The sequence below is a fragment of the Vibrio sp. McD22-P3 genome (genome assembly GCF_021568915.1).
Classification (GTDB): Bacteria; Pseudomonadota; Gammaproteobacteria; order Enterobacterales; family Vibrionaceae; genus Vibrio; species Vibrio mediterranei.
The window spans coordinates 57,672-106,958 of the sequence record NZ_JAKGTN010000020.1 but is presented as its reverse complement, the minus strand read 5'-3'; the positions used below and the strand labels follow the sequence as shown (position 1 = coordinate 106,958).

Genomic DNA, 49,287 nt, shown 5'->3' with positions numbered 1-49,287 from the left:
GGCTTCGGTGGCAAGATTATCGGCATGACAACATTCGGTGAATCTGCGCCAGCGGGTGAGCTGTTTAAGATGTTTGGCTTCACAACTGAAAACGTTGTAGCGACTGCGAAATCGCTACTGGCGTAAGTGCTTTTGTACGGTATAAGAAGTGAGATGTTTCTCTTATGCCGTACAACCTGCCTCAAGAATCGACAGTCATCCCTCTCATCAATACACATTATGAATGTGATTTTTTGAGCCACATTTACCTTTATAGTGTTAATATTATTTAACCGCTCGTGTATGCCTAGAATGATCAGTTTCTAAATAAGATTACCTTTCGATGGAAATATCTTATCTCTTGCCTAATTAAAAGCAATATATCAGAAAATAACAGCGAATAATTTATCCACGATTCACATTAACCTTTTGAGAAAGTATGTTATCTAGACATTGCTCATTATAAATGGACAATGACGGATATTTTGTTGTGTGTAATAAGTCGTAGAGCACTGCAGGAAATTAGAAATAATGTTCGAAACAACACGAATAAGATTGATGCTTCATATGGCAGATGTCTACATTAACGGCCCTTTGAGGCATAAAGGTGCTAAAAATATCCATAAACAACTCACCCGAAGCCAAGAGCAAGCTCTAGACTGCTTGTTCAAGCGATGGTCTCCAAGTCCTCTTCATGTATGGAACTTAGTCGATCCACACCATACATTTGACCCTGAAGAAATCAAAGTTATTGAGCAAGTAGTCACTATTATCGGTGCTGATTCATTCCAAGCAGATATAGATAAAGTAAAACAATTTCTATGATAATAGAATGATTTATAGGTGCTGTTTGACATTAATATAATGTGATAAAAACGTTACCTATCTATCAAATTTCTTTAATGTGAATAAGAATTATCTTTTTGTGTTACATCTTTGCGTAAAAAATACTTTTGAATCAAACGGAGTTAATTCTCCAGTTTAATCACAATAAAAAGATGCAGGCACAACATGTTAACTATTAATAAAACGAAAATAGCACTACTAATTAGTACGGGCATACTTAGCTCTACTATTGTTCAGTCATCCTATGCAGCTAACGTTCCAGCCGGAACTAAACTAGCAAAAAAACAAGAATTTGTACGAGGTAACGGTACCGAAGTGGCAACCATTGACCCTCAAAAGTCAGAAGGCGTTCCAGAGTCAAACGTCATTCGTGATTTGTTGGAAGGTCTGGTGACACAGGATGCCAATGGTGAAACCATTCCGGGTGTGGCCGAATCTTGGGATACTCCTGACAATAAGACCTTCACTTTCCACCTCCGTCACAATGCTAAATGGTCCAATGGCGATCCTGTGACCGCGGGAGATTTCGTCTACAGTTTCCGCCGAGCAGTGGATCCGAAAACTGCGTCACCTTACGCTTGGTATCTTTCCTCAACCAAGATGAAAAACGCGCAAGATATTATTGAAGGTAAGAAAGATATATCTGAATTAGGTGTTGAGGCCGTTGACGACTACACACTGAAAGTCACATTGGATACCGAAGTACCTTATTTCGTTAAGATGTTGGCTCACACCACTATGATGCCTGTACATAAAGCGACAATTGAAAAATGGGGCGAGAAGTGGACCAAACCGGAGCACTTTGTTGGTAATGGCGCATACCTTCCGGAAAAGTGGGTGGTGAATGAGCGATTAGAGCTGAAGCGAAATCCTAATTACTGGGATAATGAACACACAGTGATAAACAAAGTCACTTTCTTGCCTATTGAGGATCAAGTCGCTGAAATGAACCGTTTCCTGTCGGGTGAAATTCAGATGACCAACGAAGTGCCAAACGAGCATTTCCATCGCCTTCAAAAAGAGTATCCGCAGGATGTCGCCATCAAGGGCAACTTATGCAGCTATTACTATCAGTTCAACGCAATGAAAGCACCGTTTAACGATGTAAGAGTCCGCAAAGCACTGTCTTATGCTATTGACCGTGACATTATTACTAAAGCCATTTTAGGGCAGGGACAGAAACCCGCTTACTTCCTAACGCCAGAAATCACCGCGGGATTTTCGCCACAATTGCCGGAATACGGCAAGCTAACGCAAAAACAAAGAGATGAGAAAGCGCGGGCGTTGCTGGCAGAGGCTGGTTACGATAAAGACCACCCGCTAGATTTCAGCCTGCTGTATAACACGTCGGGAAATCACAAGAAAATTGCGGTAGCTATTTCGTCGATGTGGAAGAAAAAACTCGGGGTTAATGTTCACCTGGAGAACCAAGAATGGAAGTCTTACCTAGCGAGTAGGGACCAAGGCAACTTTGACGTCACGCGTGCTGCGTGGTGTGGAGACTACAACGAAGCATCGACCTTCTTAACTTTGATGATGAGCGATAACGTCAATGGTGGTGTTCATTATAAGAGTCCAGCTTATGATGCCATTATCGACAAAGCCCTCAACTCAAAATCCGAGTCTGAGCGCACTCAGCTCTACTATGACGCAGAGGCACAACTGTCGAAAGACATGCCTTTAGCTCCAATCTATCAATACGTGACGACACGTCTCGTTTCACCTCAACTTGGCGGTTATCCCGAAGGGAACGCGGAAGACAAGATCTACGCAAAAGACCTTTACATCAAAGCTAAGTAATCATTGTTAAAAAGTCAGCAAGGACTCTGTATGTGATCGTACATGCAGTGTCCTTCTGTTATTCATAATTTCAAACTGGACACGTTTATGATTAAGTTCATCATGAAGCGGATATTGGAAGCAATACCAACGTTATTGGTGTTGATCACCGTATCTTTTTTTCTGATGCGTTTTGCACCGGGTAACCCTTTTTCAAGTGAACGCCCACTTCCCCCTGAAGTCATGGCAAATATTGAAGCTAAATATGGCCTAGACAAGCCAGTATTTGAGCAGTACACGACCTACCTATCTAATGTCCTCCATGGAGATTTTGGTCCCTCATTCAAGTATCAAGATTACACGGTTAACGAATTGATCGCTGTGGCACTGCCGGTATCGGCGAAAGTGGGGTTAGTCGCGTTTATCTTTACCCTCATTATGGGAGTCACAGTCGGTACGATTGCCGCCTTAAAGCAAAATACCTGGGTCGATTACACCATTATGTCGACCGCGATGTTAGGTGTCGTGATGCCATCCTTCGTGTTAGCTCCGGCACTGATTTACTTGTTCTCACTGCACTGGCACCTGTTTCCAGCAGGGGGGTGGCACGACGGTGGTCTGAAGTACATTGTACTACCCGTTATCGGGATGTCGCTTTTGTATGTGGCGACCTTCGCTCGTATCACTAGAGGCAGCATGATAGAAACGCTCAATAGTAATTTCATTCGTACAGCGCGAGCCAAAGGGCTGAGTTATTCCTACATCGTTCTTAAGCATGCGTTAAAGCCTGCTTTACTGCCTGTAGTGTCGTATATGGGGCCTGCTTTTGTCGGCATTATTACTGGCTCCGTTGTTATCGAAACTATTTTTGGCTTACCGGGTATCGGCAAGCTGTTTGTTAACGCGGCTTTTAATCGAGACTATTCGTTAGTGATGGGAGTGACCATTCTGATTGGTTTCCTCTTCATTCTATTCAACGCCATCGTGGATATTTTGCTTGCGATGATCGACCCGAAAATTCGTTACTGAGGAAGTGAGTGATGCTAACGAAAAAAGAAAACTTGGAAGCTGTCGAGAAGTTTTCAGAAAGTTTAGAAATTGAAGGTCGAAGTTTGTGGCAAGACGCGCGAATTCGTTTTATGCGAAACAAAGCTGCGATGGTGAGTTTGTTGATTCTGTTTGTAATGACCATGGCAGTGATTTTCCTTCCTATGGTTGCAAGTTACACCTTTGATGATACGGATTGGTATGCCATGCACGCTGCACCAAGTGCAGAGCACTGGTTTGGGACAGATAGCCTAGGACGAGATCTCTATGTGCGAACGCTAATCGGTGGGCGTATTTCATTGATGGTTGGTGTGCTCGGTGCTCTGGTTGCTGTGCTTATTGGGACTTTGTATGGGGCGACCTCTGGATTTATCGGAGGCAGAGTGGACCGCGTGATGATGCGTGTGCTTGAAATTCTCTATGCAGTGCCATTTATGTTTCTGGTGATCGTGTTAGTAACCTTCTTTGGTCGCAACATCGTGCTGATTTTTGTCGCTATCGGCGCAATTGCATGGTTGGACATGGCCCGAATAGTACGTGGTCAAACGTTAAGTCTTCGTAGTAAAGAGTTTATCGAGGCAGCTCATGTCAGTGGTGTGAGCAACTGGCGAATCATTACACGCCATATTGTGCCGAATGTATTGGGTATTGTTGCGGTTTATTCGACACTACTTATTCCGAGCATGATTTTAACCGAGTCGTTCCTATCGTTCCTTGGATTAGGCGTGCAAGAGCCAATGACAAGTTGGGGGGCGCTGCTGCAGGAAGGGTCTCAGACAATGGAAGTGGCTATTTGGCAACTGACTTTCCCTGCTATTTTCATGGTGGTCACACTATTTTGCTTTAACTACGTTGGCGATGGTCTTCGTGACGCGCTGGATCCGAAAGACAGATAGTCGTGACTAAGGAAAAATAATGAGTTTATTAGATGTAAAAGATCTGCGAGTTGAGTTTAAGACGCAGGATGGCTTAGTGACGGCAGTGAATGACCTCAACTTCGCGTTAAACCAAGGCGAAACGTTGGGGATCGTCGGCGAGTCTGGTTCCGGTAAGTCACAAACCGTTTTCTCGATTATGGGTTTACTGGCAAAAAATGGCATTGTCTCTGGTAGTGCTAAATTTGAAGGTCGTGAAATTCTTAATCTGTCTGAAAAAGAACTGAATAAAGTTCGTGCAGAACAGATTGCAATGATCTTCCAAGACCCAATGACTTCTCTCAATCCATACATGAAGGTCAGTGACCAATTGATGGAAGTCCTGATGCTGCACAAAGGGATGGGTAAAACGGAGGCGCTTGAAGAATCTGTGCGCATGCTAGAGGCGGTGAAGATTCCTGAAGCCCGTAAGCGTATCTCGATGTACCCTCATGAATTTTCAGGAGGTATGCGCCAACGCGTGATGATCGCCATGGCTCTGTTGTGTCGCCCTAAGCTGTTGATCGCCGATGAGCCCACCACTGCGTTGGACGTAACAGTTCAAGCACAGATCATGGACCTATTGAATGAGCTGAAAACTGAGTTCAATACGGCGATCATTATGATTACCCATGATTTGGGTGTAGTCGCTGGTTCCTGCGACAAGGTATTGGTTATGTATGCAGGCCGTACCATGGAGTATGGAACTGTGGATGATATTTTCTATAACCCAAGTCATCCTTATGCAGAGGGCCTGCTCAAGGCTATTCCTCGATTGGACACGGAAGGGGAGAGACTCCCTACTATTCCCGGCAATCCACCTAACTTGCTTCGCTTACCACCGGGCTGTCCTTATCAAGAACGTTGCCATCGTGCTATTCCACAGTGCAGCGTTACGGCGCCAGCGTTAGAGAACTTTGCCGATAATCGCCAGCGAGCCTGCTTCTCTGATTGGGAGACTTGGACCAAATGAATGCTATGAAAGATAACAAAAACCTGCTGTTAGATGTAAAACAGCTCAAAGTACACTTCAGCATTGCTTCGAAATCCGCATGGCCTTGGAGTAAGGCTTCTCAGTTGAAAGCGGTCGATGGAGTCAATGTCCGTCTTTATGAAGGAGAAACGCTCGGAGTAGTGGGTGAGTCAGGTTGCGGTAAATCCACATTCGCACGAGCGATAATTGGTTTAGTTGAAGCTACAGATGGTGAGGTGGTCTGGCTTGGGAATGACCTTACTAAAATGCACTCTGTGCAGCGCAGGGAAACGCGCAAGGAAATCCAGATGATTTTCCAAGATCCGTTGGCGTCTCTCAATCCTCGCATGACAGTAGGAGATATCATTGCTGAGCCCCTAGAGACATTTTATCCTGAGCTTGGCAAACAAGAAGTGAAGCAACGCGTTAAAGAAATGATGGCGAAAGTCGGTTTATTACCTAATGTGATTAATCGCTACCCCCATGAGTTTTCTGGTGGTCAGTGTCAGCGTATCGGTATCGCCCGAGCACTGATTCTGCGTCCCAAGATGATCATCTGCGATGAGCCAGTATCAGCATTGGATGTATCGATTCAAGCACAGGTAGTGAATTTATTGAAAGCACTACAAAAGGAACTAGGACTGAGTTTGGTCTTTATTGCTCACGATCTGTCAGTAGTCAAACACATATCAGACCGAGTGTTGGTGATGTATTTAGGAAACGCGGTAGAGTTGGGAGAGTCAGAGGCGTTGTTTGCTGAGCCAAAGCACCCTTATACTCGAGCTTTGATGTCAGCGGTACCAATACCAGATCCTCACATTGAGCGCTCGAAAACCATCGAGATGTTGGAAGGGGATTTGCCTTCTCCAATCAATCCACCTTCAGGTTGTGTGTTCCGTACTCGCTGCCCACTAGCCAATGAAACCTGCGCCAAGGAAAAGCCGATACTAACTGGTGACGAAGCGCACTCGGTATCTTGCCTGTTAGCATAATAAAACGGCGGCAGTGACTCTGCCGCCTTTATGCAGCGTTTTTATCGTCTCCATACGTAACTTAAACTCAGTCTTATCAACTAGTTCTGCCACCATGGTTCCAATAGTGAGGGAAGATGTAATTCGATGATTCAGCACTGTACTGGTGTTATATCAATGTTATGATGACGCTTTGTGCCAGCGCCGGAGTTACTATGTCTAAACCACTCAACCAATGTATTGTGCCTATGTATCCAACGATACAAGCTCTGGATGTGGAAGGTTTAGAGCCGGGTGAGCATAAATTTTGGTTTGCGGTCGCCACCGACGCCATAGGTCATCCCCAGACGTTGCCCGTTCGTGTGTTCAAGGGCTCTCGCCCTGGAAAACGAATTATGATTACCGCTGGTATCCATGGTGATGAGCAAAACGGGATCCTAACGGCTCAGCAGTTGGCTAGAGAGCTGATTGGTAAAACGAATGCCGGTACGGTCACCATTGTGCCGACAGTGAACCTGTCTGGGATCGCGCGCCACAGTCGTGATTACCACTCCGCTGCTCCGGATAGTTCCACCTCGAATTTGAATCGCGTTTTTCCCGGCAGCCCAGATGGCGATGATGCGAATCGTTTTGCGCACAGCCTTTGGACCAACCTTCTTCAGCCCAACGCCGATCTGGCCATTGATCTGCATTCCCAAACTTCGGGCTCGGCGTATCCACTGTATGTGTTTGCCGATTATCGACTTGATGACGCCATTCGAATGGCGCGTCTGCTGAACCCTGATGTGATTTTAAACGACCCAGGAGACCCAGGCATTCTTGAAACTGTGTATAACCGAGCAGACATTCCCTCAATTACGATTGAAGTTGGAGTCGGGCGCTATTCTGACCTAGACATGGTGCAACGTGCGGTAGATGGGGTGCTGAATATTCTGCGATCGTATCAGTTAATTGATGGTGAAGTGGTGCCGCAAACTCTACCTTGTACAGAGGGCGAGCAAATTGTCAGTATTCGAGCGAATCAAGGTGGGTTTGTGATCTGCCATGTTGAGTTGCTCGATAAGATATCCGAGGGTCAAAAAATAGCGACGCAATACAACAGTTTTGGTGATGTTATCGAAGAGTACTTGTCACCTTCAGACGGCGTGGTGATCAGTCACAATGTAGAGTCGGTAAGAGCACCGGGTTCACTACTTGTTCGGTTAATTAAATAACCGTACGTTTCGAGCGTTCTACGATACGATAGTTTTAAATAACGGCCACAAAAAAGCTCTCTAAATAGAGAGCTTTTTCATGATTTCAAACGGCAAATTGACTAACTCAGCAAAATAGAGGTTTCTAAAAGGTGCTGAGCGTTATCTAGTAGCTGTGGGTAGCTATTCATGATTTGCTTAAATTTGTCATCGATAGAGTCTATGCAAACCAAAGAGTTGAACATCTCTACTGCCTGATCAGGGTTAACACTCAGTGTGTTTTTGAGTGCTTCCAAATTGATATGGTTAGCGTGTTCTACTCTTGTGATTGCTGTGTCGACCATATCGAAGGTAATAGAGTTTATATTTTGTGTCATCGGATAGGTCACTTATATAGTTTTTACTAGAAAAAAGTAAGTCCAGTGCGTCTCGATGATACTGGATAAAAAGTGAGTTTCTTATGACTAAGATCATGTCTTGTTTGATTTTTGGCTGGACGACCTATAACACACTGCTACAACTTAGAAGAAGTAGAACAAATATTAGTGAGTTTAGTTTGGGATAATTTTTATGAATCCATTCACAAGACCAATTAAAGTTGATATTATCAACCATATTCTAAAGCTAATCCTATGCTACTGACACAATCTGGTCATATCAGCATCGACTAGTACGCCCCTAAATCTTTCCAAATAAAGAGCTTTATGAACACTAGGCAGTTGATTTCGCACTATTTGTATATGAATCGCAAATCCTATATTTTCGCGATCATCTTTATTTTTCTCGTTAACTGGCTGCAAGTAGAAATTCCACGCTATATCCAACTGGCGATAGATCTGATTGATGATGCGTCGAGTGACGGTCATCAACAATTGCAAACTTATGTCGCCATCGTAGTGGGCATGTCTGTAGCTATGGTTGTGGTGCGTATTCTGTCTCGAGTGTATGCGCTTAACCCCGGAAGGATTGCAGAAGCTGCACTTAAAAATAGACTGTTAAAACAGCTCAATCGGCTACCAAATAGCTACCACGAGAAGTTTGCATCAGGTCGACTCATTTCTATCATGAACAACGATGTGATGGGGGTTCGACTGATGTTTGGGATTGGCTTTCTCCAGTTCTTTAACACTATGTTTGCTCTTTCTCTGACACCAATTTGGATGTGGCGTATCTCTCCAGAACTGACCATGTATTCAGTCATTCCAATCTCCATTGCTTTTGTGATTTTCCGCATTGGATTTAAGCGAATGAAAGTGTTGCACACTGAGCATATGAATCGGCTACAAAGCTTGTCTGCTCAGCTTATGAGCTACTTATCAGGCATCGACTTGATTAAGAATCAACGCATGTCACCTTGGGTAACTACAGAAATAGAGAAGCTCAATCAGCAACTGCTGCGTTGCCGAATGCAGATTACTCGAATCCAGGTGTTCTTTTTACCGGTACTTGATTACGCCAATGACCTAATGAAGATATTAATTCTCGGTCTAGGTGGTTACATGCTGATGAATCAAGAGCTAACTCTTGGCGAAATCACCGCATTTCTTACTTATTCTGTGTTATTGGCTATGCCACTGATGCAGCTTGGTCGAATCGCGACTATCTACCAGCGAGGTATTGTTGGTATTCAAAGTGCTCAAACTATCCTCAATGCTCAAATCCCTGAAACTGATCAAACTCGTTTCGCTGATGAGGATGTTGAACAGTTGAAAGGGGAGTCGTTATCGGTAAGAAATTTGAGTTTTCATTATCCAAATGATGAACGGCTGATTTTGGACAATATCAGCTTTGACATTCCAGCGGGGAAAAAAGTAGGGGTACTTGGTGGAATTGGCTCAGGCAAAACAACCTTGGTGAACTGCCTGAATCATCATTTAGATGTTCCCACTAATGCGATTTTCTTAGGTGGTAAAGACATTACGGATTTTGCCCGCAGTGACTTGCGTCGCTATGTTAAGACCGTCACCCAAGATCCTTATCTGTTCTCGGCCACGGTAGAAGAGAATATTCGATTTGGTAGTGCCAACAATGATGCCACCAAGGAGCAAGTGGACGAAGTGCTCTCGCTGAGCCAGCTCGCAAACGATGTGGCTAGGTTTGAGGATGGTGATCAAACACTGGTAGGTGAAAAAGGCATTATGCTCTCTGGTGGGCAAAAGCAGAGGTTGAGCATTGCACGAGCACTCTTAGAGCCTGCAGACCTTGTCATTATGGATAACGTACTCTCTGCGGTTGATTACGAAACCGAACGTAAAATATTGAATGGGTTATTTGAGCGACTCAAACACCAATCGGTGCTCGTGGTATCGCACCGTGTTAACGCTTTAGAATATATGGATGAGATCATCGTACTTAATGAAGGCAAGATAATTGCGAAAGGTGACCATAAAACGTTACTGAAAACATGCCCGTACTATTTGGAAACGTGGCAGCTTCAGCAAAATGAAGCGGAGGCGAGCGCATGTTAAAAGGTGTCGACGTAAAGTATCTCAAGCACTTCTTCAAGTTCGCTAAGAAATACAAGAAAACCGCTCTGATTGGTATTGCTATGCTTCCTCTGTCGGTCGCAACCAGCTTGTTATTCCCTTGGTTAATTATCCAAGTTATTGACGTTCAGTTGGGACAAAATGACTTCGCTGGGTTAATGCAATATGTGGTGTATTTGGTCCTAGTCCTTATTGCAGGGTACGTGGTGGACACCACTTATGCTTACAATTTAAGAAAAACTGGTCAACTAACGATTACCGACATGCGCGAAGTGTTGTTTGAACGCGTACTCAGACTTCCGCGCAGCTATTTCGACAATACGCCAGCAGGCGTCACGTTGTCACGTTTGACGAGTGATTTAGAGACTATCGGTGAAACGTTTGTGCAATCAGTTGTCGGGTTGGTAAAGGATTCAATAAACACCATTGCCTTGTTGGCAATGATGCTATTTATCGATTGGAAGCTGACTTTGATCGTATTAGTCGTCATGCCTCCTGTTATGTATTTAACGGTGTATGTACGTAATCGTCTAAGAGCTTTACATAAGATAACGCGCGCATCCTTGGCAAGAGGTATCGGTTATCTACAAGAATTGTTGTTCGGTATGAGTACCGTTCAAATGTACCGCGCTGAAGAGAAAGTAGAAGCGAAATACAATGGGCATATTGATGAGTTTTTGGTTGCTCAAAAGAAAATCAATAAGTATGACGCCATCTTATTCTCTTTCATTTCAGGTGTGACGTCGGTAACCATTGGTCTCATGATTTGGTATGGCTCTGAACAAGTGCTAGCCGGAACGCTGACTTTAGGTGTACTGATTGCCTTTATTAATACGCTAGAAAAAGTGTTTGTGCCGATTCGTGATTTCACCTCTCAAATTGCCTCTATTCAAAGCTCGTTTGCGGCGTTTGATCATATCGAAGAACTCTTTGTTGAGCCGACGGAGGAACAAGGTCGAACCTTGTTACCGAGTCATCAGGTTCAACAACCATTGCAAGAGTTTGTGAGCTTAGAGTTCATTAATGTTAGTTTTCGATATAAACAAGATGCTCCGTATGTACTGAAAGACGTTTCTTTCGTACTTAAAAAAGGCCATCAAATTGCCTTGGTAGGTTCTACTGGCTCTGGAAAATCAACCATCATGAGATTGATTTCAAAAACCTATCAAGATTATGAGGGCAGTATTCTGTTAAATGGCATTGAGTTATCGAAGATTTCAGTGGATGACTCGGCACACCTATTTTCGATGATGATGCAAGATGTTCATTTGTTTGAAGAAAGTATCGAGTTCAATATCGCCCTTGGTAAACCGGGGATTGACCGTGAACAAGTCGAGCAAGCCGCACGCTATGTCTATGCAGATCGATTTATAGAACAGTTACCTCGAAGTTATGACTCGGTTTTAGATAAGAATGGTTCGAACTTATCGGTGGGGCAGACGCAGCTTGTCTCGTTTGCTCGAGCAGTTGCTCAAGGTGGGCAGATTATGATGCTTGATGAAGCGACAAGCTCTGTAGATTCGATTACTGAAGATCTTATTCAGAAAGCCATGCAGCGTTTATTTGAGGAAAAAACGGTTATCGCTATTGCTCACCGTTTAAGTACCATCAAACACTCGGATCAAATTTTAGTATTAGAAAAGGGTCGAATAGTCGAACAGGGCAACCATCGACAATTGGTGTCTATTAATGGCATCTATGCAGGGTTGTTAAGTGAGTCGACAGGGGACACAAGTGAGATCGATTCTGCAGAAGCTATATGATTCAAGCAAGCTTCGCTTAGTCACTTTGACGATTATAGGCATATACTTTAGTACTGTTCTTCAGAGGGCGAGTATATGTCTAAAAACAAATTTATCCTTCATTCCGCATACCCACCTTCAGGAGACCAACCTGAAGCCATCGCTCGTTTAATCTCAGGCATCGAAGCTGGCAAAAGCCATCAAACACTACAAGGTGTAACGGGGTCGGGTAAAACATTCACGATGGCGAATATTATCCATCGCTTGAAAAGACCCACGTTGATTCTTGCTCATAACAAAACATTAGCTTCCCAGTTATACAGCGAGATGTGTCACTTCTTTCCTGAGAATGCCGTTGAGTATTTTGTTTCCTATTACGATTACTTTCAGCCAGAAGTCTACATTCCCGGTAGCGACCGTTTTATCCGCAAAGACTCCGCGATTAACGAACAGCTAGAGCGACTAAGGCTCTCGGCAACCAAGTCACTGATTGAGAGAAGAGACGTTATCGTGGTGGCTTCCGTTTCTTCTGTCTACGGGTTAGGCGATCCGCAAGCTTATCGAGACTTACAAATTTCGCTCGCAGTAGGTGAAGTGCTAGATAAAGCTGACTTAGCTGAACGGTTAGCACGCTTACAATATACCCTTACCGAGCCCAAATTAGAGCGAGCTGGTTTTCGTATTCGTGGTGACGAAATAGATGTGTTTCCAGCTGATTCTGCCCAAGATGCTATTCGCATTACTTTAAATAACGGAGTTATTCAGCATCTTGATTGGGTCGACCCTATCGCGGGTACACTCTTAAAATCTTGCACAGAGTACAAGATTTCACCTAAAACACTCTATGCGTCGTCACCACAAAAAGTCCGTAAAGCCAGTGAATTGATCCGTATTGAAATGGAACAAAGAGTTAGAGAGCTCAACGAAGCAAACCGATTAACCGAGGCGGCAAGGCTTTACGAACGGTGTATGCATGATATTGAAATGATGCGGCAATACGGTTATTGCTCCGGTATCGAAAACTATGCCTGTTACCTTAATGAACGAGATCCCGAGCTACCGCCGACGACATTAATGGATTATCTACCTAAGGATGGGCTGGTGTTTATCGACGAGTCTCACGTGATGGTTCCTCAGATTTCAGCAATGTCGAAATCAGACCGAAGTCGTAAAGATACCCTTATTGATTACGGGTTTCGTCTTCCTTCAGCTTTAAATAATCGTCCACTGACGTTCAGTGAATTTGAAAAGGCAAAACCGCAGACCATTTTTGTTTCTGCGACGCCAGGAAAATACGAAGTTCAGCGTTCAGGTGGAGTGGTGGTTGAACAAATTATTCGACCAACAGGTTTGCTTGACCCTGAGGTTGAGGTGCGCCCATCAGCGAACAATATGGAAGACCTGTTAAAGGAGATACGTCAGCGTACCAGTAATAATGAACGAGTGCTTGTGACTACTTTAACTAAGGTAAGTGCGGAGTCGTTAAACGACTATATGGCGGAGCAGGGAATACGCGTTCGTTACTTACATTCCGATATTAAAACCTCAGAAAGAGTCGCTATTATCAATGGATTAAGGGCTGGGGAGTTCGATGTCTTGATTGGTATCAACCTACTCAGAGAAGGGCTGGATATTCCAGAAGCTTCCTTGGTTGCCATTCTCGACGCGGACCACGCAGGATTTCTACGTTCGGTAGAAGCGCTGATTCAGATCATTGGTCGAGCAGCACGAAATGCCAATGGTAAGGCGATTTTGTATGCCGATAGAATCACACCCGCTATGAAGCAAGCGATAGACGAATCGTTACAAAGACGTCAAAGACAACAAGTTTATAATCAAGCAAATGCCATTGTGCCCGCTACATCGCGTCGTAAAGTGGCATCAGCAATGGAAGAGGCGCAGCAGCAGGCTTGTCATAATGTCGCGTTTTGCGACAGTCTTGCTAGCCTTTGTCAACAAATCACCGCGCGCGAGAAAGGACTGCTTGAAGCGGTGTCTACGCAAAATGAAGCGCAAATTCGTCAAATACGAGCGGAACTGGATAGTTTATATAGGCAGTTCATATTTATGTAGTTCTAGCTCACCTTGTTCGTTGGACGAGAGGTCAAAGTGCGTTACGATTTCGCTAACGCACTTACTTAACAGGATATCGGATGCTCAATTACATTGAACCGGTTTTTAGACCACCGTCGGAGTGGAAGTCGCTGATATTACAAGTAACCAATGGTTGTAGCCATAATCAATGCACTTTCTGCGATATGTATACTCAGCCTCAGAAGAAGTTTCGTCCTAAGAAGCTAGAAGAATTAGAGCGAGAGTTGCAGCAAGTGGCCACGTCTGGTGCACGAGTTCATCGAGTTTTTCTTGCGGATGGTGATGCGATGACATTACCATTTCATCGCCTTAAAGCGATCTGTGAGTTAATTCATCGCTACCTTCCCAACATTCAACGTATCTCAAGCTATTGTTTGCCAAGGAATTTAACCAACAAGACATCGGAGCAACTCGCAGAGCTTAGAGAGCTTGGGTTGAGTTTGATGTATATCGGTTGTGAAAGCGGAGATGACGAAGTACTAGCTAAAGTGAAAAAAGGTGAGACGTTTGAATCATCGTTGGCCGCGCTAAACAAGATAAAAGCGGCGGGCATGAAAAGTTCTGTCATGATCCTAAATGGTCTGGGCGGCCCTATTTTGAGTGAGCAGCATGCACTGAATTCGGCCAAGCTAATGAATGCCGCTCAGCCAGACTATCTCTCAACCTTAGTAGTGTCTTTTCCATTTGGTGAAGAGCGCGTCGCGGCAGAATATAACGGTGACTTTCGCCAATTGACTCAACCCGAGTTATTCAAAGAAATAAAACTATTGCTTGAACACTTACAGTTAGACAAGACAATATTCCGCTCAGATCATGCTTCCAACTATCTAGTGCTCAAGGGAGTACTGGGTAAAGATAAAGAGGCATTATTGCAACAAGTTGAGCTGGCAATTCATCATCCAGAGCAAATTTCGCTCCGCCAAGAGTGGCAAAGAGGTTTGTAAAAATCCCCTTTTTTACTCGTTCACACAGTGAATTTTACAAAACTCGCTTTTAGCGGGTTTTGTGTTTTCTGCATGTCTGGTTTTATTAACGTTTTGAAAAATAGAGAATAAATATGATTTCTAAGAGTGCTTTATCGATTTTTACACAGAGTGATTTTGTAAAATTGACAGTGTAAAAATTTCGTTGTGAAATTGTTGTCAAAAAGGCGCTATTCTAATAATCAAGCAATAACGAGACAAACCAACAAGGTGTTAAGGGTATTTGCTTAAGCTGTTATTAATTGCCTCTGAAGGAATAGACTATGAATATGCAGACATTCGATAAAACAGAACTACATAACCCACAAAATTTTATCGCTGAAGCCGTGTTTGCCGTGGAAATGGTCAACGCTGATAAGCCAACTCAAAAACAACAAATGACTAAGCAACTTCTTGATACCTTGTTCCCGCTAGAGAATGGTTCTCACGAAGATGTAGTAAGTTATGAAATTGACTATCGCCACGTTCAAGCGTATTTCAAAAATGGTCAACATAGCGGCCTGCGCCATGCCAAACAGTTTGTTGCTTATACTGGCGACAAGTGTTCTCCGGATTCGATTCTATTCCGTGACGAAAGTGGCACTCATGTAGAAGTTACGTTTGCTCGCCGTCAAGGCAACGGCTTTCTGCAGTTGGTTCAAATTGCTGATATTCAATTAGAAACGTGTACTACGTTTGGTCAATCTGAAGGCCATCAAACCACGGGTCTTCGTCACTGGGTAAGCTTGGTGAAAGGCGATGATAAATGTCGCCCAACGGCGAGTAATGAAGACAAGGAATATACGGCGAAGAGTGGTGAAGATTACAAATTAGGTTTTTGTTTCGCTTGTTAGCTTGGCTAGCTCACTTACAAACTGCTAAAAAATAAAGCCGCGCTGTGTATGCGCGGTTTTTCTATTTAATCATTCATCGGTCGCTAGTCTTCGGTTATGTGATTTTAGTGTCTAAAATGGACCTAGAGTCAATTGGAGCGTTCTGAACGGCTAAGTTTGCTGTTTTGGCAGAACGCCGTGTAGGATGATTGGGGGAGTGGTTTGCTAAATAGAAAACCTTGACCCCACTGACAATCGTGATCTATCAAGATTTTCATTTGTTCTGCGGTTTGTATCCCTTCCGCAATGACATTAATACCAAGCTCATTAGCCATTTGTAACGTCGAACTTACTATCGTCATGTCTTCTGGGTGAAGTTGGTCTATGAAAATTCTGTCGATTTTTAAGCTATCAACAGGAAGTTGCTTTAAATAACTTAACGAGGAATAGCCGGTTCCATAGTCATCGATAGCTATATTTACTCCAATCTTCTTCAACTCTGTGATGAACCTGATGGCTTGGCCCATATTTTGTACTAATACACTCTCAGTAATTTCAAGTTCAAGGGCTTCAGGTGAAATCCCGTAGCGTTGAAGTGGATCCATCACATCGTCAATTAGTTGACCCGAAACTAGCTGCACTACTGATACGTTTACTGATACTTTTTTATGGTAAATATTCTGGTCTTGCCACACTCTGATCTGTTTGCAAGCTTGCTCGATGACCCATGCGCCAATAGGAATGATCTCTCCAGAGACCTCCGCAATAGGTATAAATGAATCGGGTGAAATTACTCCATAGGTAGGGTGGTTCCATCTTAGCAAGCACTCGCAACCAAGATGCTTCCCAGAGCGAAGCTCGATAATAGGTTGGTAGTATAATTCAAACTGTCCTTTCTCCAAGGCTCTCGGCAGTTCTGATTCAATAAATAGTTTGTGTTGTGCTTGTTTTCTTAAAGTGTTCGCGTAACAAAAATAACCAACCGATGACTCTTTTGCTTTATACATGGCGGTATCAGCTGCTCGAAGAAGATCGTCGACATTTTGACCATCTTTAGGGTAAGCGGCAATGCCTATACTAGTTGATATCGTAAGGGACTCTCTCCCAATTTGAATGGGTTTTCTCAACCCATTAATGATCTTTTTGGATAGAGCGATTGCTTGTTCTATGTTGGTAAGGTTTTCGATAAGAATTGTGAACTCGTCACCGCCAAAACGAGCTAGTACGTCGCTACTTCTCAAGCAACCACTTAACCTTTTAGAAACTTCGACGAGTAACTTGTCGCCAAAGTCATGCCCTAGGCTATCGTTTACGTGTTTAAAACGATTGAGATCAAGAAAAAGAACGGCTGCGATCGAACGATTCCGTTCGGCCAATCTCAAAGCATGGTTAGTTTGCTCGATAAACATGCGTCTGTTAGGTAAGTTGGTTAGTGCATCGTTAAACGCGTAACGCTTAAGCTGATCTCTTGACGCTTCCAGTTCTTTAGTTCGACTCTTTACACGCCTTAATAAGACCTTATGATTGTTAAACACCGTCATGATAAGCAGTACACTTAAAGCACCAAAAACAGACTCATAAATGAGAAATGTTACGGATTTTTGAGCGGTTAAAGAAAGGAGTACTTGTTGTGATACAGATAAAACGACGGTCCACTCTCGAGTAGTCACTTGTTGAGAAAAAGAAAACTCTACTGCGCCTTCAGATGGGGCTAAATTGTCTGGTGAGAAGTAGCGGTAAATCACTTCATTTCCTGCACTAGAGTCGAGAATTTCTACGTCCATATAGTGTGCAGAGCTATTGTTCACACTTGCTTTAACAATATCCCCAACGACAAAAACGCCAACGGCAAAACCAGATAGATTGAAAGAGCGTGTAATAACTGAGGTATCAAGAGAAGGTCCATCATTTATCGGAGTAAATATTAAAAATCCAGGCTCTTTGGTCTCAAGTTGGACAAGTTGAATAATCTCTGTAGCGACTGGATAGTTATTGTTCTGCGCGAGAATCATTGCTTCTCGCCGTGCTGCATTAGAGAACACATTGAAGCCAAATGCTTTTTCATTGGAAAGAAATGGCTCGATCCATTTTACAACAACGAGAGGATCATACTCATTCAATGGGGTGCCCCGAACTTTAAACATCGAAGAGCTTTGGTTATTGGTCTCTATTTCAAACTTGCTCACATGACGCTGTTCTACAAGTGGATTCCAAGAAAACCCTCGAATCCCAGGAGTTTTGTCGATAAGCGGCAAGGTTATCTCTCTAAACCCTTCTTGTGTAATGTCGCCATTCCCGGAAAGATGTCTAGCTAAAGTTGATAAAGACTTTAAATAGTTTTCTACTTGATGATTAAGGTTTTTTTCAATCAATTGAGAACGGACTTGGACCTCATTGAGGCTGTCGGATTTGAGCGTTTTATCACTGTAATTTTGAATGATAATAAGTGTAATAAAAACAATAGAAAGTGGAAATATCAGAGCCCTAGAGTGCTTTAGTCTGTTGGCTAGTCGGTCGCGCGATTTAAATAAGATAACAACGATAGGTGTAATAATGATGATACCTAAAAAGTCACCTAAGCATTGAATGACAACATTTGCCCAGTAGCTGTCGCTAAAGCGTAATATATGAGCGGGCTCTATAAGCAGGTTTGTTAGCAAACTACCGATTAGAGAGCATATAAATGCTACTCCTATAAATAGAGTAACTTTGGTAAAGCTGGCTAAGCTAATGACATTTAGGGAGAGGTGTCTTAAAACGCGGTAATTTATCCAAGCTTGAACTGTAGAAGCGAAGCTGATTCCAATTGACGTTACTATTAAAGAGAGGTCAATTGCATTCCCATCGAATAATTGAATCCCAATACTAAATATTAGTGAGCCAGCTAAAATTGCAGGTAAGAAACGTCTCTGCCATAAAAAACAACCCGCAAGTGCAATACCAGCTGATGGCCACAATGATGCCACTAAAGTTTGAGGGCTGAGCATTGAGAAAAGAAATGAAGATACGATGTATAGAAAAAACAAACCCACATAGCGTAGATCAAAGGACGATAATGGACGGCCGTGTTTGCTGAGGGAATCAGTGGTAACTAATCTATTATTATTGTTCAAATGATCTCTTTCAGCGCTATTAACAAATGTGTCACTAGTTGGAGTTGCTTATAGTAGTGTAGTAAAGAGAACAGGGAATGGTATGTTTGTTGATAAATGACCGAACATGAGGTTGAATAAACTCGTCATCTAGTCAGGTTAGTTGAAGATGCGAAGCTGTCACCAAAGAAATGATGAGTGTTTAAATAATGCTAATCTCCATTTGTAGCTCCATTGACTCCCCCCCTTCCAAACGAACCAATGACTCACTCTGTCTATGATGGTGAGCACCTACCCAGTGAGATTGCGGCTCTATACAGATGAAGCCACTCCTGTTATTGGGTTGGTAGACCTGTAGGTACTTCATAGGGCTTACTATGGCAAGGGTTATTCCATTGGGGTGTTCGATAGAAACATCACAGTGTTCGGACCTGAGGTAACCATTGTTTATCCAAATATCGGGTATTGCTTTGGAAACCGAAAAGTCAAAACTCTCGGGGATTTCCGAGACATACTTCGTTGGCAGATAATCATCACCCTCTAACCAAATCCCATCCGCATTGAATTGAACTTTGGTCCCATCAAGAGTATTGAAAAAAGGATGGAACCCGCCGCCAAAAGGAAACGGTGTGTTGGTTAAATTGGTTATTGATAAGGCGATCAACAAGCTTGTATCGATAAGTGCATAGCAAAGGGAAGCACGATAGGAACAACACCCATAAACATTGGACTCCATGGTTAAGGTTATTGAGTTTGTATGTGGTCGCCACTGCTCGGCTTGCCATTCACTTATCCATGCGTCGCCATGAAGAAAGTAGTAATCATCAAACCGATGATGAGGAAGGTAAAAGTCTCTTTGTTCAAACAAAAAGCGGTTTCCTTTTACTCGATTTGCCATTGGAGCCATAGGAAACAGCCCTGATTCTTCTGCAGATTTAAGGTTACCTTGACGCAATAGATGAAAGTTCTTTGGCTTGTAGAACAGTTGATGAACGGCGGCGCCGTTGCTGGAAACCTGAAGCTTTAAGTAGTCATTTTCTAAGGTGTAAAGAGTGTTCATGGATGTGTCCTGGTTGCTATGTAGCGATACTACTAAACCGGACCCAAATTAAACTTGGATAACTTCAATAAAAGAACTAAACCACGTTTACTGAAAAGGCGGGAGGGCGTTAAATAAAAAATTGCGTAGTCAATTGACCACTTGTTTTCACATAACTTTGTTTACTAAACAGCGTGATAAACCCGCAGTTAACAGCGTTAGAAAGTGATTACCATTATTGCCAATCATCACCATCAATTTCAGAAGGTCATCATGGCAAAGAATGTAAAAGTGTGGACAGAGACAGTCACTCTACCCACTTATCAAGTCGGAAAGGTTGATACCAACCCTATTTTTCTGGAAAAACGTGTTTATCAAGGCTCTTCAGGGGCCGTTTATCCGTATGGCGTTATCGACTCAATCACTAACGAATGTGTTAATCAGGAATACAAAGCAGTATTCCTTGAGAACGACTTTATTTATGTGATGCTTTTGCCAGAACTTGGAGGACGAATCCACAAAGCCTATGACAAAGTCCATCAACGCGACTTTGTTTATTGCAATGATGTCATTAAACCGGCATTGGTAGGTTTAGTTGGGCCATGGATCTCTGGGGGGATAGAGTTTAATTGGCCTCAGCATCATAGACCGACCACGTATATGCCTGTTGACGTCAATGTCAGAGAACTAGCAGATGGCAGTGCAGAGGTATGGTTGGGTGAAGTTGAGCATATGTATGGCTTGCAAGTTAGTACAGGCTTTAAGCTCTATCCCAACAAGGCTCTCATTGAGATCACTGGTCGCGTTTACAATTCAAACCCAACGCCTCAACAGTTCTTATGGTGGGCGAATCCAGCAGTAAAAGGTGGTGATGATCACCAGAGCATTTTCCCACCTGATGTCACGGCAGTTTATGACCACGGTAAGCGCGACGTGAGTGCGTTCCCAATCGCCAAAGGAACGTATTATAAAGTTGACTATTCAGCGGGCGTCGATATTTCTCGCTACAAGAACTTACCTGTACCTACGTCATATATGGCTGCAAAATCGGATTACGATTTTGTTGGAGCCTACAGTCACGACGAAAGAGGCGGTCTACTACATGTTGCAAACCATCATATCTCCACAGGTAAGAAACAATGGTCATGGGGTAATTGCGAATTTGGTCAAGCCTGGGATAGGCAGTTAACCGATAGCAATGGCCCATATATTGAATTGATGACAGGTGTCTTCACGGATAACCAACCTGACTTCACTTGGATCGACCCCAACGAAGAAAAAATCTTTGTTCAAAACTTTTTGCCATACAGCGAGTTAGGTCTTGTCCACCAAGCGAACACTGATGTGGCTGTGAATCTAATCAGACAGAACGAACAAGTGCGTATTGGGGTGTACGCTATCTCTGCTATTGAGAATGCCGTCGTTACTGTAAAAGTAGACACTACGATGGTCTATAGTGGCGTAGTGTCATTGCTGCCATGCCAATGTCAGTTTGATGACTTCGTGTTCGGTGGTAGTGAGCAGTTGACGCTCGAAGTGCTAACACAGCAAGGACGTAAGACGCTGACCTATACAGAGCAGCAGGAAAGTGAAGAGCCAACACCGGATCCTGCGACTGCACCGAAAATGCCGACAGCCGTCGAATCCATTGATGAACTTTACTTTATCGGCCAACACCTCGAACAATACCATCACGCGACGCGCCATGCTGTTGATTACTATTTAGAAGCGTTAAGACGAGACGAGTTTGACTATCGTTGTAACGTCGCTATGGCCAATCGCGAGTTTGAGCGGTGTGATTACGAACGTAGTTTACATTATGCGAACAATGCGCTGCACCGTGCTCATCAATACAACAAAAACCCACTATGTGGACGAGCAAGCTTGATGCGAGGGCACGCTAACGAGAAGTTGGGGTTGCTACAAGATGCTTACGCAGATTTCTACAAGTCTACTTGGAGTGGTAATTGCAACGATGCAGGTTTCTTAGCTGCAAGTCGGATCTCATTTAAGCAAGGCCGCTATCTTGATGCACTTGAAGAAGTAGAGCGAGTTCTTGAGCTCAATAGCATGAGTTACGAGGCTGCATTTGTGAAGTTGGTGGTTTTAGAGAAACTTCAATCTAAGCAAGCACTCGACTTTGCGAAGCAGTCCCTTGAACGCTTCCCGCTTGGTTACGCACTAGCGATGCATCACTACTTATTGACACTGCAAGAGACTGAGAAGCAAGTATTTATCGAGCTGTGTCAATCTAGACAAGCGAACGCCATCCATGTTGCGAGTTTATATACCTCGCTTAACCTTAACGAAGAAGCGTTGCTGGCACTTGAGCTGATTAATGCCAAAGGTGCTGCCTCTAATATTATCCGTGCGTCCCTGCTTCCAGACTCTGCCAACGTATTGCTAAATCAAGCAGAACAAGAGTTTGCGAGCCATGTCCTTTTTCCCAATGCGCAAGTTGAAGTGAATGCGCTAATGCAATTATCGGGTTACCCGTTTGCCGATTATCTCTTGGGTTGTTTCCACTATGCCAAAAAGTCCTACGACAAAGCAGTGGCATTGTGGGAGCAGGTAATCGAAGCGCGCCCTGAGTTCAAAGAGGCGCATCGAAACCTTGCAATTTACTATGCCAATAAGAAAAAAGACATCGAGACCGCGCTTAAGTACATGGACGCTGCGTGGCAGTTGGATAACAACGATGCTCGAGTACTTTATGAGCTGGATGACCTTAGAAAAATCGCTTTGGTCGACCCTAAAACACGCTTGATGTTACTTAAACCTCATCAAGGCATCATCATGCAACGCGATGACTTAGTGACCGAGTTCATTACTCTACTCAATATTTGTCATGAACATGATAGAGCGTTAGCAATCCTCAAGGAGCGGACTTTCGCACCTTGGGAAGGCGGTGAAGGCCGAGTCACTGGGCAGTATGTGAATGCTTTGATACGTAAGTCGCTGTCTCTGATTAAAGACAAAGAGTACGTATTAGCGAAACAAGCGCTAATTGAAGCACTTGAGTTTCCTGCAAACCTAAATGAGGGGCGACTAGTTGGTCAAACGGATAACGACATCTATTACCTATTAGGGCTGATCGAGCAGAAGTTAGGGGAGGAAAGTGCTGCAAAACAAATGTACCAGCGAGCACTAACGGGAGACTCGGAAGTAACAGAAAGCCGCTATTACAATGACATGCCTGCAGATTACTTGCTGTTTCAAACCTTGGCTATGTATCAGCTTGGTGAACAAGAGCGAGCAGTCAATAAATTCAAAGATATGGCAGCGTGGGTGACCTCAAATGAGAGTCAGCAGGTTGAACACGACTTCTTTGCAGTCTCTTTACCTCAACTTAACGTCTTTGATAAAGATATCCAAACTAACCATCGCACTCATTGCCTGTTTGTCGACTTGTTAGCCAAGCTGGGTTTAGCGCAGATCCAGAGTCAAACATCTGACGAGGTAAACTCCGCGCAACATGCGTTGTTGGATAGTGACCCGAGCCACGCAAAAGCTCACTTATTGTCTTATTTGTCATCAGTTAGCTTAACAGAGTTAGCTTAATGTTTCGTATGCAGCTCACCTCAGTTTGTGATGAGCTGCTTTTTTTTGAATTTTACTCGCGATTACTAAACAGAGATTAGTAAATATCGTGACTAATGATAGCAACATCAACAACCAATTGACTTACTATCGATTGCGCTTTCAGCAAAAAAATAGATAGCTAAGTTTTAATCAAACGACGTGATACACCTACAAAGAGTTGGAAGAACTATGAAAACATGGACTAAGAATCTTACCAAAATCGCACTAGCAACTTCGTTAGTGGCTATGGCTACTGGCGCTATTGCGGAAGAAAAAAAGAAAATCGGTTTCATCGTAAAACAGCCTGAGGCAGGTTGGTTCCAAGATGAATGGCGCTTTGCAGAAGTAGCAGCAAAAGAGAAGGGATTCGACCTAATCAAAATTGGTGCTCAGGATGGTCAAAAGCTGATGTCAGCGCTAGACAATCTAGGCACGCAAAATGCTGATGGTGTCATTGTTTGTGTTCCTAACGTTAAGCTTGGTCCTGCTGTTGTAGCATCCGCGAAACGCAATGGCTTAAAGCTCATGTCCGTAGACGACCGTTTAGTCGATGGCAATGGCGAACCTATTGAAGACGTAGTTCATATGGGGATTTCAGCCTATAACATCGGACGTGAAGTAGGACAAGCATTACTGGATGAAATTAAAGCTCGAGGTTGGAACACGGAAGAAGTGGCAGTAATGGCACTGACCTACAAACAGCTTCCTACGGCATTTGAACGCTCACAAGGTGCAACGGATGTACTGATGGAGAACAATTATCCTAAACAGAACATTTTCGATACGCCTCACCGTTTGGATAACACAGAGCAAGCTTTCAATGCTGCAAACAGCTTAATCACCCAGAAGGGCAATTATAAGAAGTGGATTGTATACGGCATGAATGACCAAGTCGTCATTGGTGGTGTACGTGCTCTCGAAGGCAATGGTATTTCGGCTGACAATATTATCGGTATTGGTATTAATGGTACAGAAGAAGCGATCAATGAGTTCCGCAAACCTATTCAAACTGGTTTCTACGGTACGGTAATTCTGAGTGCAAAAGCTCACGGCTATCAGACTTCTATCAACATGTACAACTGGGTAGCAAATGGTATTGAACCTGAGAAATTGATTTACACCTCTGGTCATTTGGCGACGCGTGCGAACTACGAGCAAGTACGAGCAGACTTAGGTATGTAATAGTTATTAATCGGGGCGAAAGCCCCGATTAAACAAGGAATTAGTCATGAAAAACGAACTCGAATTTCGCGGCGTATCAAAGAATTTCCCAGGAGTAAAGGCGTTAAGCAAGGTGAGCTTTCGTATTGGTCATGGTGAAGTTCATGGATTAATCGGCGCGAATGGTGCCGGAAAAAGCACTTTAATGAAGGTGCTAGGTGGAATCCACAAAGCGAGTGAGGGGGAAGTGCATATTAATGGGGCTTCGGTCAACTTCCAATCCCCTATAGAAGCGATCAATGGTGGTATCGCCATTATCCACCAAGAGCTTCAACTCGTTCCAGAACAGACAGTGGCGGAGAACATCTTTTTAGGAAGGTTTCCGACCAAAGGTGGTGTCATTGATTGGCCAACTATGAATCAACAAGCTCAGCTTCAGTTGGACAAACTAGGGTTGACGTTCGCACCGAGCGACAAGGTTAATACGCTTTCTATGGGTCAGCAGCAAATGGTAGAAATTGCCAAGGCGCTGATCCTAAATGCCAATATTATTGCGTTGGATGAGCCGACCAGTAGTTTGTCTGCTGCGGAAACCGAGACTTTGTTTCGCGTAATTAGACAGTTGCAATCAGAGGGCAAGATTCTCATTTATATTTCTCATCGCATGGCAGAAATATTCGAGGTTTGCAGCTCTGCAACCGTCATGAAAGATGGCTGTCATGTGATTACTTATGATGATATTCGCGACACTGACAGGCCAACTCTAATTGAAAAAATGATAGGGCGAAACCTCGGCGATATGTACAGCTTTCGTGAGCGTTCTTTAGGTGATGACTGTTTGGTGTTGGGGGCTATTGAAAGTAACCAGTTTGCCAAACCAGTCCAATTTAGAGCTCGTACCGGAGAGGTGTTAGGCTTCTTTGGATTGGTCGGTTCAGGTCGAACGGAGCTAATGAAATCCCTCATAGGTGCGTTGCCAACCAAATCTATTTCAATGCAACTTGATGGGATCGATTTACAAGCATTAACGCCAAAAACAGCCATTCAGAACGGCATCATTTACTGTTCCGAAGACCGAAAGAAAGAAGGCAATATCACTTTCCGATCAGTACTTGAAAACATCACTATCAGTAGCCGTCGAAATTACTGGAAGTTAGGCGGAATCTTAGACCTTATCAAAGAGACAAAATCGGCGGAGCATTTCGTTAATCGGTTGGACATTAAAACCCCTAACTTAGCAAAAGAAATCCAGTTCTTATCGGGAGGGAATCAACAAAAGGTGATCTTAGCCAGGTGGTTAAGTGAGTCGAGTATGAACGTGTTGATCGTTGACGAGCCAACTCGTGGTATAGACGTGTCAGCCAAAAATCAAATCTATAACGTCCTTTACGAGCTTGCTGAACAAGGTGTCACAATTATTGTTATCTCCAGTGAACTGCCTGAGGTAATGGGTATCACCGATAGACTTTATGTGATGCGAGAAAATGAAATTTCAGCTGAATTCTTACGCCATCAATATAGCGAAGAAAAAATACTATCTAAAGCATTCCCTGAGAAGGAGATCACTGTATGACCGCTCTTAACAAACCATTGAGCGTAGCACCTAAAAATGACAACTCAATTTGGAAACGGATAAGAGGAAGTGAGAACTTCAACATTATCGTTGTTTATATTGTGTTGTTCATCTCGCTGTCGCTTTTCGTACCGTACTTTTTCTCTGCACGAAATATGGTAGGTCTAGGCCTTTCAATTTCTCAAATAGGGATGGTCGCGTGTACTATGATGTTTTGCTTGGCATCCAAGGACTTTGATTTGTCTGTGGGATCTCAAGTTGCCTTCTATGGCGTTTTGACTGCATTAGTCGTCAATGCGACAGGCAGTTTTATGCTGGGTATTTTAGGAGCACTATGTGCCGGCCTATTTATCGGCTTAATGAACGGAATCTTTGTCACTAAGGTACGGGTGAATGCTCTAATCGCTACATTAGCAATGATGGAGATTGTTCGAGGTGGCGCTTACATTATCTCTGGGGGAAATGCGGTGGGTGTCGTTAACATGAACTTCTTTATGTTAGGACAATCAACTATTTTAGGTCTGCCAACGCCCATCGTGATTACCATTATTTGTTTTATCGCCTTTGGCTTTTTGCTCAAAAATACGGCCTACGGACGCAATGCTCTTGCGGTGGGTGGCAACTCAGATGCTGCTAAATTGGCGGGCGTAGATGTCGACAAGGTACGTATAGCAAACTTTGCCATTCAAGGCGCGGTGTGTGCTGTCGCTGGTATTATTTTGGCTTCTCGTATTACCAGTGGACAACCGAATGCCTCACTGGGATTTGAGCTCAGTGTTATTTCTGCCTGTGTGTTAGGTGGTGTGTCATTGAATGGCGGCAAGGCGAGTATTGTTGGTGTTGCGATCGGTGTATTGATTATGGGTACGGTGGAAAATGCGCTCAACCTTCTAAACGTTGACTCTTTCTATCAGTACTTAGTACGTGGTGGCATACTTCTATTAGCTGTGGGTGCAGACCAATATAGACAACGACTTGCTGAGAAAGGTTAACCCAAAGGACTAAGAGGCACATATGATTAAGGGCATGAACAACAAATCTGTTCGTAGCTTCAATTCGAAGCAGGTTATGCGCCTCCTATTTCAACATAGGAAGTTGTCTAAATCACAACTGGCCACTAAGTTGGAGTTGAGCATTCCTGCATTGACAAAGATATTAAATTATCTGATTGACTTAGAGCTAGTTGAGCATATTGACGTCGTACATTCTGGACGAGGGAACGCTACTGGAATGTACCAAATGACACAGAATACAACGCCTATTCTGTGTCTTCACATCACGCCTTATCGTATATCAACTACCGTACTTAATGGATTAATGGATCCCATTGTTGATTATCGCAGTCTAGAGATAAACCCAACGCACCCATCAGAGTTAGTTGCTTCCGTGTTTGCGATTTATCGACAATGCATAAAAGAAACGGGTAGCTCGAAATTCAAAGTTGCTATGGCGTTGCATGGCCAAGTGGATCGACGCGCTGGGACCTCTGTTTTGATGCCACAAGCTAGGTGGGCTGAGCCAATAGATTTCAAATACTTACTAGAAGAGGAGTTTGGTGCTGAGGTTCAGGTCGATAATGATTGTGTTATGTTGGCACTGGCCGAAAAGTGGCTCACCAAGGACCATCCTAAAGATTTTTGCGTTATCAATGTTGATTATGGGATTGGTTCATCATTCTTGGTCAATGACAAAATATTTCGTGGAGAGTTGTTTGGCAGTGGACAAATTGGACATTCGATTATCGACCAAGATGGACGAAAATGTTGTTGTGGCAGATATGGTTGTTTAGAAACCATCGCCTCAACCAAGGCGATAACATCTGAAGTTCGTAAGATGCATAAGACAAATCATAATCATAGCGGTGAGCCTTCGCAGATATCCTTTGAAGATGTGGCTACACTTTATCACTCGGGTGACATGGTGACTAAGCAAACTATCCAAAAAGCAGCAGGGTCGTTTGGTATCAGTTTGTATAACTTTCTTGTGACTTTGAGTGTCAACGATATTGTTATCTATGGTGATATTCGACGTCTTGGCCATGAGTGGTTAGACATTGTCAAAAGTAAAGCGCTATTCAATCCGTTTGAAGCTAACACTAATGCCCTAAAGGAGCAAAGGGCATCGGTGCGATATGGTGAGTTGCCAGACTCTAGGTTGCTCAATGGTATAGGTTTCCTATACATAGAAGCACTAATAGACAATTTCTGAACAGGCTAGGCGTATGCCTCCTTTTCGGCTTACAACGTCAGGGTAAATCCGTGTTCTGTCTTTTCAATCTGAATATCAGAAGGCTTGAATATATAGCCATCCGCGTCAGGCAATTCACTTCTTGAGCTATGACTGAGCACCGCAATGCTCTGGCAACCTGCTGCGATCCCTGAGTTGAGGCCAGCGACCGCATCTTCAAAGCAGATGCATTCTTCAGGATTCAGATTCAGTTCTTTCGCCCCTCTCAAATAAGGTTCGGGGTGTGGTTTGCCTTGGGAGAGCAACTCGGGTGTAACAAGGATTTTGGGCTGAGGGAGGTTTGCCGCTTTCATTCTAGCTGTTGCTACTGGCAATGTGCCAGAGGTAACGATAGCCCACGGGATACCGAGCTCATTTAAGCTGTTTAGTAGCTCAACGGCGCCAGGTAGCGCAGTGGTGCCTTCGGTGTGGGTGGCTTCATAGTGTTCTAGATAGTCAAATTCGGCTTGAACTTCTGGTGTATCGACTGATGCATTAAGCAGCTCAGCGATTGATTCGATAGCAGGCCTTCCGTGAATCCTCGACATCACATAGCTAGGCTCGAGACCTTTAGATTCTCCCCAGCGTGACCATGCACGTGTCACTGCTGGGATTGAGTCGACTAATGTACCGTCTAGGTCGAATAACAGACCTTTAAATGAAAGCGTCGTCACGATAACTATTCCTTTTTCAAATACTGTGAGAGCACATCTACGATTAGCTGGTGGTCTTCGTGTTGAGGCAAACCTGAAACCGTAATCGTTCCTATCATACCTGTGTTTTTAACTCGAATAGGAAAAGAACCGCCAAATGGGCTGTAATCTTTCTCATCAATGAAAGAAGCTTGTTCTATATTCTTTCCCTTCATTTCTAGGTAATGCTTCATATACCAAGAACTGCGCTGAAAACGCTTGGTAACGTTTGATTTTCTTCTCACCCATTCTTGATTGTCTAATGTTGCTCCGTCAAGTGCACAGTGGAAAAGGCACTGCTCGCCAACCGAAATATTGATGGCAACCTTGGCGTGCTTTTCGATGGCGTTGGCACGCAGCTCATTACCGATATCCCAAGCGACTTTCTGATTGAAATAGGAGAACTGCAACAGGTTTTCTTCCGCAATAAGGCTGTCGAGTCTTGTTTGAGTGTTTGATGTCGTAGTGGCGGGCATATTCCGCTCCTTTCTAAAACAAAAAGGGCGAAGTAACACTGGACACGAATGATGGTTACTTCGCCAAAAACTTGGAACCGAACAAGTTAGTCAGTCCAAGTCCGAGGTGAGAAGGTTTTGAATCCTTCTTACTTCCATTTGGAATTGGGGACTATAGCTCTAGCTCCGTCATGAGTTTCTGTTCTATTTCACTGCTCGATTGGGCGTTAAACAAGGCATCACGAAATTCGGCATGCATAATTTTACGTGCCAACTTAGAGAAGATCTTCATATGTTGGTCGCCGGCTGCGTGTTTGTTCAGCGTCAACATGATGACAAACTGCGCCTCTTCATCGCCCCATTGAATAGGCTTCGCTAGACGGCATACGCTCACCGCTGATTGCTCAATGTGTTCACTCTTGGTATGAGGGATAGCAAAGCCAAAGCCTAGACCGGTTGAGAACACATCTTCTCGAGCCCAAAGATCGTCCGCCAATTTATTCGGATAACGGCAACGTCCTGTTAGGAATAGGTTGTCAGCGAGTGTCTTAATCACTTCCTCTTTGCTACGCAGATCGAGATCAAGCTTGATACAATCTTCTGAAATCAGTGGCGCTTCGGTTTGTGCCAAACGGAACTGCGCAAGTAGATGCTCTACTTCCAATGGCGTACGGCATTGCATTGCTTTGTTTAACAACTGTCGACATTCTCGGCTATCTAGTTTGGAAATGCGTTCCTTGGTCGCAGCAATGCTTGGTGCGCTCATGCTGATTTCATCAAGCCCTAGACCAACGAGCAGGGGCAATACTGAGCCTTTAGCGCCAAGCTCCCCACACAGTCCAATCCATTTACCATGACGATGCACTTCATTGACGACGTGGTCTAGCGTTCTCAAGAATGCTGGATTTAGACTGTTGTAGTGTTTCGTTACTTTTGCATTGTCACGATCAACGGCCATCAAATATTGAGTTAGGTCGTTAGAGCCGATGGAGAAGAAATCCACTTCTTCACAACATTGATCGATGATAAAGGCCACTGAAGGAACTTCCATCATAATGCCAAGCGGGATTTTTTCATCGAACGGAACCTGTTCTTTACGAAGTTCTTGGCGAATCTCAGCAAGAATGTCTTTGACCCATAAAATCTCCTCCATCGAAGAAATCATTGGAATCATTATCTTTAGCGGACCATGTGCCGACGCACGCAGAATAGCTCTTAGTTGGGTTTTAAATAGGTCAATAAACTCTTCGTAGATACGTACAGCACGGTAGCCAAGGAATGGGTTGTTTTCTTTTGGGATATTGAGGTAGTCAACTGGTTTATCGCCGCCGATGTCGATAGTGCGAACGATGATCGCACGACCTGAAGCTGCATCCAGTGCTTGGCAGAAGATGTTGTAGAGCTCATCTTCTTTCGGTGCACTTTTGCGATCCATATATAGCATCTCGGTACGGAATAGACCGATGGCTTCTGCTCCCGAGTCAAATGCTGATTTTGCTTCTACGGAATGGGCGATGTTCGCTGCAACTTCAAGTTTTTTTCCATCTTGTGTCATACCCTGTGTATCTTTGAACGCAGCCTGGCGCTCTCGAACCGTATTGATGATTCGGTTTTCTTGTTCGTAGTAACGAACCACAGGTTCAGTTAGGTCGGTGACGATTGCACCTAAATTGGCATCAAGATAAACCTCTTGGCCGATGTCAGCCTCCAATGCACCATCTTTCATTCCAACGACTGTTGGAATACCAAAAGAGCGAGCAAGAATAACTGTGTGAGATGTGCTGCCACCATGGGTCAAAACCAAACCTTTTAGCAGTGACTTATCCAGCTCTAAGAACTGACTAGGGGTGAGGTCCTCAGCCATACAGATAGATGGTTCAGTCAGCGCGAGTTGGCTGGTGTAATGTTCGTCACCGTAGATTGTTTGCAGTAATTGGAAGCAAACATCTCGAATGTCGAGTTCACGCTCACGAAGGTACTGGCTGGAAGATTTCTGTAGTTGCTCTGCATAGTGTTTTGCGGTTGCGACCACTGCCTGGGCACAGCTTCTTCCTTCTACGAGATTAGTATTCAGTTGTTGTGCGAACGACTCATCCCTCAATATAGATAGATGCGCGGCAAGCACTTCGCTTTCCGTATCTACTGATGTGTTGGCTTGCACTTCAATGGCCTTAGAAAGCTGAGCGAGACCGCTTTTTAGTTCAGACTTTTCTTCTTCAAGTGCTCTTGTTTCAGGAAGGTAGGGCAGTTGATCAAAGTTGATTGCACCTACTTTAACCACGACGCCACGGCCAATTCCACTGCTCACGGAAGTTGCACGAATCGCTCCTTCCGTGAGGTTGGATAAGTTACGTGGTAGTGGTTGCTGTTCTTCATTAGCGTGTGTTTGTTCTAGTGGAGAATCGCAATGTGGAAACTCATTCGCAATAAAGTTCTGTATAGCTTCCAGAGCAGACTCCTCATCCTCGCCGTCTATGGTGATCATACATGTGTCACCGAGTAGTGTGTCTGTCCCTATTAAAGACAACACACTTTTTGCATTTCCAGATAGACCAGTACGTTCGTTCTGCCACTCAATGTTAGATAGGTATTGATTACAAAGGGTTTCTACATGACCCGCTGGTCTTGCGTGAACACCATTGGGTAGCTCACAAGAAAAGGTAAAACTTCTCATAGGGGTTTAGTCCTTAGTTTCGAATTTGTTATTAGTCGTTTATGTCTACAACTTTAACAAAAAGCACCGTGTGGACTATTGGATAAAAGTGCTAAAAACTGGATATTTGTAAGGTAGTGGGCTGTTTGTGATACCGTTCAAAAATACAGTTTGGTATGTGACTTTAATCAAGTTTTATAAAAGATGTGTCAGTGTTTTATGTTCAAATAATCCTTTAATAACAGCTATTTAATTGGTTGTTTTGCATCTTTTGATAAAAGTACTAGTAAAGTGTGCTCAAGATCAATATTCACGCTGCATCTAACAAATATCCAGTAAAAAGCAGTTTTGTCCTCTAACTGGTTAGCACTTTTGCTCACTATTATAACCCTGTGCTGTAGAGATGGAGTTTCTCTGAAGCTTAATCAGAAACGTGAGCCAATAAATACAAAAGAAGTACTTCCTTTAATAAAAATTTTAATACTTATGTACTCAAAGGAGAGGTCAATGAATGACTTAATCTCAATTCTTAAAAATACGAGACAACATCTAATGACAGGTGTATCTCACATGATTCCTTTCGTGGTTGCGGGGGGGATCCTACTGGCGGCTTCCGTCATGTTATATGGGGAAGGTGCTGTGCCTGAAGAAGGAACGTGGCTGCACGATCTATTCTTTATTGGTGTAGCCGGCTTCCAACTTATGGTTCCCATTCTAGCTGCTTACATCGGTTATTCGATTGCTGACCGCTCAGCGCTTGCGCCTTCTGCTATTGCAGCGTTCATTGGCGCAAACATGTACAACACTGGTTTCTTCGGTGCGATCTTCGCGGGTCTATTAGGCGGCATTGTTGTTTTCTATCTGAAGAAGATAAAAGTGCCAGCGTTTGCTCGTTCAATTATGCCAATCTTCGTGATTCCAATTATAGGTACATTTATTACCGCAGGTGCCATCGTTTGGGGTATCGGTGAGCCAATTGGCGCGGCAACGGAAGCGCTTACTGGTTTCCTAAAAGGTATGCAGGACTCAAGTATCGTTGTACTCGCTATCATCATGGGCCTAATGATTGCCTTTGATATGGGTGGTCCAGTTAACAAAGTTGCGTATGCATTCGTCATCCTTTGTGTCGGTGAAGGCATTTACAACGTCGCAGGTATTAGTGCAGTTGCGGTAGCAACACCGTCTGTGGGCATGGGTCTAGCGACATTCTTGAACAAGAAGCTTTACGCAGCTGACGAACAGGAAGCTGGCCGCGCGTCCATTCTAATGGGAACAATGGGTATTACTGAAGGTGCTATTCCATTCGCGGCAGCCGATCCACTTCGTGTGCTTCCTTCCATCATGATTGGCACCGCAGTAGGTGCGGCGACTGCAGCGATTCTTGGTGTTGAGTGTTTCGCGGCATGGGGTGGTTTGATTGTACTACCAGTTGTAGACGGTCGATTCGGTTTCCTAATTGCACTTGGTGTTGGCTCTTTAGTGACCGCACTACTGGTTAACTTTCTTAAGGCTCGTCGTAAAGTAGAACAGCCGCAGAAAGAAGAATCTGATGATTTAGACCTAGACATATCAATCGGTTAACTCTAAGTCTTTGAATTAAATATTATCCAATAAAAACAGAACATTAAAATAAAGGTGAGAATTATGACTAATATCGTAGCAGTTACAGCGTGCCCATCTGGCGTAGCGCATACCTACATGGCGGCGGAAGCCGTAGAAGCAGCAGCAAAAGCAAAAGGTTGGAATTGCAAAGTTGAAACTCAGGGCTCAATTGGTATTGAAAATGAGCTGACAGTAGAAGAGGTCGCTCAAGCTGACATCGTGATTCTAACTAAGGATATCGGTATCAAGAATGAAGATCGATTCAAGGGTAAAACTATTGTTCGTATCGGCGTGAGTGATGCCGTCAAGCGTGCAGATGCTGTGATGAGTAAGATTGAAGCTCACTTAGAGAAAGCGACAGCATAACCAGTCAGGCTCCCATACACGAGGGAGCCTTCATACCACAGTTACTTTCTTCAAGCGTTATCGAAAGTGACTCTGTTATGAATCAAGAAAATGCCCATCAGTGGCAATAGACAATAATAATGGAGCCTATTGTGAGCACCGAAAGAATTACTCGATTAAAGTCCGCCCTGTTTGAAGCTCAACGTGAAATCTCTCTAGAACGTGCGCTACTGTATACCGAGAGCCATCAGCAGACGGAAGGGGAACATACTCTTATCCGCCGAGCAAAGGCAACAGCACACGTTTTGGATAATGTTGCGATATCGATTCGTGATGATGAACTGATTGCCGGAAACCGCACCATCAAGCCGCGTGCTGGTATTGTCTCACCAGAAATGGATCCTTATTGGATTGATAAAGAGTTAGATATCTTTGAGTCACGCCCACAGGATAAATTCTATATCTCTGAAGAAGATAAAGTGGTCTATAAAGAGAAGCTGCTGAGTTACTGGTCCGAGCGTTCTATGAAAGATTTTATCAACGCTCAAATTCCTGAAAACGTCAAACAAGCGGTGTCCGAGAAAGTATTCAGTGTTAACCAAACCGATAAAGGTCAAGGCCACATCATTATCGACTTTGGTCGCTTACTTGAAAACGGATTAGGTGCATTGACCGATGACATGTCTACGCTAGCAACCGTTAATAGTGACAACGAGTTTTATCAATCGGTACTGATTCTACTGCAAGCCTCAACTAGACATATTCGTCGTTACGAAGCGTTAGCCAAACAGATGGCCGCTGAGTGCGAGTGCCCCGTTAGGGCGGCAGAGTTAATTCGTATTGCAGGTATCTCTGGCAAAGTCGCCACACAAAAACCGCAAGGTTTTTATGAAGCGTGTCAGCTGTTCTGGTATATGAATATCATTCTTCAGTATGAGTCGAATGCGAGTTCACTATCTCTTGGGCGTTTTGATCAATATATGATGCCGTTTTATCAGAACTCTATCGCCAACGGTGAATCTCCTGCGTTTTTGCAAGAGCTGCTTGAGAGTTTGTGGGTCAAAACAAACGACATTGTCCTACTGCGTTCATCCAGCAGTGCTAAGTTTTTTGCTGGCTTTCCAACCGGTTATACCATCTTGCTCGGCGGTCTGACTGAAAATGGGCGTAGCGCAGTTAATACACTGTCAACACTCTGCCTTGATGCGTACCAAAGCGTGCAACTACCGCAGCCAAACCTTGGTGTTCGAGTTAACGAATTCATTGACCGTGCGTTTCTCAATAAAACCGCAGAAACCATTCGTCTAGGCACAGGTATTCCGCAAATATTCAATGATGAAGTGGTGGTGCCGGCGTTTTTGAATCGTGGTGTCTCTTTGGAAGATGCGCGTGATTATTCTGTCGTGGGCTGTGTGGAGCTGTCGATTCCGGGGAAAACCTATGGGCTGCATGACATAGCGATGTTTAACCTGCTTAAGGTCATGGAATTGGTACTTAAGCGCAATAAGGGCAATCAAGACGTCAGTTTTGAAACATTACTCGCTGAGATTCGCACCGACATTTGCCAGTATGTGCAGCTAATGGTTGAAGGGTCAAACATCTGTGATGTGGGGCATCGTGACTGGGCTCCTGTTCCACTATTGTCCTCGTTCATTAGCGACTGTATCGAGAATGGGAAGGACATTACCTATGGTGGTGGTCGTTATAATTTCTCTGGTGTGCAAGGGATTGGGATTGCCAACCTTTCTGATTCGTTAATGGCGTTAAAGCGTTTTGTATTTGAAGAAAATCGCATGAACTTTGCGGAGTTTATCGCGGTTCTTGAATCTAACTTCGAAGGTAAAGAGGGCGAACGAGTTCGTGCTCGTCTGATGAACCGCTACGAAAAATATGGCAACGATATCGATGAAGTGGATGTGTTGGGTGCTGACTTGTTAAGACTGTTCTGTAAAGAAGTCGAAACCTACCAAAACCCTCGTGGTGGCTATTTTACTCCAGGGTCATACACGGTATCTGCTCATGTTCCCCTTGGTGCTGTGGTCGGTGCGACACCAGATGGAAGATTGGCTGGTGAGCAATTGGCTGATGGTGGCCTATCTCCTATGTTGGGCAAAGATCAGCAAGGCCCGACTGCGGTACTGAAATCGGTCAGTAAGCTGGATAACTACTTACTGTCGAATGGTAGCTTGCTCAATGTGAAGTTCACGCCATCAACCCTAGAGGGAGAGCAGGGCATTACCAAGCTAGGGGATTTCTTACGAGCATTTATGAAGCTCAAGCTGCAACACATTCAGTTCAATGTATTGAATGCAGACACGTTGCGTAAGGCGCAAGAAAAGCCCGAAGATTACGCAGGATTGGTGGTGCGAGTAGCCGGCTATAGCGCTTTCTTCGTGGAACTATCGAAAGAAATTCAAGATGACATTATCCGAAGAACCGCTCATGAGCTGTAATTTCCAAACGAGCGAAACGGGTTGTTCAGAATCTGGGGAGTTTAGTGCGCCCCAGCTCAAAGCGCGAGTATTTAACATCCAGCGATACTCGTTAAATGATGGTGAAGGTATTCGTACCGTGGTCTTTTTTAAAGGCTGTCCTTTGAAATGTCCTTGGTGTGCTAACCCAGAGTCACGTTCGATTGATTTGGTAAACATTCGCAGGGAAGCCAAGTGCTTACACTGTGATGTTTGTGAGCAGGACGCGGATGAGTGTCCAAGTGGTGCGTTTGAACAAGTCGGTTATGACGTCACCATTGATGAGCTGCTCAAAGAAATTGCTAAAGATGATGTGTTCTATCAAACATCAGGCGGTGGCGTCACCTTGTCTGGTGGTGAGATTCTGGTGCATGGCCGATTTTGCATCGAACTTCTAAAGCAGCTAAGAAGACTGGGATACAAAACGGCGATTGAAACCTCAGGACATGGAAATAGTAAGCAGTTGAGCGATATGGCTCAATATTGCGATGAAATTCTGTTTGATTTCAAATTGATGGATGAGGTCAGAGCTAAGGAGATCATCGGCATTAATCTGGATAAGGTACTCGAAAGCTTTAAGACGTTAATGGCCAAACCTTGCAAGGTCATCCCCAGATTACCGCTAATACCAGGCTACACCCTCGATCTCATTAATGTTGATAGGGTACTTGGCTTTATTGCTCCTTACGATATTGAAGAGGTCCACTTATTGCCATTTCATCAATTTGGCTCAAATAAATACGACACATTGGGGATGCACTACACCATGAAAGACACCCCAGTACCGACAAAACAAGAAATTGATGCGATTCAGCGCCATGTCGAAGCGCATGGATATAAAGTCGTCATAGGAGGCTAGACATGAGCAAGAAACGAATTTTGATTACAGGAGCGGGTGGGTTTTTTGGTACTCGATTTATAAATCGTTACCAAGGTGAATTTGAGATTAAAGGGACGGACGTTGCGCAACTGGATATCACTGATAACAGCGCCGTTAACCAGATATTTACCGAATTTCAGCCTGATTTCGTGATTCACGCTGCTGCTATTGCTGTAACGGATTTTTGTAATGAGCATCCTGAAGTTGCTCATAAAGTGAATGTCCAAGGTGCAATCAATGTCGCCAAAGCATGTAAGCAAGTTGGCGCGAAGCTGGTATTCATATCTACTGAACAAGTTTTCAATGGTAACTCTGAAGCGGGTCCTTACACAGAACAATCAATCCCGGTTCCAGACACTGTTTATGGTCAGAACAAACTGGAAGCAGAGCGAGAGTTAGCGAGCATTCTGCCAGAAATGTGGGTGTTGAGGTTCACGTGGCTGTTTGGTTTGCCTGAAAGAAACACCACGATCAATCCCAATGTGGTTTGGAATGCCATTCAAACCTTGTTCAAAGGGAGAGTGATGCACGAACGTGGTAATGAGTTCCGAGGTTTAACCTATGTGCACGAGCTTATCGAGCAGTTTCCTAAGATCTTTGACATCCCTTATGGCACCTATCATACCGGCGCGCACAATGACGCGAGTCGTTATGACATTGCCGAGCATATTCTGACGGAACTCAAATTAGAGCAGCGTTTGCCGGACATATTGGTGCAATGCGATGCGCCTAAGACGCGTGATGTTCGTTTAGACACGAGTAAGCTCGCGGCACAGGGCATCCGCTTTACTGAGAGTAAACAAGCCATTACTCAGTGTTTAAAAGAATTTGGTTATTAAAAAAGTAAACGACGAACCGAAATGAGAGGGCGTCGTGACTAGTGAAAGTTATTGGAGATGTACCATGATTTATATGTTAGATACCGCCAATTTAGATGCGATTAAGAAAGCGGTAGACCTGTATCCGATTGCGGGTGTGACGACCAATCCAACGATCATCGCAAAAGAAAACCGTTCACTGCGCGATATCATTTTGGATATTCGTGAGTTAATTGGCTCTGAGCGTATGCTTCATGCTCAGGTGGTAGGTGACACTGCAGAGGTGATGCTGGAAGAAGCAAAGGCACTGCGTGAGCTTGACCCTGAAATCATTATTAAAGTGCCGGTGACACCGCAAGGTATTAAAGCGATGAAGCTGATCAGCGCTGAAGGTATTCGAATTACTGCAACGGCGATTTTGACTCCGCAGCAAGCATTGATGGCCGCTATGGCGGGTGCTGAATTCCTTGCTCCTTATGTGAACCGCTTGGACAACATCTGTGGTGATGGCACGTTGGTTGCGGCTGAAATGGCCCACCTAATTGATGTCTATAATCTAGATGCAAAAGTACTTGCTGCTTCATTTAAAAACGTTCAACAAGTCCATGAAGTGGCAAAAGCAGGGGTTCAATCCGTTACGATTGCACCAGATGTGTTTGACCAATTGCTTGTTCATCCGTTAACCGATTCTGGTGTCGCTGGCTTTATGAGTGATTGGCATGGCGCTTACGGTGAAGGCAAAACGGTTCTTGATCTATTATGAACATGATTAAAAACAAGTTTAGCTAGGATAGACAAAGACACGGATGCCTAGTGAGATTATACTCACTAGGCTTTTTGCTATAGGAAGATCTTAGGGTAATAATGAAGTTAGTTGGAGTTACGGCTTGTATCAGTGGCGTTGCGCATACCTATATGGCAGCGGAGTTGCTGGAGAAAGCAGCCAAAAAAGCAGGTTATAAAATCCAGGTGGAGACACAGGGAGCATTAGGCGCTGAGAATTCCTTAGAGCAAGCAGCAATTGATGCCGCAGATGTCGCATTTATCATTTCAGAGATCAACATTGAAGGGGCTGAGAGATTCGAGCAATCACGCTTAATCAAGATGTCGATTTCAGATTTTTTGCGTAGTCCAGAGCTGGCGATTAACGCTATCGAGCGCGCTAAAGTAGCCCCAGCAGGGACTGTTATAAGCGTTTAGCTTTATTCTATCGTTCCGCTTTGGTAATGCGCTCGATATTCAGAAGGGGAGCGGTCTGTCTGCTGTTTAAAGACTCGGCAGAAGTAGTTGCTGTCGTTAAACCCGCAGCGATGAGCAATCTCTTTCACTTTGGTGTCATACTGTTTGAGTAAGTACTTTGCCCTCTCTAAGCGAATATGCGTTAAATACTCATTGAACTTCACTTTTCCCTCTTTGTTAAAAAGTTGCGACAGGTAGTTCGGTGAGACGTAGAAATGTTTAGCGACTGACTCTCGCGTCAATGGCTCATGATAGTTCTGCTCCAAGTAATCTCTTACGGCATCAAACAACGCCTTACTCTTAGACGGCGTTTCGGGTGGGTTATGGATCAGGTCATGGATATGACTAAAGAGGCTGCTAGCCAAAAGGTGCAACGTATTCTGATCTTGAGAGTGCCATGATAATTCCTCAATGGCCTGAAGAATAAAGGAGCCTGTTCTCGGTCCGCGCCTTGCGACGTTCTCTTTTATTGCCGAATCGAACTTTTCACCATCCCAACTCAAAAGACTCATCCCAAAACTTTGCTTACCCACAAGGACTGACATGGTGACCACAGGTTTATCCCAATTAGGTTTATTCCAACTTTCGGCTGGTAAGTAGAGAACATCACCTTGTTTGAGAGTGACCTCCGTATCTGTTCCTATGCTATTACCAACGTCCATTTCCAGTTCACCAATTAACACCATTTCAATACGAGGAAAGTGAACTTGATACGCAAGCGGCGGTGGACTTGGTAGGTTACCTGCAAACAGCAATGAGTGGATTTGCTCCGTATGCGTTGCGTAGTGTTCTAAGGCTTCGATGAGGTAGGTTCTATCTAACATGCTTTATAACATTCTTCTAGGTGGTGGAGGCGGAACTAAATAAGAATCCAGTATACGCGACAAGCTTAATTGGTCTATTTGCGTTGCTTCACATTTAGTAAACGATCTTACAAATATCCAGTTTATCGTAGATATTGCCTACAGGATTATTACGGCTTTAACAGTAGATTGATAGGGGAAAAGTCAGCCGAGAAGGATAATAAAATGAGTCACGAATCTACAATAACTAGCCTCTACTCTTTAGAGGGATTAACACCGCATCAATATGATGATTTAGACACTCATGGCTTCACCATCATTCATGATGTGATTGACCTGGAGTGGCTTCAAGAACTCAGAGCAAAGTTTGACTACCTTGTAGAGAAAGAGGGAGATAACTTAGCCATTGAGCACCACCAAGAAGAGACGGTGACTCGAATTGCCAACTTGATCAATAAGGGCACCGTCTGGGAAAAAATCTGGTGTCATCCATTAGTGCTTGATGCCTGCGAGCATATCTTTAATGGCGAATTCAAACTGTCGAGCTTGAATGGCCGCGAGGCTCACCCTGGTGGTGGCTTGCAACCGCTGCATGGCGATTGGAAGAAACCAAGGCCCGATTTCCCCAAAGTGCATTTAGTGAATTCTATCTGGGCACTTGATGATCTTTGCAGAGACAATGGCGCCCCTCGGATTATTCCGGGCACTCATTTACGTCCAGAGTTACCAGAAAATGTTTTAGAAGATACCGAAGCAACGCATCCAGATGAAGTCTACCTTGAGTGTCCTGCTGGCAGTATTATGATTTTTAATGCCCACACCTGGCACGGAGGTACGGTCAATACGCTAGGTACGCGTCGCCGTGTATTGCATGGGTTGTATGTCGCTAAAGACGGGGTTCAGCAGCAAGATCAGAAGAAGTGGTTAACGGCGGAGACCTCAAAGAGGCTTAATCAGTCGCAACGTCGACTGTTGGATGTTTAAGTTAACGGGTGTGTTGGGGTAAATAAGTTGGCGCTAAGTATTCAACGCCAACTTTTCATCTCCTTAGCGAACTTCTAATCCTAAATTGTACTGAGCGAGACAGCGGGTAACATAACTCACTTTCAGCAAGCCCGCGATGACGATTGTACTAATGTGCGCAGCGATTTGTTGAGGTAGCGTAAACAGGTGTGCATAGGGGTAAGACACCAGAATACTCACGATCATGGCAATAAAGGTGGCCACTAATGCGATGTTTGAGAAAGTGAGTAGGTGGTGGAAGTTAAATTTATTATGTTGAGCAGTCATAAGTTACCTCACTAGGGTATTGTTTTTATTTGATACTACTCTTACTTAATTCATTTTCTGTGCCACGTTTTATTTTTGTTTTATTACAGTTGGTTATAGTTTTTTTTGATTATTGATTTGTCAAAAAGATAAGATTTAAAATATGTCAATAAGACTCGTATGTGTGTAATTGTGTTGGTGGCTTGAGCGCAAATAATGATAAAAAAGGCTTCTTTCTAAAGCTGAAAGAAGCCCTAAAGAAATAGTCGAGGTAGATTACGCTTTGTGAATCTTCGCGGGTAATGATTGACGGGCAGCAGCGCCTACAACCCAATCCAGCATGACGCCTTTACTCTCTCTGGTAGGGTCGATTAAACCGATGTCATTGATATTTACTCCATCCATTTGACGACTTTTGATAGGTTGCTGCTTGTCACCAATCCAGTGAGCTCGTTGCCCTAATTCCGTATGCCCAAAACCATGCTCGAATCCAAGTGTGCCTTGAAGGATTCCCGGCACAATCATCGCAAGGGCGGTGGTACTCGCTCCGGGCGTTTCGATGATGAACTTATCACCTGTTTTAATTCCTGCGTTGCTGGCATCATCTGGATGAATATAGACCGGATTGATACCTTTAATTGAGTTTAACCTTGGTGAAAGGTTGGAGACCGCACTATGAATATTGGATTTAAAGTTTGTTAAGCTAAATGGCCATTTGTCTTTTGGATAGCGATCTTCTAATGGTGTCCCATCCGCTAGCTTCTGCGGGTGCCATGTAGGGCAGCCACTGTAGTATTCACCAGTCATTGTGTTTCTTGAGCTGCCCACACGCTCGTTCCAAACAGCAAGCGGACGAGACCATTTGTACTTCATCTGTTCGCCTTTATAAGCCTCGGTAGCATTTTCAAATCGTCCTCCTCGAGTGAAAATGTAAGCGACGCGACTCACTTCCTCTGGTGTTAATGTCTTTTGCATACTCGGTAGTAATCGTTCTAAGCCTGACCAGGCGATGTCTTCTGCACTGACGTCAGGTACTCCACCTTTCACATAAGCTAGGTTAGCGGCTGAACGCAAATAATAGTCGTCCGCAGAATGGATCCCATGCCATTGACCATTGGTATCTCGAATTGCTTTTTCACCGAAACCTCCCAATTCCATTTCTTTAGCGACATCGATTAAGAAGTTTTCTAAGCAGATAGAGCGACCGTCGGCAGATTTTTCTGTTCGAGCTTCGACGATAGGCCAACGTGCAGTTACAGTTTTTACTGGAACATCATGCCAAGGTGTTGCCATCCCCCAACTTTCGTAGGTGACAGTATCAGGTACGATGTAATCAGATAATGCAGTGGTTTCGTTGATAAAAGCATCGACAGAGACAATTAATCCGAGTTGCTTCGGATCTCTTAGCTTGTCCTCTAATAATGTCTTTAGTCCTGGTACACCGTAAATAGGGTTTGCCATATGGTTAATCCATGCCTTAATGCGATACGGGTAACCATCAATGGCAGCGGATAAGTGCTCAGTCAGTAAAGGCGCTGCAAACGGATACCACGGTGCTCGCGTAGGGTATGGGGATTCTCCAGCTGCAACACGACGTTTGTACTCATTGGTCTTTTCATATGGAAATTTGCTGCGTGACAAGAAAACGCCTTTTGGCGCAGTTTTGCCAGGGAACTTCGTAAAGTCATAACGCGGGCCAGCAGCAGATGTAGGATAGCCGCCGGCTTTCGCCATTGCGCCTCCTTTCATGTTGATATTACCTATGAGCGCATTGAGCATCATTATGGTAAACGCGTTATAGAACCCATTGGTGTGCATGTTGCCACCGTGTGTATCCACTACCGCCTTAGTGCCATAGCTTGTGAATTTCTTAGCCAAAGCAGTGATTTCATTAACGGGGACTTCACACTGTTTGCTGTAGAAGTTTAAATCATGTTTAAAAGCTTCTTCTTTTAATCGCTGCAGAGACGATTTAACTCGAACTTTGCCTGAAGAGAGCTCGACGGTTTGGTCAACAAACAATTCCGCTGAGCCCGTTTGAGTATTTAAGCCAAATTGCCCAGATTGCGCATCAATAATCACATAAGAATCGTTGTCAGATAGTGCTTCACCTTTGAATGGTAGGTTTAAATCGGAGGCGCGCAAAAAGGTGCCATAGCGCGGATGACTTTCGTCACTAATCACTAAATGCGTAGCGTTACACCAATGTGCGGTACCCGCGTTATGCATGGCATTCACACCAGGTTGGCTTAGGAAATTCTCATTGTAGCGCCTGTTTTTGATGATCCATTGAATCATTCCTAGCACTAATGCGGAATCTGCCCCTGGTTTGATAGGTAGCCAATGGTTGGTATCAGCTGCAGCGAGACTAGAAGAGCCTGCCGGCAAGCTCGGAGTTACTATGGTGTAGGTAAGCTTGCCTTCTGTTCGTGCTTTAGCAAGTTGGCGTGCTTGACGTTTGAACGGATTACCAGCTTGAGCGGGAGACATGCCGATGAAAATGATGTACTCAGCGTTGTCGAAGTCAGGTTTAAGATGGGCAAATTTGTCTAGGTCATTCATAAATGCACCACTGCCTGCTCGGAACGCATAACCGCAATATGAGCCGTGATGGCCGAAGTTTCTGGTTCCAAAACTGTTGAAGGCAAATCGTTTAAAGATGTCATCTCTACCTTCATTACCAGCGTTGGTCATCAAAAGTTGATTGGCTTTAGGTCCATATTCTGGGTTATCTGCATCGACAGGAGTTACAAGATCTCGAATATCTTTGAGACCTTCGACATGCCCCTCACCGAATAAGTCTCCGCCGTGTACGACTTCTTGAATCAATTTCTCATAACTGATGGGTTGCCATTTCCCATCACCTCGCTTGCCCACACGTTTCAATGGTTGGGTAATTCGATAGGGACTATTGCGAATCTCCATCATGCCGTTGCCGCGAGCACAAGCTGTAGAGCGTCCTTCGAGGCCAGATTCGCCTGCCATGCCTAGATAAGCATCCTTAACAGGCGTATTGAATGGAATATGCTGTTGGTGAGAGAGTGGATGGTATGGGTTACCTGCAATACGCAGTATTTCGTCATTGCGATTGTCGATACGTACACGTAAACCACATAAGGTCCAACATCCAAAACACATAGAAGGTGCTACGCGCTGGTTCGGGTTTGGTATTAGGTCGCCCGTTGGGGTCACTTTGTATTCAGGATCGAGTGAGTTTCCATGGTGAATATTACGGGTTTTCTGTCCTGCAGTACCTTCAACGACTCCATCGACCATATGCTTAGTAGTGGTTGAATAGCCAGCTGAAAAAGCACCCAGACCACCGACAGCTAGGCCAGATTTCAGAAACTGACGACGTTTGTTATCCATAATGAAATCCTCTTAAATCAGTGTTGGTTTAGGGTAATGGAGTTGATGTTCTGTTTAGGCTGAACAAGCTCAGAGCAAAGTAAAGCAAGAGCAATCCACAGGCCAAACATACCTATAATCCCGAGCAAGCCATTGCTGCCCACAGGAAGGTGATAAGGGTAAGGACCAACATCAAATTTCGCGATGGTTTGTACTTCCATCATGGTGACCCAGCGAACACTCCATGCGCTGACAAGGCAGATAAAGGACACGATAAGCAAATAGAAAAAATGTGTTTTGTTGTCGTGTAGGCAGAAGAGCGACAACAGTATGTTGGCAACAAGCAGAACGGTAAGCAGTGCAATTTTATTAACCCACTGCGAGTTGGCATAAAGTGAAAACGCGGAATTATTCGATGCCCAAAGAGGGATTAATATGAGGGCTAATACGCTACTCAATATCATAGTCTGTTTCACTAGACGGGTATCTCCCAATGACAGTGCTTTCGGTTTTGAGGGAATAAGGAGCAGAATTAGCAGAGTGAAGCCAATTGCTGCTGAGAAAGCTGTGACGAACCAAATGAGTGGTGAGGCAGGTTGATTCCATAATGGACGAGACTGAACAACGGCTATCTCTGCGCCGGTATAGAGAGCAATTGTCAAACCAGAAATCACGGTGGCAATGGCTGCACTCATCATTAGTTTACGGCTGGTGGTCCATTGACCTAGTGATAACTTAGTAAAGAGTCGAAGCAGTTTATTGTTCTGATGTTGCAGCGCCACTAGGTCATTTCGAAGATAAAGCCAAGCTGTCGCTATCGCCAATAACGAAAATAGAGGTAGAAAAATCGAACCTAAAGACATCCAAGACCAAGGTGTGAAGTGTGCGTAAAAGTGCCAAGCTCTACCTGGTTGATGTAAGTCTCCGGTTAAGGCAAGTGGGCCAACAATCGCACCGATGGCCAAGGTCAGTGCTAAAGCAGCACGCAAATGATGGCTGGTGTGAGATTGAAAGGTGAGAGCAATCAAAAACAAAATAGCTGCGGCATAGGCTGAGCCAATGTAAAAAAAGTACTGTACCGCCCACGGGAGCCATGCGATAACCTGGGGTTGAACTAGAACTTCAGTAATGTTCATACTTGCTCTCCTTGTGGTTCGTAAATAGCGGGTTGACCTTTTATGTGCTGAGTAAAACGTTCATTCATGCCGATATAAAACACGTGGGGATCGGTTCCTTCTTCCGGTTTTAACACCTTAATATCATGACTATGCTCGCTCATTAAGCGTCGAACTTCGCTGTGGGGATCATTCAGGTCACCAATGACACGTGCACCTCCAACACAAGTCTCGACACAGGCAGGTAGTAAGCCTTGCTCCAGCCTATGTGCACAGAAGGTACATTTATCTGCAGTCAAAGTGTCTTCATTGATAAAACGCGCGTCGTACGGACACGCTTGAACGCAGTAAGCACAGGCAACACAACGACTGTTATCAACCATGACGATGCCATCTTCACGTTGAAAAGTAGCTTGAACTGGGCAAACTGCTACGCAAGGCGGGTTATCGCAATGGTTGCAAAGGCGCGGCAGCATAAAGGATTTCACTTCTTTGGTAGCGGTTGAACCGTCATCCAAAGTGACTTCATACTGTTTTACCGTGGTTCGGAACTGACCAATTGGAGCTTGATTTTCGATACTGCAACCGACTGTGCATGCTTGGCACCCTATGCATTTGCGAAGATCGACAATCATGGCAAATCGTTTTCCAGTTTGGCCTTTTCGGTCGGGTTCCTGATTGTTCCTTATAACTGTACTGGCGGTAGCTGTACCAACGCCTGCAACAGGGATGAGTGCAGCGCCAGCTGTAATGGCGCTAAGAAAGCGACGTTTGGTGGAATCCATAACTCACCTGCTAAGATTAATGAAAGCCTGTTGGTATTGTCAGAATTGTTACTCGCTGTCGATATAGTGGATTTCCACATACCACGATCAAAGTTGATCTAAGACAAATGCCGAAGTGCCTCTATTGCTGCTATTCTGGTGCTCTAAATCTTAAGGATTAAAAACAATTCATGGTGAGAAGCACGCTACGTTGGGTTCGTTTATTGATGGTTATCGTTGGCACGATAACTGGATTTGCCTATGCAGGGCAGCAAGACCAAGGGACGAAGATAGATTCAACAACTAAGGCACAAGTGGATGTAGGGGTATTAGCTATCAGAGGGCATTTATATGCTCAGCAACGTTGGCAGCCGACTATTGATTGGTTAAATCAACAGATACCTGGCGCGCATTTTGTACTGCATCCTTTAGATCTTGATGGAATGGCGCAATCGGTTAGAGAGCAGCGTATGGATTTCGTTTTAACGAATCCAGGGCAAGCCGTTCAATTAGGTCGTCAATACCCATTATCGTGGATAGCGACGATAGTAAGTCAAGCACCAGAACGCTCAAACTACGGCATTGGTTCGGCTTTGGTTGTTCGGTCTGCCTCCCCATATAAGACACCAAGTGACGTTGCAGGTTTATCGATTGCTGCTGTTTCTAAAGATGCTTTTGGTGGATATCTAACGATGCGATACCAAGTTCTAACTGACGGAGGCGATCCTAATAGTTTCTTCTCCGATGTGCGCTACTTGGGGTTTCCAATTGATGCCAACCTATATCAACTTCGTGATAAGGCGGTAGAAGCGGCGGTTGTACCAGCGTGCTTGTTGGAACAAATGGAGAAGGAAGGATTGATAGATAAAGGGTTGTTGCGTGTGCTGAACCCTCTTGAACAAACGCATTCATCATGTGCTGTTTCTACACCTCTGTATCCTAACTGGTCGTTTGCAAAAACGGAACGCGGCTCATCTCAACTCGCCAAAGAAATCAGCCGAGCTTTGCTTGCTATGCCTGCTGACAGCTCAGCAGCGATTGCCTCAAAAGCGTCAGGCTGGACTTCTCCGGTTAGTTTACTCTCCATTGATAAACTATTTCAGGCTATGGATTTGCATCCGCTTCAGCAGCCTTGGTGGAAGGAAGCTATTCGTTGGTTAAGGTTGCATCAAGAATGGGCATGGACACTGTTTTTATTCGTGATTGTATTGAACGTGTATCACTTTTGGCTTGAATATCGCTTTAGCAAGAGTAAACACGACTTAGAACAGACATTGCTGCGCCTCAAAGAAAAAAGTGAAATGTTAGAACATACACAGAGAGTTGCGATTATTGGTGAATTAGGCAGTAGTTTGGCACATGAAATTAACCAACCATTAGCTGCCATTCGAAACTACAGTGAAGGTGGCTTGCTGCGCCTTGCCAAAAAGCGTCCTTCAGAAGACATAGTGCCAGTGTTGGAAAAAATCCAAGACCAAGTTGAGCGAGCCGATGCAATTATCAGCCGACTAAGGGATCTCATAAAGAAACGTGCGATCGCGAAGACAGAATGTGATGTTGAACAGTTGCTAGGGGATAGCATCGAGCTACTTAAATATCGATTAGACAAAAATGGTATTGAGACGGTTCGGAGTACAGAAGGGCAACAACGACTCGTCAATGTTGACGCGGTGGGTATACAACAAGTACTTGTTAACGTGATCAACAATGCTATTGAGGCCTGCTCAAAGCTTGCTGAAAAACAACGTGACTATAAAGGAACGATAGCTCTTCATACTGAGTATCAATCTCAAATGTTATCTATTCGAATCGCAGACAACGGTACGGGCTTGGAGCAAGATAACCCGACTCAAGCTTTTATAAGCAGTAAAAAAGATGGCCTAGGGTTAGGCTTGGCAATATGCCGCGATGTAGTGGAGATGCACAACGGAGAGTTACAAATACAATCAACGCAGCCGCATGGCTGTTTAGTCGTGATTACTTTGCCATACCATCTACCAGCAGACACCATGCTCACTGACGAGTAGCCAAGGAGTGATATAAATTGTGTGATAACCAACTGCCTGTATACGTCGTTGATGATGACGAATCTGTCAGAGATTCATTGGCGTTTATGCTTGAAGAGCACGACTTTAATGTAACCAGCTTTCCTGATGGTGTGACTTTTTTAAATAGCGCTGATATCCAACAAGCGGGTTGTGTGATTTTAGATAGTCGTATGCCAAAGCTTCGCGGCCAACAAGTACATCAAATCCTGACAGAAGCACACAGTCCACTCGCGGTTATTTATCTGACGGGACATGGTGATGTTCCAATGGCTGTAGATGCCTTACAGTCTGGA

General features: G+C 44.2%; 38 protein-coding genes and 1 pseudogene (1 of these 39 cut by a window edge). 27 read left to right on the top strand and 12 right to left on the bottom strand.

Translation table 11 applies throughout. The features are described 5' to 3' along the window. Positions 1-510 precede the first annotated feature (510 nt). The 7 genes from L2W36_RS21175 (at position 511) to L2W36_RS21145 (ending at position 7,723) form a co-directional block, all read left to right on the top strand. Positions 511-804, top strand: coding sequence for a hypothetical protein (locus L2W36_RS21175; RefSeq protein WP_006071813.1), 294 nt, complete (start codon positions 511-513; stop codon positions 802-804). A gap of 186 nt (positions 805-990) precedes the next feature. After that, positions 991-2,625, top strand: coding sequence for an ABC transporter substrate-binding protein (locus tag L2W36_RS21170; protein WP_006071812.1), 1,635 nt, complete (start codon positions 991-993; stop codon positions 2,623-2,625). An 87-nt stretch (positions 2,626-2,712) separates the two neighbouring features. Further along, entirely contained in the window at positions 2,713-3,633 is a 921-nt protein-coding gene (gene oppB, locus L2W36_RS21165; protein ID WP_031495785.1) for an oligopeptide ABC transporter permease OppB, read from the top strand. Between the two features lie 11 nt (positions 3,634-3,644). Then, positions 3,645-4,547, top strand: a complete 903-nt coding sequence (gene oppC / locus L2W36_RS21160; protein ID WP_171392501.1) for an oligopeptide ABC transporter permease OppC — start codon at positions 3,645-3,647, stop codon at positions 4,545-4,547. 19 nt (positions 4,548-4,566) lie between these two features. After that, entirely contained in the window at positions 4,567-5,538 is a 972-nt protein-coding gene (locus tag L2W36_RS21155; protein ID WP_236111532.1) for an ABC transporter ATP-binding protein, read from the top strand. A gap of 5 nt (positions 5,539-5,543) precedes the next feature. Beyond that, the gene (gene oppF, locus L2W36_RS21150; RefSeq protein ID WP_275664854.1) at positions 5,544-6,530 is read left to right on the top strand and encodes a murein tripeptide/oligopeptide ABC transporter ATP binding protein OppF; all 987 of its coding nucleotides are present in this window, start codon (positions 5,544-5,546) and stop codon (positions 6,528-6,530) included. Between the two features lie 194 nt (positions 6,531-6,724). Continuing rightward, positions 6,725-7,723 carry a succinylglutamate desuccinylase/aspartoacylase family protein gene (locus L2W36_RS21145; protein ID WP_236111531.1) on the top strand — a complete coding sequence of 333 codons (999 nt, stop codon included), beginning with the start codon at positions 6,725-6,727 and terminating at the stop codon, positions 7,721-7,723. A 101-nt stretch (positions 7,724-7,824) separates the two neighbouring features. Here the strand turns inward: L2W36_RS21145 and L2W36_RS21140 are convergent, their stop codons facing one another. Further along, entirely contained in the window at positions 7,825-8,079 is a 255-nt protein-coding gene (locus L2W36_RS21140) for a hypothetical protein (RefSeq protein ID WP_006071801.1), read from the bottom strand. A gap of 327 nt (positions 8,080-8,406) precedes the next feature. Here L2W36_RS21140 and L2W36_RS21135 point away from each other — a divergent pair, with 327 nt between their 5' ends. From L2W36_RS21135 to L2W36_RS21115, 5 genes are all read left to right on the top strand, one after another. After that, on the top strand, positions 8,407-10,170 hold the full coding sequence (locus L2W36_RS21135; RefSeq protein WP_236111529.1) for an ABC transporter ATP-binding protein: 1,764 nt from the start codon (positions 8,407-8,409) through the stop codon (positions 10,168-10,170). Continuing rightward, positions 10,164-11,951 carry an ABC transporter ATP-binding protein gene (locus tag L2W36_RS21130; protein ID WP_236111527.1) on the top strand — a complete coding sequence of 596 codons (1,788 nt, stop codon included), beginning with the start codon at positions 10,164-10,166 and terminating at the stop codon, positions 11,949-11,951. Before L2W36_RS21135 ends, L2W36_RS21130 begins: the two co-directional genes overlap by 7 nt. 75 nt (positions 11,952-12,026) lie before the next feature. Then, positions 12,027-14,003, top strand: a complete 1,977-nt coding sequence (gene uvrB, locus L2W36_RS21125) for an excinuclease ABC subunit UvrB (protein WP_236111525.1) — start codon at positions 12,027-12,029, stop codon at positions 14,001-14,003. A gap of 80 nt (positions 14,004-14,083) precedes the next feature. Next, positions 14,084-14,968, top strand: a complete 885-nt coding sequence (locus L2W36_RS21120) for a radical SAM protein (protein ID WP_236111523.1) — start codon at positions 14,084-14,086, stop codon at positions 14,966-14,968. Positions 14,969-15,270: 302 nt separating this feature from the next. After that, positions 15,271-15,840, top strand: a complete 570-nt coding sequence (locus L2W36_RS21115; protein WP_236111522.1) for a hypothetical protein — start codon at positions 15,271-15,273, stop codon at positions 15,838-15,840. A 128-nt stretch (positions 15,841-15,968) separates the two neighbouring features. Here L2W36_RS21115 and L2W36_RS21110 read toward each other — a convergent pair whose 3' ends face one another. From L2W36_RS21110 to L2W36_RS21105, 3 genes and pseudogenes are all read right to left on the bottom strand, one after another. Continuing rightward, positions 15,969-18,191, bottom strand: a complete 2,223-nt coding sequence (locus L2W36_RS21110) for a bifunctional diguanylate cyclase/phosphodiesterase (RefSeq protein ID WP_236111518.1) — start codon at positions 18,189-18,191, stop codon at positions 15,969-15,971. Positions 18,192-18,272: 81 nt separating this feature from the next. After that, positions 18,273-18,851, bottom strand: a pseudogene (locus L2W36_RS27545) (MASE1 domain-containing protein); the annotation flags it as partial. Between the two features lie 262 nt (positions 18,852-19,113). Beyond that, the gene (locus tag L2W36_RS21105; RefSeq protein WP_236111516.1) at positions 19,114-19,971 is read right to left on the bottom strand and encodes an aldose 1-epimerase; all 858 of its coding nucleotides are present in this window, start codon (positions 19,969-19,971) and stop codon (positions 19,114-19,116) included. 252 nt (positions 19,972-20,223) lie between these two features. On the opposite strand from L2W36_RS21105, the gene L2W36_RS21100 reads away from it, so the two are divergent. From L2W36_RS21100 to L2W36_RS21080, 5 genes are all read left to right on the top strand, one after another. Beyond that, positions 20,224-23,511: a DUF5107 domain-containing protein gene (locus L2W36_RS21100; RefSeq protein ID WP_236111514.1), complete on the top strand. Its 3,288-nt coding sequence runs from the start codon at positions 20,224-20,226 to the stop codon at positions 23,509-23,511. Positions 23,512-23,721: 210 nt separating this feature from the next. Next, positions 23,722-24,714 carry an arabinose ABC transporter substrate-binding protein gene (locus L2W36_RS21095; RefSeq protein ID WP_088877537.1) on the top strand — a complete coding sequence of 331 codons (993 nt, stop codon included), beginning with the start codon at positions 23,722-23,724 and terminating at the stop codon, positions 24,712-24,714. Between the two features lie 46 nt (positions 24,715-24,760). Then, entirely contained in the window at positions 24,761-26,266 is a 1,506-nt protein-coding gene (locus tag L2W36_RS21090; RefSeq protein WP_031495367.1) for an ATP-binding cassette domain-containing protein, read from the top strand. After that, complete coding sequence (gene araH, locus L2W36_RS21085; RefSeq protein WP_031495369.1) at positions 26,263-27,258, top strand: L-arabinose ABC transporter permease AraH; 996 nt, start codon at positions 26,263-26,265, stop codon at positions 27,256-27,258. Before L2W36_RS21090 ends, araH begins: the two co-directional genes overlap by 4 nt. Before the next feature lie 22 nt (positions 27,259-27,280). Next, positions 27,281-28,474, top strand: coding sequence for an ROK family transcriptional regulator (locus L2W36_RS21080; RefSeq protein ID WP_236111512.1), 1,194 nt, complete (start codon positions 27,281-27,283; stop codon positions 28,472-28,474). 29 nt (positions 28,475-28,503) lie between these two features. Here the strand turns inward: L2W36_RS21080 and L2W36_RS21075 are convergent, their stop codons facing one another. The 3 genes from L2W36_RS21075 to ptsP form a co-directional block, all read right to left on the bottom strand. Further along, complete coding sequence (locus tag L2W36_RS21075; protein ID WP_107307292.1) at positions 28,504-29,166, bottom strand: HAD-IA family hydrolase; 663 nt, start codon at positions 29,164-29,166, stop codon at positions 28,504-28,506. Between the two features lie 5 nt (positions 29,167-29,171). Next, on the bottom strand, positions 29,172-29,660 hold the full coding sequence (locus tag L2W36_RS21070; RefSeq protein ID WP_236111510.1) for a heme-degrading domain-containing protein: 489 nt from the start codon (positions 29,658-29,660) through the stop codon (positions 29,172-29,174). A 151-nt stretch (positions 29,661-29,811) separates the two neighbouring features. Then, positions 29,812-32,313, bottom strand: a complete 2,502-nt coding sequence (gene ptsP / locus L2W36_RS21065; protein WP_236111509.1) for a phosphoenolpyruvate--protein phosphotransferase — start codon at positions 32,311-32,313, stop codon at positions 29,812-29,814. A gap of 486 nt (positions 32,314-32,799) precedes the next feature. Between ptsP and L2W36_RS21060 the strand changes: the two genes are divergently transcribed. From L2W36_RS21060 to L2W36_RS21030, 7 genes are all read left to right on the top strand, one after another. Next, on the top strand, positions 32,800-33,873 hold the full coding sequence (locus L2W36_RS21060) for a PTS fructose transporter subunit EIIC (RefSeq protein WP_038231172.1): 1,074 nt from the start codon (positions 32,800-32,802) through the stop codon (positions 33,871-33,873). Positions 33,874-33,936: 63 nt separating this feature from the next. Further along, entirely contained in the window at positions 33,937-34,260 is a 324-nt protein-coding gene (locus tag L2W36_RS21055; RefSeq protein ID WP_236111508.1) for a PTS fructose-like transporter subunit IIB, read from the top strand. Positions 34,261-34,391: 131 nt separating this feature from the next. Continuing rightward, positions 34,392-36,692 carry a formate C-acetyltransferase gene (locus L2W36_RS21050; protein ID WP_329605683.1) on the top strand — a complete coding sequence of 767 codons (2,301 nt, stop codon included), beginning with the start codon at positions 34,392-34,394 and terminating at the stop codon, positions 36,690-36,692. Continuing rightward, entirely contained in the window at positions 36,682-37,569 is an 888-nt protein-coding gene (locus L2W36_RS21045; protein WP_236111505.1) for a [formate-C-acetyltransferase]-activating enzyme, read from the top strand. The genes L2W36_RS21050 and L2W36_RS21045 overlap by 11 nt, the downstream gene beginning before the upstream one ends. 2 nt (positions 37,570-37,571) lie before the next feature. After that, complete coding sequence (locus tag L2W36_RS21040; protein WP_236111504.1) at positions 37,572-38,429, top strand: SDR family oxidoreductase; 858 nt, start codon at positions 37,572-37,574, stop codon at positions 38,427-38,429. A gap of 64 nt (positions 38,430-38,493) precedes the next feature. Then, on the top strand, positions 38,494-39,171 hold the full coding sequence (locus L2W36_RS21035; protein WP_236111503.1) for a fructose-6-phosphate aldolase: 678 nt from the start codon (positions 38,494-38,496) through the stop codon (positions 39,169-39,171). Positions 39,172-39,272: 101 nt separating this feature from the next. Continuing rightward, positions 39,273-39,608: a PTS fructose transporter subunit IIB gene (locus L2W36_RS21030; RefSeq protein ID WP_006071772.1), complete on the top strand. Its 336-nt coding sequence runs from the start codon at positions 39,273-39,275 to the stop codon at positions 39,606-39,608. Between the two features lie 2 nt (positions 39,609-39,610). Here the strand turns inward: L2W36_RS21030 and L2W36_RS21025 are convergent, their stop codons facing one another. Then, positions 39,611-40,471, bottom strand: coding sequence for a helix-turn-helix domain-containing protein (locus L2W36_RS21025; protein WP_006071770.1), 861 nt, complete (start codon positions 40,469-40,471; stop codon positions 39,611-39,613). Positions 40,472-40,675: 204 nt separating this feature from the next. Here L2W36_RS21025 and L2W36_RS21020 point away from each other — a divergent pair, with 204 nt between their 5' ends. Then, positions 40,676-41,434 (top strand): phytanoyl-CoA dioxygenase family protein, encoded by a 759-nt coding sequence (locus tag L2W36_RS21020; protein WP_236111502.1) that lies wholly within the window; start codon positions 40,676-40,678, stop codon positions 41,432-41,434. A 63-nt stretch (positions 41,435-41,497) separates the two neighbouring features. On the opposite strand, the gene L2W36_RS21015 is transcribed toward L2W36_RS21020, so the two are convergent. From L2W36_RS21015 to dsrO, 4 genes are all read right to left on the bottom strand, one after another. Then, positions 41,498-41,740, bottom strand: coding sequence for a hypothetical protein (locus L2W36_RS21015; protein WP_006071766.1), 243 nt, complete (start codon positions 41,738-41,740; stop codon positions 41,498-41,500). A 255-nt stretch (positions 41,741-41,995) separates the two neighbouring features. Then, a complete protein-coding gene (locus L2W36_RS21010; protein ID WP_236111501.1) occupies positions 41,996-45,088 on the bottom strand; it encodes a tetrathionate reductase subunit A in 3,093 nt (1,030 codons plus the stop codon). Positions 45,089-45,105: 17 nt separating this feature from the next. Further along, positions 45,106-46,203 carry an NrfD/PsrC family molybdoenzyme membrane anchor subunit gene (gene nrfD / locus L2W36_RS21005; RefSeq protein WP_236111500.1) on the bottom strand — a complete coding sequence of 366 codons (1,098 nt, stop codon included), beginning with the start codon at positions 46,201-46,203 and terminating at the stop codon, positions 45,106-45,108. Beyond that, positions 46,200-46,967, bottom strand: coding sequence for a sulfate reduction electron transfer complex DsrMKJOP subunit DsrO (gene dsrO, locus L2W36_RS21000; RefSeq protein ID WP_236111499.1), 768 nt, complete (start codon positions 46,965-46,967; stop codon positions 46,200-46,202). Before dsrO ends, nrfD begins: the two co-directional genes overlap by 4 nt. A gap of 170 nt (positions 46,968-47,137) precedes the next feature. On the opposite strand from dsrO, the gene L2W36_RS20995 reads away from it, so the two are divergent. Both L2W36_RS20995 and L2W36_RS20990 read left to right on the top strand, forming a co-directional pair. Further along, complete coding sequence (locus L2W36_RS20995; protein ID WP_236111498.1) at positions 47,138-48,973, top strand: sensor histidine kinase; 1,836 nt, start codon at positions 47,138-47,140, stop codon at positions 48,971-48,973. A 17-nt stretch (positions 48,974-48,990) separates the two neighbouring features. Continuing rightward, positions 48,991-49,287, top strand: the 5' portion of a protein-coding gene (locus L2W36_RS20990) for a response regulator transcription factor (RefSeq protein WP_236111496.1). 306 nt of this gene lie beyond the right edge of the window; only the first 297 of its 603 coding nucleotides appear in the window; it begins with the start codon at positions 48,991-48,993; the stop codon falls past the right edge of the window.

Bases quoted from the DNA above. Each gene is read 5' to 3' on its own strand.
- L2W36_RS21040 (WP_236111504.1), top strand. From the start codon at position 37,572: ATGAGCAAGAAACGAATTTTGATTACAGGAGCGGGTGGGTTTTTTGGT.
- dsrO (WP_236111499.1), bottom strand. From the start codon at position 46,967: ATGGATTCCACCAAACGTCGCTTTCTTAGCGCCATTACAGCTGGCGCT.
- L2W36_RS21015 (WP_006071766.1), bottom strand. From the start codon at position 41,740: ATGACTGCTCAACATAATAAATTTAACTTCCACCACCTACTCACTTTC.
- L2W36_RS21175 (WP_006071813.1), top strand. From the start codon at position 511: ATGTTCGAAACAACACGAATAAGATTGATGCTTCATATGGCAGATGTC.
- L2W36_RS21045 (WP_236111505.1), top strand. From the start codon at position 36,682: ATGAGCTGTAATTTCCAAACGAGCGAAACGGGTTGTTCAGAATCTGGG.
- L2W36_RS21115 (WP_236111522.1), top strand. From the start codon at position 15,271: ATGAATATGCAGACATTCGATAAAACAGAACTACATAACCCACAAAAT.
- L2W36_RS21010 (WP_236111501.1), bottom strand. From the start codon at position 45,088: ATGGATAACAAACGTCGTCAGTTTCTGAAATCTGGCCTAGCTGTCGGT.
- oppB (WP_031495785.1), top strand. From the start codon at position 2,713: ATGATTAAGTTCATCATGAAGCGGATATTGGAAGCAATACCAACGTTA.
- L2W36_RS21130 (WP_236111527.1), top strand. From the start codon at position 10,164: ATGTTAAAAGGTGTCGACGTAAAGTATCTCAAGCACTTCTTCAAGTTC.
- L2W36_RS21105 (WP_236111516.1), bottom strand. From the start codon at position 19,971: ATGAACACTCTTTACACCTTAGAAAATGACTACTTAAAGCTTCAGGTT.
- L2W36_RS21155 (WP_236111532.1), top strand. From the start codon at position 4,567: ATGAGTTTATTAGATGTAAAAGATCTGCGAGTTGAGTTTAAGACGCAG.
- L2W36_RS21145 (WP_236111531.1), top strand. From the start codon at position 6,725: ATGTCTAAACCACTCAACCAATGTATTGTGCCTATGTATCCAACGATA.
- L2W36_RS21135 (WP_236111529.1), top strand. From the start codon at position 8,407: ATGAACACTAGGCAGTTGATTTCGCACTATTTGTATATGAATCGCAAA.
- oppC (WP_171392501.1), top strand. From the start codon at position 3,645: ATGCTAACGAAAAAAGAAAACTTGGAAGCTGTCGAGAAGTTTTCAGAA.
- L2W36_RS21095 (WP_088877537.1), top strand. From the start codon at position 23,722: ATGAAAACATGGACTAAGAATCTTACCAAAATCGCACTAGCAACTTCG.
- L2W36_RS21170 (WP_006071812.1), top strand. From the start codon at position 991: ATGTTAACTATTAATAAAACGAAAATAGCACTACTAATTAGTACGGGC.
- L2W36_RS21090 (WP_031495367.1), top strand. From the start codon at position 24,761: ATGAAAAACGAACTCGAATTTCGCGGCGTATCAAAGAATTTCCCAGGA.
- oppF (WP_275664854.1), top strand. From the start codon at position 5,544: ATGAAAGATAACAAAAACCTGCTGTTAGATGTAAAACAGCTCAAAGTA.
- L2W36_RS21140 (WP_006071801.1), bottom strand. From the start codon at position 8,079: ATGACACAAAATATAAACTCTATTACCTTCGATATGGTCGACACAGCA.
- L2W36_RS21035 (WP_236111503.1), top strand. From the start codon at position 38,494: ATGATTTATATGTTAGATACCGCCAATTTAGATGCGATTAAGAAAGCG.
- L2W36_RS21020 (WP_236111502.1), top strand. From the start codon at position 40,676: ATGAGTCACGAATCTACAATAACTAGCCTCTACTCTTTAGAGGGATTA.
- L2W36_RS21070 (WP_236111510.1), bottom strand. From the start codon at position 29,660: ATGCCCGCCACTACGACATCAAACACTCAAACAAGACTCGACAGCCTT.
- uvrB (WP_236111525.1), top strand. From the start codon at position 12,027: ATGTCTAAAAACAAATTTATCCTTCATTCCGCATACCCACCTTCAGGA.
- nrfD (WP_236111500.1), bottom strand. From the start codon at position 46,203: ATGAACATTACTGAAGTTCTAGTTCAACCCCAGGTTATCGCATGGCTC.
- L2W36_RS21080 (WP_236111512.1), top strand. From the start codon at position 27,281: ATGATTAAGGGCATGAACAACAAATCTGTTCGTAGCTTCAATTCGAAG.
- L2W36_RS21025 (WP_006071770.1), bottom strand. From the start codon at position 40,471: ATGTTAGATAGAACCTACCTCATCGAAGCCTTAGAACACTACGCAACG.
- L2W36_RS21055 (WP_236111508.1), top strand. From the start codon at position 33,937: ATGACTAATATCGTAGCAGTTACAGCGTGCCCATCTGGCGTAGCGCAT.
- ptsP (WP_236111509.1), bottom strand. From the start codon at position 32,313: ATGAGAAGTTTTACCTTTTCTTGTGAGCTACCCAATGGTGTTCACGCA.
- L2W36_RS20995 (WP_236111498.1), top strand. From the start codon at position 47,138: ATGGTGAGAAGCACGCTACGTTGGGTTCGTTTATTGATGGTTATCGTT.
- L2W36_RS21030 (WP_006071772.1), top strand. From the start codon at position 39,273: ATGAAGTTAGTTGGAGTTACGGCTTGTATCAGTGGCGTTGCGCATACC.
- araH (WP_031495369.1), top strand. From the start codon at position 26,263: ATGACCGCTCTTAACAAACCATTGAGCGTAGCACCTAAAAATGACAAC.
- L2W36_RS21100 (WP_236111514.1), top strand. From the start codon at position 20,224: ATGGCAAAGAATGTAAAAGTGTGGACAGAGACAGTCACTCTACCCACT.
- L2W36_RS21060 (WP_038231172.1), top strand. From the start codon at position 32,800: ATGAATGACTTAATCTCAATTCTTAAAAATACGAGACAACATCTAATG.
- L2W36_RS21120 (WP_236111523.1), top strand. From the start codon at position 14,084: ATGCTCAATTACATTGAACCGGTTTTTAGACCACCGTCGGAGTGGAAG.